The 57671-nt window shown below is 38.5% G+C and carries 47 protein-coding genes and 1 tRNA gene (1 of these 48 running past the window's edge); 28 read left to right on the top strand and 20 right to left on the bottom strand.

Annotation, left to right across the window (positions count from 1 at the left end; genetic code table 11):
- Both H3Z82_RS02515 and H3Z82_RS02510 read left to right on the top strand, forming a co-directional pair.
- A protein-coding gene (locus H3Z82_RS02515) for a response regulator (protein WP_182202320.1) crosses the window boundary here: on the top strand, positions 1–422 show its 3' portion. Its footprint begins 262 nt before the window's first position; 422 of the gene's 684 nt are visible here — the last part of the coding sequence; its start codon lies off the left edge, out of view; the stop codon is at positions 420–422.
- Positions 422–1465 carry a sensor histidine kinase gene (locus H3Z82_RS02510; RefSeq protein WP_182202319.1) on the top strand — a complete coding sequence of 348 codons (1044 nt, stop codon included), beginning with the start codon at positions 422–424 and terminating at the stop codon, positions 1463–1465. Before H3Z82_RS02515 ends, H3Z82_RS02510 begins: the two co-directional genes overlap by 1 nt.
- On the opposite strand, the gene H3Z82_RS02505 is transcribed toward H3Z82_RS02510, so the two are convergent.
- Positions 1439–2494, bottom strand: a complete 1056-nt coding sequence (locus tag H3Z82_RS02505) for a glycosyltransferase (RefSeq protein WP_182202318.1) — start codon at positions 2492–2494, stop codon at positions 1439–1441. The two genes, H3Z82_RS02510 and H3Z82_RS02505, sit on opposite strands and share 27 nt — an antisense overlap.
- A 346-nt stretch (positions 2495–2840) precedes the next feature.
- Between H3Z82_RS02505 and trmB the strand changes: the two genes are divergently transcribed.
- The 7 genes from trmB to H3Z82_RS02470 all read left to right on the top strand — a co-directional run bounded on the left by trmB (position 2841) and on the right by H3Z82_RS02470 (position 7938).
- Positions 2841–3515, top strand: a complete 675-nt coding sequence (trmB, locus tag H3Z82_RS02500; RefSeq protein ID WP_182202317.1) for a tRNA (guanosine(46)-N7)-methyltransferase TrmB — start codon at positions 2841–2843, stop codon at positions 3513–3515.
- A gap of 2 nt (positions 3516–3517) precedes the next feature.
- Positions 3518–4147, top strand: a complete 630-nt coding sequence (locus H3Z82_RS02495) for a LysE family translocator (protein ID WP_182202316.1) — start codon at positions 3518–3520, stop codon at positions 4145–4147.
- Positions 4144–4473 carry an MGMT family protein gene (locus H3Z82_RS02490; RefSeq protein WP_182202315.1) on the top strand — a complete coding sequence of 110 codons (330 nt, stop codon included), beginning with the start codon at positions 4144–4146 and terminating at the stop codon, positions 4471–4473. The genes H3Z82_RS02495 and H3Z82_RS02490 overlap by 4 nt, the downstream gene beginning before the upstream one ends.
- Positions 4474–4751: 278 nt before the next feature.
- A complete protein-coding gene (locus H3Z82_RS02485) occupies positions 4752–5888 on the top strand; it encodes an Mrp/NBP35 family ATP-binding protein (protein WP_182202314.1) in 1137 nt (378 codons plus the stop codon).
- A 44-nt stretch (positions 5889–5932) separates the two neighbouring features.
- Positions 5933–6187, top strand: coding sequence for a NifU family protein (locus H3Z82_RS02480; protein WP_182202313.1), 255 nt, complete (start codon positions 5933–5935; stop codon positions 6185–6187).
- Positions 6188–6394: 207 nt separating this feature from the next.
- Positions 6395–7456, top strand: a complete 1062-nt coding sequence (locus H3Z82_RS02475) for an NAD(P)/FAD-dependent oxidoreductase (RefSeq protein ID WP_182202312.1) — start codon at positions 6395–6397, stop codon at positions 7454–7456.
- A 149-nt stretch (positions 7457–7605) separates the two neighbouring features.
- Positions 7606–7938: a 2Fe-2S iron-sulfur cluster-binding protein gene (locus H3Z82_RS02470; RefSeq protein ID WP_182202311.1), complete on the top strand. Its 333-nt coding sequence runs from the start codon at positions 7606–7608 to the stop codon at positions 7936–7938.
- A gap of 60 nt (positions 7939–7998) precedes the next feature.
- Here H3Z82_RS02470 and H3Z82_RS02465 read toward each other — a convergent pair whose 3' ends face one another.
- The 5 genes from H3Z82_RS02465 to H3Z82_RS02445 form a co-directional block, all read right to left on the bottom strand.
- Complete coding sequence (locus tag H3Z82_RS02465; protein WP_182202310.1) at positions 7999–8895, bottom strand: metallophosphoesterase family protein; 897 nt, start codon at positions 8893–8895, stop codon at positions 7999–8001.
- A 145-nt stretch (positions 8896–9040) separates the two neighbouring features.
- Positions 9041–10219, bottom strand: a complete 1179-nt coding sequence (locus tag H3Z82_RS02460) for an acyl-CoA dehydrogenase family protein (protein ID WP_182202309.1) — start codon at positions 10217–10219, stop codon at positions 9041–9043.
- 64 nt (positions 10220–10283) lie between these two features.
- Positions 10284–11027, bottom strand: a complete 744-nt coding sequence (locus H3Z82_RS02455; RefSeq protein ID WP_182202308.1) for a tRNA1(Val) (adenine(37)-N6)-methyltransferase — start codon at positions 11025–11027, stop codon at positions 10284–10286.
- Between the two features lie 326 nt (positions 11028–11353).
- Positions 11354–11881, bottom strand: coding sequence for a ribosome maturation factor RimM (rimM, locus tag H3Z82_RS02450; RefSeq protein WP_182202307.1), 528 nt, complete (start codon positions 11879–11881; stop codon positions 11354–11356).
- Positions 11882–12075: 194 nt separating this feature from the next.
- Positions 12076–12645, bottom strand: a complete 570-nt coding sequence (locus H3Z82_RS02445; protein ID WP_182202306.1) for a 30S ribosomal protein S16 — start codon at positions 12643–12645, stop codon at positions 12076–12078.
- Between the two features lie 431 nt (positions 12646–13076).
- Between H3Z82_RS02445 and H3Z82_RS02440 the strand changes: the two genes are divergently transcribed.
- The 7 genes from H3Z82_RS02440 (at position 13077) to H3Z82_RS02410 (ending at position 22463) form a co-directional block, all read left to right on the top strand.
- Positions 13077–13541: a DUF6252 family protein gene (locus H3Z82_RS02440; RefSeq protein WP_182202305.1), complete on the top strand. Its 465-nt coding sequence runs from the start codon at positions 13077–13079 to the stop codon at positions 13539–13541.
- Between the two features lie 424 nt (positions 13542–13965).
- The gene (dnaE, locus tag H3Z82_RS02435; RefSeq protein ID WP_182202304.1) at positions 13966–18354 is read left to right on the top strand and encodes a DNA polymerase III subunit alpha; all 4389 of its coding nucleotides are present in this window, start codon (positions 13966–13968) and stop codon (positions 18352–18354) included.
- Positions 18355–18745: 391 nt separating this feature from the next.
- A complete protein-coding gene (trxA, locus tag H3Z82_RS02430; protein WP_182202303.1) occupies positions 18746–19063 on the top strand; it encodes a thioredoxin in 318 nt (105 codons plus the stop codon).
- 167 nt (positions 19064–19230) lie between these two features.
- Positions 19231–19776, top strand: coding sequence for a ClpP family protease (locus tag H3Z82_RS02425; RefSeq protein ID WP_182202302.1), 546 nt, complete (start codon positions 19231–19233; stop codon positions 19774–19776).
- A gap of 112 nt (positions 19777–19888) precedes the next feature.
- Positions 19889–20818, top strand: a complete 930-nt coding sequence (locus tag H3Z82_RS02420) for a DUF58 domain-containing protein (protein ID WP_182202301.1) — start codon at positions 19889–19891, stop codon at positions 20816–20818.
- Between the two features lie 120 nt (positions 20819–20938).
- A tRNA-Asp gene (locus tag H3Z82_RS02415) sits at positions 20939–21012 on the top strand.
- Between the two features lie 230 nt (positions 21013–21242).
- A complete protein-coding gene (locus H3Z82_RS02410) occupies positions 21243–22463 on the top strand; it encodes a site-specific integrase (protein WP_182202300.1) in 1221 nt (406 codons plus the stop codon).
- Between the two features lie 375 nt (positions 22464–22838).
- Here the strand turns inward: H3Z82_RS02410 and H3Z82_RS02405 are convergent, their stop codons facing one another.
- The 9 genes from H3Z82_RS02405 to H3Z82_RS02365 all read right to left on the bottom strand — a co-directional run bounded on the left by H3Z82_RS02405 (position 22839) and on the right by H3Z82_RS02365 (position 30600).
- Entirely contained in the window at positions 22839–23519 is a 681-nt protein-coding gene (locus H3Z82_RS02405; RefSeq protein WP_182202299.1) for a hypothetical protein, read from the bottom strand.
- 95 nt (positions 23520–23614) lie between these two features.
- A complete protein-coding gene (locus H3Z82_RS02400) occupies positions 23615–24013 on the bottom strand; it encodes a hypothetical protein (RefSeq protein ID WP_182202298.1) in 399 nt (132 codons plus the stop codon).
- A 12-nt stretch (positions 24014–24025) separates the two neighbouring features.
- Positions 24026–24427: a hypothetical protein gene (locus tag H3Z82_RS02395; RefSeq protein ID WP_182202297.1), complete on the bottom strand. Its 402-nt coding sequence runs from the start codon at positions 24425–24427 to the stop codon at positions 24026–24028.
- A gap of 181 nt (positions 24428–24608) precedes the next feature.
- A complete protein-coding gene (locus H3Z82_RS02390; protein ID WP_182202296.1) occupies positions 24609–25061 on the bottom strand; it encodes a hypothetical protein in 453 nt (150 codons plus the stop codon).
- 111 nt (positions 25062–25172) lie between these two features.
- A complete protein-coding gene (locus tag H3Z82_RS02385; protein WP_182202295.1) occupies positions 25173–25817 on the bottom strand; it encodes a hypothetical protein in 645 nt (214 codons plus the stop codon).
- A 132-nt stretch (positions 25818–25949) separates the two neighbouring features.
- The gene (locus H3Z82_RS02380) at positions 25950–26513 is read right to left on the bottom strand and encodes a hypothetical protein (protein WP_182202294.1); all 564 of its coding nucleotides are present in this window, start codon (positions 26511–26513) and stop codon (positions 25950–25952) included.
- An 84-nt stretch (positions 26514–26597) separates the two neighbouring features.
- Positions 26598–27455: a hypothetical protein gene (locus tag H3Z82_RS02375; RefSeq protein ID WP_182202293.1), complete on the bottom strand. Its 858-nt coding sequence runs from the start codon at positions 27453–27455 to the stop codon at positions 26598–26600.
- A gap of 468 nt (positions 27456–27923) precedes the next feature.
- On the bottom strand, positions 27924–29267 hold the full coding sequence (locus H3Z82_RS02370; RefSeq protein WP_182202292.1) for a sensor histidine kinase: 1344 nt from the start codon (positions 29265–29267) through the stop codon (positions 27924–27926).
- Entirely contained in the window at positions 29257–30600 is a 1344-nt protein-coding gene (locus H3Z82_RS02365; protein WP_182202291.1) for a sigma-54-dependent transcriptional regulator, read from the bottom strand. Before H3Z82_RS02365 ends, H3Z82_RS02370 begins: the two co-directional genes overlap by 11 nt.
- Positions 30601–30807: 207 nt before the next feature.
- On the opposite strand from H3Z82_RS02365, the gene H3Z82_RS02360 reads away from it, so the two are divergent.
- From H3Z82_RS02360 to H3Z82_RS02305, 12 genes are all read left to right on the top strand, one after another.
- The gene (locus H3Z82_RS02360) at positions 30808–32061 is read left to right on the top strand and encodes an efflux RND transporter periplasmic adaptor subunit (RefSeq protein ID WP_182202290.1); all 1254 of its coding nucleotides are present in this window, start codon (positions 30808–30810) and stop codon (positions 32059–32061) included.
- 49 nt (positions 32062–32110) lie between these two features.
- Positions 32111–32854: an ABC transporter ATP-binding protein gene (locus H3Z82_RS02355; protein WP_182202289.1), complete on the top strand. Its 744-nt coding sequence runs from the start codon at positions 32111–32113 to the stop codon at positions 32852–32854.
- Positions 32855–32928: 74 nt separating this feature from the next.
- Positions 32929–35286, top strand: a complete 2358-nt coding sequence (locus H3Z82_RS02350; RefSeq protein ID WP_182202288.1) for an ABC transporter permease — start codon at positions 32929–32931, stop codon at positions 35284–35286.
- 105 nt (positions 35287–35391) lie between these two features.
- Positions 35392–37824 (top strand): ABC transporter permease, encoded by a 2433-nt coding sequence (locus H3Z82_RS02345; RefSeq protein WP_182202287.1) that lies wholly within the window; start codon positions 35392–35394, stop codon positions 37822–37824.
- A 66-nt stretch (positions 37825–37890) separates the two neighbouring features.
- On the top strand, positions 37891–40305 hold the full coding sequence (locus H3Z82_RS02340; RefSeq protein WP_182202286.1) for an ABC transporter permease: 2415 nt from the start codon (positions 37891–37893) through the stop codon (positions 40303–40305).
- A gap of 56 nt (positions 40306–40361) precedes the next feature.
- Positions 40362–42746 carry an ABC transporter permease gene (locus tag H3Z82_RS02335; RefSeq protein ID WP_182202285.1) on the top strand — a complete coding sequence of 795 codons (2385 nt, stop codon included), beginning with the start codon at positions 40362–40364 and terminating at the stop codon, positions 42744–42746.
- 59 nt (positions 42747–42805) lie between these two features.
- Positions 42806–45205 carry an ABC transporter permease gene (locus H3Z82_RS02330; protein WP_182202284.1) on the top strand — a complete coding sequence of 800 codons (2400 nt, stop codon included), beginning with the start codon at positions 42806–42808 and terminating at the stop codon, positions 45203–45205.
- A gap of 95 nt (positions 45206–45300) precedes the next feature.
- Entirely contained in the window at positions 45301–47721 is a 2421-nt protein-coding gene (locus H3Z82_RS02325; protein ID WP_182202283.1) for an ABC transporter permease, read from the top strand.
- A 10-nt stretch (positions 47722–47731) separates the two neighbouring features.
- Positions 47732–48475 (top strand): head GIN domain-containing protein, encoded by a 744-nt coding sequence (locus H3Z82_RS02320; protein ID WP_182202282.1) that lies wholly within the window; start codon positions 47732–47734, stop codon positions 48473–48475.
- Between the two features lie 226 nt (positions 48476–48701).
- On the top strand, positions 48702–49370 hold the full coding sequence (locus H3Z82_RS02315; protein WP_182202281.1) for an ABC transporter ATP-binding protein: 669 nt from the start codon (positions 48702–48704) through the stop codon (positions 49368–49370).
- A 26-nt stretch (positions 49371–49396) separates the two neighbouring features.
- On the top strand, positions 49397–50812 hold the full coding sequence (locus H3Z82_RS02310) for a TolC family protein (protein ID WP_182202280.1): 1416 nt from the start codon (positions 49397–49399) through the stop codon (positions 50810–50812).
- Positions 50813–51553: 741 nt separating this feature from the next.
- On the top strand, positions 51554–52831 hold the full coding sequence (locus H3Z82_RS02305; RefSeq protein WP_182202279.1) for an IS1380 family transposase: 1278 nt from the start codon (positions 51554–51556) through the stop codon (positions 52829–52831).
- Between the two features lie 485 nt (positions 52832–53316).
- Here H3Z82_RS02305 and H3Z82_RS02300 read toward each other — a convergent pair whose 3' ends face one another.
- From H3Z82_RS02300 to H3Z82_RS02280, 5 genes are all read right to left on the bottom strand, one after another.
- The gene (locus H3Z82_RS02300) at positions 53317–54612 is read right to left on the bottom strand and encodes a TRAP transporter large permease (RefSeq protein ID WP_182202278.1); all 1296 of its coding nucleotides are present in this window, start codon (positions 54610–54612) and stop codon (positions 53317–53319) included.
- Positions 54612–55076 carry a TRAP transporter small permease gene (locus H3Z82_RS02295; RefSeq protein ID WP_182202277.1) on the bottom strand — a complete coding sequence of 155 codons (465 nt, stop codon included), beginning with the start codon at positions 55074–55076 and terminating at the stop codon, positions 54612–54614. Before H3Z82_RS02295 ends, H3Z82_RS02300 begins: the two co-directional genes overlap by 1 nt.
- Before the next feature lie 60 nt (positions 55077–55136).
- Positions 55137–56123 carry a TRAP transporter substrate-binding protein gene (locus tag H3Z82_RS02290; RefSeq protein WP_182202276.1) on the bottom strand — a complete coding sequence of 329 codons (987 nt, stop codon included), beginning with the start codon at positions 56121–56123 and terminating at the stop codon, positions 55137–55139.
- A gap of 15 nt (positions 56124–56138) precedes the next feature.
- Positions 56139–56807 (bottom strand): bifunctional 4-hydroxy-2-oxoglutarate aldolase/2-dehydro-3-deoxy-phosphogluconate aldolase, encoded by a 669-nt coding sequence (locus H3Z82_RS02285; protein ID WP_182202275.1) that lies wholly within the window; start codon positions 56805–56807, stop codon positions 56139–56141.
- Positions 56808–56840: 33 nt separating this feature from the next.
- The coding region (locus tag H3Z82_RS02280) for a sugar kinase (protein WP_182202274.1) at positions 56841–57671 on the bottom strand (831 nt) is incomplete at its 5' end.

Raw genomic sequence — 57671 nt, 5'->3', positions numbered from 1 at the left:
GCGGTGAGGATTATTCACAAATGGCCGGTTTTGATGCGGGTGCTGACGATTATATTACCAAACCTATTAAGCCCAAAGTGTTGACCAGTAAGGTCAAAGCGCTATTGCGGCGCTTAAATGAAGAGCGGCCATCGCAAAATATTCTTAAAATTGGTGAGTTGATCATTAATAGGGAAGAGTACAAGATTCTGCATCATGGCAAGGAAATCATTTTACCGAGAAAGGAATTCGAATTATTATCTTTGTTAGCCACCAAACCCAATAAGGTATTTGAACGCGAAGAAATATTGAATAAAGTGTGGGGCAATGATGTGGTTGTCGGTGGTCGGACCATAGATGTCCACATCAGAAAATTACGTGAAAAAATTGGAGATGATTGTTTTAAAACCGTAAAAGGGGTAGGTTATAAATTTGTTGACTAATGCAAAAAAAAATCAGAAAATCCTATAAGTTTGCTTTTAAGACCACCCTTTATATTACTGCGGTTTTAACCATATTGCTTACTTTGTTTTCTGTCCTCACCAAATCCTTTAATCTTTGGGCGATTTTAGGCTTTTCAGTTCTTACTTATGTCATTTCATTTTTCATCATTCAATATCGGGTCGAGCGGTTTATTTATAGAAGAGTCAAAAAAATATATGACGATTTGACTTTATTGGAGTCTGCTACGATACGCAAGCAGCCCATAACGACCAATATGGCAACGCTGACCCAAGAAATTGGAAAATTTGCTCAAGATAAAAAGCTCGAGATTGAAACCCTAAAAGTTAGGGAAGAATACCGCAAGGAATTTCTGGGGAACATCTCTCACGAATTAAAAACCCCACTATTTACGGTCCAAGGTTATGTGTTGACTTTATTGGATGGCGCCATGGACAACGAAAGTCTTCGTAAAAAATATCTCGAAAGAGCAAATAAAGGCGTGGAACGATTGATTTATATTGTACAGGATTTGGATATGATTACCAGATTGGAAGTGGGCGACTTGAGTCTTAATATAGAGCCATTTGATATTGTGGCTTTGGTGGAGAGCGTATTCGATTTACTCGAAATGAAATCTGCAAAGAAGAAAATTACCTTGACTTTTGATATGCAGTACCCTAATCCAATTATGGTCAAGGCTGATAAAGAACGGATCAGACAGGTGCTGACCAATCTTGTGGTCAATTCAATTAAATACGGACGAACCAAGGGAACTACCGAAATCAGTATTGAGAATTTAATAAAAAACAAGGTGATTGTACGGGTTACTGACAATGGTGAAGGTATTGCTAAAGCTAATATCCCCCGACTTTTTGAGCGTTTTTACAGAATTGATAAAAGTGGCTCCCGAAAGGAAGGTGGTTCCGGACTGGGGTTATCTATTGTAAAACATATTATTGAAGCTCATGATGAGAAAATTTATATTGAAAGTGAATTGAGCGTAGGTAGTGAATTCTCATTTACGCTCGAAAAGGTGAAATAGTTCTTTAAAATTAGAAGAGTTCTCAATAATGCTTAGACCTTTGTAATTATCAATAGCTTCAAGTTTTTTTAAATTGAAATCGTTCTGTTTGCAGAATGGTGCCAAATGATTGTCTTGCATTCTTTTGGCTAAATAATATTGCTCAAATTGTCCCGGTGTCGGAATAAAAAAGGCTTTCTTTTTCAGTTTGGCTAAATCCATGATGGTGGTATAACCGGAACGTGCAACGACTAAACGACTTGAATTTATGGATTTCTCCAATAAATCCGTCGTCATAAAGTTATAAATAGTGAGATTGCCTGATTCTTCAATTCTTTGTTCATCTTCTACAACACCTTTAACAAAAAGTACTTTACCTTGATGCTTTTTAAATTCCTCTAATAATTTATTTTCTAAAATTGTGCGTTGTGGCTCCGGACCGGATAGCAACACCATGATGTCATACATTATTTCGGATGATTTCTTTTCAAACCTACTTAAAATCCCAATATATTTTATATTAAGCTTAGAGTCATCAATATGTCCCATTTTTCCGCTCAAATTATATGGCCCAAAATTATCAGGAACCCAGCATTCGTCAAATCGTTTTATGGTTTTTTGATGTAGCATGGAGCTGAGCCAGGTTGTACTACCGCTTAATACTCTCAATTGATGGGTAATAAAAACCGAAGGCACGTCTTTATGGAAAATGCCAAATCTGTTATCTGAAATGATGCCATCAATAGCGTGGGTTTTAACGATTTTTTGGATTTCATTATGCTCCTTACGTATAGTTCTTAGAATTTTTGGTGAATCTTTGAAAATCTTAAGCTTTAAATAATGGCCTTTTTTGGCATAGGTAATATTATAAGATGGTAACGCCAATGCTTCCAAATCAGGGAATTCTTTTACAAGTAGAGTTAGTGCGGCACCATCGCTCGCAAGAATTGGAGTGAAATTGTGTGCTATTAAGGCCCGGATGATCGGAATGCAACGCGTGGCATGGCCCAACCCCCAATTTAAAGGAGCAACGAGTATTTTTTTATTCATTCTACTTTTAAGGTACGATCACTTCTTTGTGCATTCTCAATACGAGCGGTTTGTGTTTTTCTATACGCATCGGTGGTTCCGCTCTAAACTTTTCCTGCAAAATAGACTATGGCGAGCTGTTTTCAGCTTTAGTAAAACCAAAAAAGTGCCAATTTGATATTTCACACAATTTATTATTCCAAAAAAATCTCTTAATATTCAAAGATAAGGAACTTAAGGCTTAGATATATTTGATTAATTTTGCCAACTATAAAAAAAAGCCTGCTAAGATCTGCAACTTGTAACTTTTACCCGTTTTGCCTGTCTCTAGCTTTGCCAATAGAGGGAAATAAAATACAATATAACTGTGGGAAGTAAAAACAAACTCAAAAGATTTAAGGAAAATGAAACCTTTTCAAACGTTTATCAACCAAGTCGGGAAGAGTTGGTTAATGAGAATTTTGATTTAAAGGGACGTTGGAATGCGGAGGTTTTTAAAAATGATCACCCTATAGTTTTAGAACTGGGCTGTGGAAAAGGAGAGTATACGCTTGGTTTGGCTGAAAGATATCCAAATAAAAACTTCATTGGAATAGATATAAAAGGCGCTCGATTTTGGCGAGGTGCAAAAACTGCCGTGGAAGATAACATTTCTAATGTTGCTTTTCTACGTACGCAAATTGAGCTTATTGATCATGCCTTCGGGGCGCACGAAGTTGATGAGATTTGGATAACTTTCCCAGACCCACAAATAAAATATAAACGCACCAAACACCGTATGACCAACGCCGTTTTTCTGGAGCGCTATAAGTCCATCCTTAAGCCAGAAGGTGTGGTCCATTTAAAAACCGATAGTGAATTTATGCATGGTTATACGTTGGGGCTCTTGCATGGTGCGGGGCATGAGGTGTTATACGCCAATCATAATGTGTACAAGCAAGAAGGAAGTCCAGCGGAAGTTACAGAAATTCAGACCTATTATGAGGGTCAGTATTTAGAAAAAAACAAAGCAATTACCTATATTAGATTTAAAATTAAATAATTTTGAGCATTACGGTCATATTTTTACTCGGAATGATTATCGCCCTTGTGGGGGTCATTCCACCTGGATTATTAAATATGACAGCGGCCAAAATAAGCTTGAAAGAAGGCCATGTAAGGGGCATTATGTTTTCCATTGGGGTTTGTGTTGTCGTATTTTTACAAACCTATATAGCGGCCATGTTTGCGAGGTATTTAACCAACCACCCAGATGTAGTTATGGTATTGCAACGTGTGGCATTTGTAATATTTGTGCTGATTACCGTTTATTATCTCCTCATCGCAAAGGCAACCTCTAAAACTGAAATTGATCCGCAATCCAGAAGCAAACACAGCCGGTTTTTTCATGGCATGTTTTTGTCGGCCATAAATGTATTCCCAATTCCATATCAAGCCTATATGACCGTTACCTTAGCATCATTTGGATGGCTGGAATTTAACCGACCCATGATTATTTCTTATGTGGGCGGTGCCGTAACTGGGACTTTCGTCATGTTATATATGTATATTTTCTTTTTCGACAAAATCAAAAATAAAAATCTTACCTCTCAGAGAAATATGAATTACATAATTGGTTCTATAACAGGCATTATTGCCATCGTCACTTTGGTCAATATTATAGCTGACCTATGAAACCAGAAACGCTCAGTTTTTTTGATAAAGTATATGAGGTTGCTAAGCAAATTCCCTACGGACGGGTGACCAGTTTTGGTGCCATTGCAAATTTTCTGGGTGCAGCCAGAAGTGCCCGAATGGTGGGCTATGCTTTAAACGGTTCGGTTGGTAAGGATGTTCCGGCACATCGCGTTGTCAATAGAAAAGGCTTGCTTACTGGTAAACATCATTTTGAAGGCACTAATTTAATGCAGCAACTTTTGGAGAGTGAAGGCGTTATTATAGAGGATAATCAGGTAGTAAATTTTGATAAGGTCTTTTGGGACCCCAGTAAGGAACTGTAAATTTAGGAGTTCAAAACCGAAAGATTTGGTGCTGATTAGTCACTTTTTGAATGCGTCACGACAGGTCCTTATGTTTTGAGAATTTCAAATTGATCTCATAAAAAATAGGGATAGACTGCATCTATCCTGTCATTTAAATCTTAATGCTTCCAGCTTCCTACTTCCATCTATATTAATTATATTTGCACTTTAGAATCATTCTTAATAAAACCAAGCAAAGATTTTAAGATGGACTTTTTTGACCTTCTTTTATCTTTGTCTTTTAGCATCTTATCACAATGAAATTACATAAACAAGATATTCTTAAAGCGCTTGAGAGCATCTCAGTGCCTGGCGAAGGTAAAAATATGGTAGACAGTGGTGCGGTAAAAAACGTCGTTACTTTTGCTGACGAAGTTATCGTGGACATTACTATTTCCAATCCGACGCTTCAAGCAAAGAAGAAAACTGAAGTTGAAATCATGAAAACCATCCATGATAAGGTTTATGAGAAAGCAAAAGTTACCGTCAATATTAAGGTGGATGCGCCACCAAAATCGGCTGCTAATACCATTAAAGGGAAATCCATCCCGGGCATTCAAAATATTATAGCCGTAGCTTCGGGTAAAGGAGGTGTCGGGAAATCAACGATTACCGCAAATTTAGCTGTTACTTTGGCTAAAATGGGATTTAAGGTTGGTATTTTAGATGCAGATATTTATGGTCCATCTGCACCTATCATGTTTGATGTGGAGTTGGAGAAGCCTATAGCCATAAATGTTGATGGAAAATCCAAAATGAAACCAATAGAAAGCTACGGGGTTAAAATATTGTCCATCGGGTTTTTTACCCAACCAAATCAAGCTGTGGTTTGGCGTGGTCCAATGGCAGCAAAAGCACTCAATCAAATGATTTTTGATGCCCATTGGGGGGAGTTGGATTTTATGCTCATCGATTTACCGCCTGGAACTGGAGATATTCATTTAAGTATCATGCAGTCTTTGCCTATCACAGGAGCTGTTATTGTCAGCACCCCGCAAAATGTGGCCTTAGCTGATGCCAAGAAAGGTGTTGCTATGTTTCAGCAAGAAAGCATAAACGTTCCGGTGTTAGGTATTATTGAAAATATGGCCTATTTTACACCAGCTGAATTACCAGATAACAAGTATTATATTTTTGGAAAAGAAGGCGCAAAACACCTCGCCCAAGATTTAGATGTTCCATTTTTAGGTGAGATTCCATTGGTGCAAAGTATCCGCGAAGCTGGAGATGTAGGGCGGCCTGCAGCACTTCAGACAGCGACTGCGTCAGAAAAAGCTTTTGAAAAATTAACCCAAAACGTAGTGGAAGAAGTGGTCAGACGTAATGACGCCTTGCCACCTACAGAAGCTATTAAGATTACAACGATGGCTGGTTGTTCAGCAGTTAAAAAATAAATAACAATGCCAATTGGTATTGCCAACACCTTTAAATAAGTAATATGACAACTGATGAACTTAGATTAAATGTTGAGAAAGCACTTGATGAAATCCGTCCATTTTTGCAAAGTGACGGTGGAGACATTTCTTTATTGTCCATTGAAAATGACAATTTAGTAAGGGTCCAATTAGAAGGCGCTTGTGTAGGATGTTCAGTCAATCAAATGACCTTAAAATCGGGAGTTGAAATGACCATTAAAAAATATGCGCCACAAATTGAACATGTTATCAATGTTGATGCAACTAAAGCAGAGTGAGGTTATATTTCCGATAGCTATCGTTTAGGTTTTTGTTAAAGGTGTTTCTCGGCTTTAGCTTTGAAAACATCAAAACCTAATTCTTACCGCAAATGACAAATATCATAAGATTTTAATTTTATAATTTGAAAATTTGCGTTATAAAACAAAGTTGAATTAAATGAAATACCACTTAGGTCTGTTGACAGACAGGTTAGTGGCCACTATATGATTAAAACAGATATACTTATCATCGGCGCAGGTCCTGCAGGACTTTTTGCTGTGTTCGAAGCCGGATTGTTAAAAATGAAATGCCACCTTATTGACGCTTTGCCACAGCCTGGCGGTCAATGCACGGAGCTTTACCCTAAAAAACCCATCTATGATATTCCTGGATTTCCTGAAATCTTAGCGGGCGATTTAACCAAAAATCTTTTGGAACAATGTAAACAATTTGAGCCTGGGTTTACCTTGGGCGAGCGTGCGGATACCATCGAAAAACAAGAGGATGGCAGTTTTATTGTCACCACCAATAAAGGAACCAAACATCAAGCACCGGTAATTGCCATTGCTGGTGGTTTAGGGAGTTTTGAGCCGCGTAAACCTCAAATTGCCAATATTGGCTACTTTGAAGATAAAGGTGTCGAATACTTTATAAAAGATCCGGAAATTTATAGAAACAAACGTGTCGTTATTTCCGGCGGAGGTGACTCTGCTTTGGATTGGAGTATTTACCTTTCTGACATTGCTTCTGAAGTGACCTTAATCCACAGGCGCAATGAATTTAGAGGCGCTTTGGATTCTGTGGATAAAGTCCAAGAGTTAAAGGATGCTGGCAAAATAAACCTAGTAACACCGGCAGAGGTCATTAATATTGTTGGTGACCATAAAGTGGAGGCCGTAGTGGTTTCGCAAGCCCAAAATATCGAAAAGGAGTTTGAGATTGAGTGTGACCATTTTATTCCACTGTTTGGACTATCTCCTAAACTTGGGCCTATTGCGAAATGGGGACTCGAAATCGAAAAAAATGCTATTGTTGTTAACAATGCCTTAGATTATCAAACCAATATTCCAGGAATTTTTGCCATAGGTGATGTGAATACCTATCCTGGTAAATTAAAACTTATTTTGTGTGGCTTCCATGAAGCAACCTTGATGTGTCAAGCGGCTTACCAGATACTAAACCCTGGAAAACGCTATGTTCTAAAATATACGACAGTCAGCGGGGTTAATGGATTTGATGGAACGCGAAAAGAAGCGCCTAAGCAAGTTGTGAAAACCATAGATTAATATTGTGAACAGGGGGCAGTAGGCTGATAAAGGAAAAAAGTAGCTGCCGTGGATGAACAAAAAATTCTGCATGAATACTTAAACTACCTGCAAGGTTTTAACACCTTGTAGGTCTAAAATATAAAAGTACCCGAATTAAAGATTACTTCATGGAACAAGATGTAAAGATCACAATAACAGATAGAGAGGGAGTCGCCCATGAGGTTATGGCACCAACAGATATGGCCATGAACTTAATGGAAGTTGTAAGAAGTTATGAACTTGCACCAGAAGGTACCATTGGTACCTGTGGTGGTATGGCCATGTGTGCTTCCTGCCAATGTTATGTTATAAACGGGACACCGCTTCCAGAAATGGAAGATGAAGAAGAAGCGATGTTATCTGAAGCTTTTTTTGTAAAAGAAAACTCCCGATTGAGCTGTCAAATTCCTATTACTCCTGAATTAGAGGGCTTGGAGGTTGAATTAGCCCCTGAATCTTAATCAAAAAACAGCGCACGTTCTGATAGCAATCAGGATAAAATTTGTGTGGTCTTTCTCGTCTTAAACCGTTTTATATTCTGCTAATTTCTTTGGCCCTTCCAATAGGACTCTCACAATTTGTAATACTCCATCATCATTTGTGGCAATCAGCCATTTGATCAAGGAGATTTCTCCGTTTTCAATTTCCAAACCAGTGATACATCTTGGGTGGACGCAGCTGCCGTCGTTAAAAAACGCTATATCCCCCGGCTCTGGAAACCGTGGTCGGTGCGTATGGCCCGCAATAGTAATGAGGTTATGGTTTGCCATGATCCAATTCTTTGTACGACTTTCAACCTTTATCAGTTCTGTATAGTTTTTAGCCGGTGTCGTTGGATCAGCAATCCCCATAACATTTAAGGGTTTCCATAGGACTCTGACCAAAAACCGACTCCATTTCCAGAAGGTATAATTCCACCAATCGGCTTGATGTCCGTGGACCAAGAAAATTTCTTGTTGGGTTTCAGTGTGTTTTAATCGAATGCCTTCGTGGTATTCAATTCCTGGAAAAAGATCAACATCAGCTCCTAAGCGTTTATCAAAATATGTGTAAAGATTTTTTTTGACATAATCGGAGTCTTTATAAGCCATGTCATGATTGCCCCATATCAGGTGAAGTCTGTTCTCATCAAAAAATGACTTCATTAAGAGATAGACGTTTTTATGGGCTTCCAAAATGGGTTCTATAGATAAATTTTCCCATAACTCATCACCATCACCAAGTTCACAATAATGGAAACCTTTGGCATAATAATGTTTTAGAGCATGAAAATAAATGTTGCGGTTGTTTGCGAAATCGTCAGCGAAACTATTATCTCCTCGATGGCAATCACTAAATAATATGAATTTACTATGGTCATCAAAAGGGATGACTTTTGCGTTTTGATAAGCACGATCGAACCTTTTTTTTGAGGACATATGAATATTTTACTTAAAAGTACAAAAAAATGCTTCTCGATAGGGAAGCATTTTTTTGTTTTGAAAAGCCATAAAGCTCAAAATTTAAGCACTATCAAAAGATAAATTAAGTGGTGCCTAAAAGACTCCTACCTGCGCAAGAACATTATTTAAAAGCATTTAAGCCAGTGATGTCCAATCCTGTAATCAGCAAGTGGATGTCATGTGTGCCTTCATAGGTGATGACGCTTTCCAAATTCATGGAATGTCTCATAATACTGTATTCGCCCGTAATCCCCATGCCGCCTAACATTTGACGTGCATCACGTGCAATGGTAATCGCCATATCCACATTATTACGCTTGGCCATTGAAATTTGCGCTGAAGTTGCGGTTCCATTTTCTCTCATAACACCAAGTCGCCACGCCAATAATTGCGCTTTGGTAATTTCAGTAATCATTTCGGCTAATTTCTTTTGCTGCAATTGGAACTGTCCAATTGGTTTTCCAAACTGAATACGCTCCTTGCTATAGCGTAAAGCGGTGTCGTAACAATCCATAGCGGCTCCAATGGCGCCCCATGCAATGCCGTAACGAGCCGAATCTAAGCACCCAAGCGGTGCGCCCAATCCAGATTTGTTAGGCAACAAGTTTTCCTTAGGCACTTTAACATTATCAAAAATAAGTTCCCCAGTGGCCGAAGCTCTCAAGGACCATTTGTTATGAGTTTCAGGGGTTGAAAATCCTTCCATCCCGCGTTCTACGATTAGACCATGGATTCGACCCTCTTCATTTTTTGCCCATACAATGGCTACTTGACAGAAAGGTGCATTTGAAATCCACATTTTGGCACCATTTAATAGATAATGATCGCCTTTATCCTTAAAGTTTGTGGTCATTCCTCCCGGATCACTACCATAATCAGGTTCCGTCAGTCCGAAACTTCCCATCCATTCACCACTGGCAAGTTTTGGAAGGTATTTTTGTCGTTGTGCTTCGTTGCCGTATTTCCAGATAGGATACATTACTAATGATGATTGTACGGACGCCGTACTTCTAACGCCAGAATCGCCACGTTCAATCTCCTGCATGATCAATCCATAGGAAATCTGATCGAGTCCGGCACCACCATATTCAGCAGGAATATAAGGCCCAAAAGCACCAATTTCGGCAAGGCCGTCGATGATCTGTTTCGGGAACTCTGCGCGTTGTGCGTAATCTTCAATAATAGGGGAAACTTCACGTTTTACCCATTCTCTTGCGGCATCACGTACCAAACGATGCTCGTCATTTAGTAACTCATCAATATTATAATAATCAGGGGCTTGAAACAAATCTGGCTTCATTCTTTTGGATTTAAATTATTGAAATACAAAAGTAACGAAAACGTTTTCAGGGAACAATTTAAAACTACATTTTGAGGTAGAAATCTTTGGTCAAAGCAATATAATCTTCAGTGTAGTGGTGTCGTGCAGTCTCGATGATAAGTTCTTTTGGCTGGACTGAGGTTTCCTGAAAGGAGAATTGAATTAAACTTCGTTTGATTTCTGACTGCGGCGTTCCCTTGACCCTCAGAATTTGATTAGGATAAAGATGCTCTTTAGAGGCCAAAACGATAAATTCTTTTTCTTCCGAAAACGGAATGACCACGGAAAAACTTCCTTGTGGCGAAAGTAATTTTGAAACACTTTCAACAAGCTGTCTGAACGGCATGGCATCAACAAATCGTGCCAAATCACGTTGCTCATTGTCACTTTTGTAAGTGTTTAGAAAAAATGGCGGATTGGAGACAATCAAGTCATATTTTTCTGAATCCGATTCGTCATCAGAATGTTCCTTCACAAACTCCTCCAAAGCGGCATGATAGCAAAAAAGCCGATCTCCCCAAGGTGACGCCTCAAAGTTTTCAACACATTGTTCGTAGGCAGCATCATCAATTTCAATGGCATCAATAATTTCGGCAGACATGGCTACTGCACCGCTACGTTGTGCTAGCATTAAGGCCAAAATCCCAGTGCCTGCACCAATATCCAGAATAGAATAAGGATTTGAATCCAACGAGGTCCATGCACCGAGCAATACCGAATCGGTACCAATTTTCATGGCGCATCGGTCTTGTTTTATTGTAAATTGCTTGAAGTTAAAAGGTTTCATTTAAAGCACCAGATTTTTAAAATTCCAAATTCCAAAGTAAAAATAATAATTAGGTTTTGTTTATGATTGCCGATGAAATTTCACATAATTCTTCCGCTTCGTCTGTAAGTTGAGGTCATCCTTAATTCAATTAACTCATTTAAATCCTTTTAAAATTTTGGCAATAATATTGATTCCTTGGTTTCCTTTCTTGCAATTCATAGCGGTATGTCTTCTCCATAGCCTTCAAGAGTTGAGGCTATAATTTTGGCTCTATCAGTACTTTGGAGCTGTTAATTGGAATTTTGTACTTACATTATTATCTGTCTATTTGGTAGACAGCACATTTATTGTAGGTACAATTCAATCAGTCCTTCCGGCGTATCAACCGTAATCATTTTTTTCTTTTTATCCACTTTTTTGATAAAATCATCATTCATCGGAATCAAGATTTCAATCCCATCTCGATCAATCTCAAAAAGAGCCTGGGCCGTCGAGTCATTGACCGATTTTACGGTGCCAACCTTTCCGAAATTGACATCTTCGACTGTAAATCCGATAATTTCATGAAAATAAAATTTATCGTCATCAAGCTTAGGTAAAAACTCCAAAGGCAGGTAGAGCTCAGACTTAAGTAAGGCGTCGGCATCCTGTTCGGTGTCTACATCTTCAAATTTTATGCGCAGCAATTCTGATTTATGCAATTGTGAAGACTCAATAAAAAATGGTACCAAATTATTCCGAAGATCCACAAAAATAGATTCCATATCTTCGAACATCTCGGGTTCATCCGTGTCCAGCTTTATCAACAATTCACCTTTAAAACTGTATTTTTTTACAATTTTTCCAACGTAGAAGCAGTCTTTTTTTAGCATTGGTTTTTTTTTATTTAATCTATAATTTAATTAAAATCTTTTATAATGTATGAAATATTACTCAAGTTATGTGAGACCCAGATAAAGGTTGAGATCTCTACAATAACACTTTCTTTTGCTTTAAAAAGAATACTATTTCACAAAAAAACTCCGATAGGTCATATCGGAGTTTAAAAGTATAAAAAATAAATTCTTTATTCTTCTGTTTTTGTTTCAGCATCTTGTGTAGCGGCTTCATCCGTAGTACCTTCAGTTTCGGTAACTTCTTCAGCAGGCGCATTTGCAGCAGCTTCAGCAGCTTCTGCGTCGGCAATAACCTGAGCAGCTTCAGCTTCACGCTTAGCATTTGTTTCTTTTTCAGCTTCAAGAGCTTTCGCTTTAGCATCAGCATTGGCTTTTGCTAAACCTTCTTTTTTGGCGTCAACTTTACTTGCTTTTTCTTCCAACCAAGCCGCAAATTTTTCTTCTGCCTGCTCTTCTGTTAAAGCACCTTTTCTAACTCCACCTGCAAGATGATTTTTCAGCATGGCACCTTTATATGACAAAATTCCTCTTGCCGTATCCGTAGGTTGTGCGCCATTTTGAAGCCAACTTACAGCCAAATCAACATCTAACTCAATAGTTGCTGGATTGGTTGTTGGATCGTAAGCACCGATTTTCTCTAAGTATTTACCATCTCTTTTTGATCTTGCATCAGCTGCAATAATCCAGTAGTAAGGTTTCCCTTTTTTACCACGTCTTTGTAATCTGATTTTAACTGACATAAATAATTAATTAGTGAGGTTCGCGACCTCTATTATTAATAAGTGCCTTCTTGACATAATCAATTTATGCCATTCAAGCGGGCGCAAAGATACTACAAATATTTTTTTATTTTCAAATTATTTAAAGTAAATAAAGTGATGGCTCAGACATTTGATGTCCTGTGCCCCAATTGTTTACTTATTTTTGAAAAATCCAACAGCGTTTTCATAGGAAGGAATGAATTAAACATAGCGTTTCATTGCGATTTGTGTCGTTTGGAACGAAATCTTTTAGCCGAATAGATAAATTTTATCTTAAAATTTTAAAATCGTTCTTAATTGGTTGGCTCGATAAATAGGGTGGAGTTCTTAAAAAAATCTTTGGTTTCATGTTATTCAATAGCTTGTTTTTTGTTTATTAGTACTCTAATAAGTTATTTAAATTTGTTGCCATGAAAAAAGTTGCTTTGTTTTTAATAATACTATTCACATGCTATGGATGTGGTGATGAGGTGCAGTTTAATACTCCTGCATTGCAAGGAAATAAGAACTATCAACTTTGGCGTGCAACTTACTTTGATGCGGTGCTTGCTGAACATGGCCAACTGACCATCAATGCCGGAACCAAAACAGAAAAATTGGAGATCGTGTTAGTGTCGCTTAAAGAAGGAGCGTATAGCTTATCTAAAATGAGTGATTCTAAGATTGATTTTTTGGATGAAGAAAATATTTCATATTCTACGGCCAATCTTCAAAACCCGGAAGATAATTTTGAACAGGAAATCGGACAGGTGGTCATAACAGAATTTGATGGAAATACCATCACTGGGACCTTTAGATTTATTGCTTTTTCTGCAGATGGACAGGATTCCGTCGGATTTAATGATGGCATTTTCTATAAAGTGCCAGTGCGTTAACCAAGTGTTAAAGGAGCAATCACTGAAACAATGAAATGGATTACTTTTTTCTTGTCAACTGTTTATAACTTTGCTTTAGAAAAACATTAATTATATGTAATTTTAAACACTTTTTGGTGAAACCCAAAACCTGGAAGTGAAACGTCATGGTTATTGAGTTTTAAACCGATAGCTGTTGAGATAATCCTGCTTATTTGCAGGGTCTTAGTTTTAATGGCTCAGTACTTGATTAAGAAAAGGAAATTCACCCAACAATTCGGCAATTTCAAGCTCAAACATTCCTATATAAGGTCAAAACTCATGATCTCATAGAAATGTTTCACACGGTGTTTGATAATCGATTTTATTATTGTGGATTTGAGAAAAAGTCGGTGTAATAGCCATAATATTTTACCATTTAGGGAAGTTAAAAGAGAATTTTTTTATGTATTTAATATTCGATACTGAAACTACAGGATTACCAAAGCGTTGGGATGCACCCATTAGTGATACAGATAACTGGCCGAGATGCATACAGATTGCATGGCAATTGCATGATGGTATGGGGAACTGCATTGAACATCAGGACTATTTGGTGCAACCTGACGGATTTAATATTCCATATGATGCTGAGAAAATCCACGGTATTTCAACTGATTTGGCCCAGCAACAAGGTGTGCCGCTTGCAGAAGTATTGGAAAAGTTCAATGCTGCTTTGGCAAAAACTAAATTTGTAGTCGGTCAGAATGTTGGTTTCGACCTGAATATTATGGGGGCTGAGTTCCATCGTGAAGCCGTGGTCAATAATTTGCAGGAACTTCCGGTTTTGGATACCTGTACCGAGCACACTGCCAACTTGTGTCAACTTCCTGGAGGACGTTATGGAAGGTTCAAATTGCCGACCTTGACGGAGCTGCATGAGTTTCTATTTAATTCACCCTTTGCCGAAGCCCATAACGCTACTGCCGACGTTGAAGCCACTACACGTTGCTTTTTAGAATTAATACGACGTGAGGAGTACACTCAGGAACAGTTGGATGTATCGTCAGACTATTTTGAGAATTTTAAAGAAGCCAATCCGGCAACCATTCAACTTATCGGATTAAAGCACATTAACCTAAAGGCTGAAAGTGCGAAGATCAAAAAGCAGATTGAGGCCCTTCAAGAATCTGACGAACCTACCAAAAAAGAGATTGCCCAGAATATTGAAGAACTTAAAGAAGTGGAGTTTGTGCACTTGCACAACCACTCTCAATTCTCTGTATTGCAATCTACTATAAGTATTCCAGAATTGGTGGCAGCAGCGGCAGAACACAAGATGCCTGCTGTGGCCTTAACGGATCATGCCAATATGATGGGTGCTTTCCATTTTATAAAGGCAGTGGGCAATCATAATAGAACCGTGGAAGCCAAAAATAAAGCTGCGGAAGAACGTGGTGAAATCCCAACTGAAAAAATAATCAAGCCAATCCTTGGCTGCGAATTTTTTGTCTGTGAAGACCATAAAGATAAATCACGTAAGGATAATGGCTATCAGATTGTCATTTTGGCCAAGAATAAAAACGGCTATCACAACCTGTCCAAATTATCATCGCACGCCTTTGTGGATGGCTTTTATTATTTGCCACGGATTGATAAAAAATTGATCCAACAATACAAGGAAGATTTGATTGTATTAACGGGGAATCTTTATGGTGAAGTCCCGAGTAAGATCTTGAATATAGGTGAGAACCAAGCGGAAGAAGCTTTGCTCTGGTGGAAAGAAGAGTTTGGCGATGATCTTTATATCGAGTTGATGCGTCATAATCAGGAAGATGAAAATCGTGTAAATCCGGTGTTGATTGATTTTGCTAAGAAACATGACATCAAGTTGGTGGCCACCAATAATACCTATTATAGTAAGAAAGAAGATGCCAATGCACACGATATTTTGTTGTGTGTAAAAGACGGCGAGAAGCAGTCTACTCCAATTGGCCGTGGAAGGGGTTATCGTTACGGGTTGCCCAACCAAGAATATTATTTCAAGTCTTCAGAAGAGATGAAAAAGCTCTTTAAGGATATTCCTGAGGCTATTTCCAATATACAGGAAGTGGTGGACAAGGTTGAGGCTTTTGAATTGGCAAGGGATGTTTTGTTGCCTGCGTTTGAAATTCCTGAAGAATTTAAGCATGAAGAAGATCTAATTGATAACGGGAAACGCGGAGAGAACGCTTATCTGCGTCATATCACTTATGAAGGCGCCAAGAAACGCTATCCGGAACTCACCGACGAAATCAAGGAACGTCTCGATTTTGAGTTGAGTGTTATTGAGAATACCGGTTACCCTGGATATTTCCTGATTGTGGAAGATTTTATTAGGGAAGCCAGGAATATGGATGTTTCCGTAGGGCCAGGGCGTGGCTCGGCGGCGGGTTCAGTAGTGGCGTATTGCCTGAAGATTACTAATATTGATCCGCTCATGTACAATCTGCTTTTTGAGCGTTTCTTGAATCCGGATCGTATCAGCATGCCGGATATTGATATTGACTTTGATGATGAAGGTCGGAGTAGAGTGATGGATTATGTGATCAAAAAATATGGAAGTAATCAAGTGGCGCAAATCATTACCTATGGTACCATGGCGGCCAAATCTTCTATTAGAGATACAGCCAGAGTTTTGGACTTGCCGCTTTTTGATGCGGATAGGATTTCTAAACTTATCCCGACCATGTCCAAATTGGGCAAAATTTTTGGTTATGACGAAAAGCAGCTCAGTAAGGCTTTCAGGTCTGAGGACTTGGAAAAAGTAAACGAGCTTCTCAATATTGCTGAAGGCTCGGGCTTGGAGTCTGAAACGGTTAATTTGGCGCGAACGCTTGAAGGTTCTGTCCGTAACACAGGAATCCACGCCTGTGGGGTCATCATTACGCCTGATGATATTACTAAATTCGTTCCGGTGGCTACGGCAAAAGATTCTGATTTATATGTGACCCAGTTTGATAACTCCGTGGTAGAGGATGCAGGCTTGTTGAAGATGGATTTCTTGGGCTTAAAAACCTTGACCTTAATTAAGGATACGGTTAAAATCGTGAAGGCTAAACATGATATTTTACTTGACCCCGATAGTTTCCCTTTAGATGACAAGCTCACTTATGAATTGTTCCAAAGAGGCGAAACCGTTGGCGTATTTCAATATGAGTCGCCTGGGATGCAAAAACACCTCAAAGAGTTAAAGCCTACCGTTTTTGAGGATCTGATTGCGATGAACGCCTTGTATCGACCAGGACCAATGGAATACATTCCGAGTTTTACCAGACGTAAGCACGGCGAAGAGGAGATAGATTATGATCTTCCTGCGATGGAAGAATACTTAAAAGAAACCTATGGCATTACGGTTTACCAGGAGCAGGTGATGTTGCTGTCTCAGAAGTTAGCCGATTTCACAAAGGGTGAAGCTGACGTCCTGCGTAAAGCCATGGGTAAGAAACAGATTGCGGTTTTGGATAAGATGAAACCAAAATTCATTGCCCAAGCAGAAGCAAATGGCCATGATGCCAAAAAGCTAGAGAAGATATGGAAAGATTGGGAAGCTTTTGCGAGTTATGCATTTAATAAATCGCACTCCACTTGTTATGCTTGGATTGCCTATCAAACAGCTTATTTAAAAGCGCATTATCCTGCCGAATATATGGCTGCGGTATTGAGTAATAACATGAACGACATTAAGCAGGTGACCTTCTTCATGGAAGAATGTAAGCGTATGAAGTTAAACGTTCTGGGTCCGGATGTCAATGAGTCTTTTTATAAGTTTTCCGTTAATAAAGATTATGCGGTACGATTCGGAATGGGAGCCATCAAAGGTGTTGGACGAGGTGCCGTGATGACCATCGTTGAAAACCGTAAAAAGGATGGTCAGTATAAATCTATTTTCGATTTTGCAAAACGCGTCGATTTGAGAGCTGCCAACAAAAAAGCTTTTGAGAATTTGGCTTTAGCAGGCGGATTTGATTGTTTTACTGATACTCATAGAGCACAGTATTTTCAAGATGAAGGCGACGGCATAACCTTTTTGGAAAAGGCCATAAAGTATGGCAGTAAGCATCAGGAAAATGAAAATTCAGCTCAGGTCAGTTTATTTGGTGATGCTAGTGATGTACAAATTCCCGAGCCGTTGGTTCCACCATGTGAGGAGTGGGGCACTATGGAAAAGTTGGCCCAAGAACGAGAGGTTGTTGGCATCTATATATCAGGACATCCACTTGACGACTTTAAGGTAGAAATGAAGACATTCTGCAATGCTACTTTAGCCCATTTTGCGAATCTGGAACCTTTCGTAAATCGTGAAATGACCTTTGGTGGCGTTGTGACCAATGTGGAGCATCGCGTGAGTAAACAGGGTAAAGGTTGGGCCATGTTTACCATTGAGGATTATACCGATAGTTTTGAGTTCCGGATTTTTGGAGAAGAGTATTTAAGATTCAGGCACTTTTTAGTCCGAAGCTCATTTGTATATGTAAGAGTGTATGTCAAAGAAGGCTGGATCAATAAAGACACGGGCAAGCGAACCGATCCAAGGTTGCAGTTTTCTAGTTTTCAATTGCTACATGATGTTATGGATACCTATGCTAAAAAATTGTCCATCCAATTGGAAATAAAAGACTTGAAGGAGAGTAAAATTAAAACATTAGAGGATATTTTGAGAATGCATGAAGGAAATCATGCGCTGAATTTCTTGGTTTATGATAATGAAGAGAAGTTGAAATTGCACATGCCAAGTCGAAAACAAAAAGTGAGAATTTCACAAGAGTTGCTTGATGAACTAAGCGGTCAGGATGTTTTTTTTAAGTTGAATTAGGTTATGCCTGTCACGAAGAAAATTTTGAGGTTTAACCTAGTTAAATTCAGCAAGTAAAGATGGATGTTGCCGCAAATTGCCAGGCATCTTATAAGGATGATTAAAGTCAAGGTTTTTGGAAGTTAAGATGAATGGTTTTAGTATTTATCACCTTAAGTATAGGGCAACAATAGCTTTTTTATAATTGTGTGCTGGACAGAATCAAAACGCAACAGGAGCAATTATTAACGGTGCAAGTCAATCAAAAATTTGGATCATTTTCTCCAAAAGCGGTCATAACCATCGCAAATCCAGTTATAAGCAAAACAAATGTTAAGCGTGTAAGGATTGGCAAATATTTTGACTAATTTTGTGTCTTTAAGTAAAAAACAACAATTAAAACATAGAAAATATGGCATTAGAAATAACAGATGCAAACTTTGAAGAAACGGTTTTGAAAAGTGATAAGCCGGTAGTCGTGGATTTTTGGGCCGCTTGGTGTGGACCATGTAGAATGGTTGGACCAATCATCGATCAAATCAGCGAAGAGTACGACGGTAAAGCTGTAGTTGGAAAAGTAGACGTTGATGCAAATCAAGAGTTTGCTGCCAAGTATGGTGTGCGTAATATTCCAACGGTTTTGGTTTTTCAAAACGGAGAAGTGGTTGGAAGACAGGTTGGTGTAGCTCCAAAAAACGCCTATACTGATGCAATCGATGAGCTTCTATAGTCGATAATTTCAGAGAAGCAACTGGCATTACAATCAATAAGAACTACATAATTGTGATGGGAGATGCTATCTGACTTCAAAAAAGCATAATATTCAGATAATATGATAAAAGGTTTGTTGTAATGGCAAACCTTTTTTTATTTTAGATAAAAATATAACTATATAAAATGAGCAATAAATTAAAAGTACAAGATCTAATCGATAGTAAATTGATTGAAGAGCGCAAAGTCTTCCTTTGGGGGCAAGTAGATGATAAATCTGCAAAACACGTCGTTGACCGTTTGATGTATTTGGATGCCATAGAAACCAAGGATATCCAGTTATACATTAACAGTCCCGGTGGTTATGTAACTGCAGGATTTGCTATTTATGATTGCATGAAATCCTTAAACAGTGAGGTGTCTACCATTTGTACAGGTTTTGCGGCCTCTATGGGATCTATTCTATTGTCAGCAGGCGCAAAAGGAAAGCGTTTTATTCAGCCGCACGCACGGGTGATGATACACCAGCCAAGTGGCGGTGCACGCGGACCAGCAAGTGACATTGAAATTACGGCACAGGAAATTTTGAAAACCAAAGAATTGAGTGCGCAGTTATTGGCCGAAAATTGTGGGCAAACCATTGAAAAAGTAATGAAGGATTTTAACCGCGACCATTGGATGGGTGCAGAGGAATCTGTGGCTTATGGCATAGTGGATGAAATTATAAAATAAGAACAATGTATTAAGTGCCAAGAATTAAGACGAGTGACTCTTTTGATAATGGAGTTTTAATTAATGAAAACACCAGTCTTAATTCTAAAAAAGCGATCCAATATCTAAATTGATGAACTTACAGTCAGAACTCAATAAGACAGGTGGTTTTAAAAACCTCGAGCTTCTCGCCAAACAAGTAGTTGAGGGGTTTATTGCTGGTATGCATAAAAGTCCATTTCACGGATTTTCGGCTGAGTTTGCTGAACATAAGATTTACAATCAAGGCGAGAGCACAAAACATATCGATTGGAAACTATACGCAAAAACGGATAAGCTGTTTACCAAACGCTATGATGAGGAAACCAATTTACGATGCCACTTGATTATTGACAACAGCAGTTCGATGCATTATCCTGAAATGACCGAGTTCTCGATTAATAGCCTGAATAAAATAGCATTTTCTGCATTGGCTTCAGCCAGTTTAATGCATATTCTTAAAAAACAACGCGATGCCGTTGGTATGAGTATTTATAGTGATGCTTATGATTATTACGCGCCTGAAAAAGGCAGTGAGCGTCATCATCAAATGCTGTTGAGTGAATTGAGCAAGACGGTAGTTTCAAAACCAGTCAATAAGCAAACGGAAACTTATACCTATCTTCATCAAATTGCGGAGAAAATCCATCGGAGATCGTTGATTTTCTTTTTTACGGATATGTTTCAGACCACTACAGATCAAGAAAGATTGTTTGAAGCACTACGGCATTTAAAACATAAAAAACACGAAGTGGTCCTATTTCACGTATTCGATAAGGACAAGGAGCTTACTTTTGATTTTGAAAATACGCCAAAGCGATTTATAGATGTTGAAACTGGAGAGCACATTAATTTATATCCAGATACCATTAAAGAGACTTATGAAGATGCGGTAGGTTCTTATTTTAATGAATTAAGGCTTAAATGTGGTCAATATCAAATTAAATATGTAGAAGCAGACATCACAAAAGATTTCGATAAAATCCTGACTACATACATGGTAGCGCGTGGAAAATTTAAGTAAGCAATATTTTTGTAAAAAATGCTCTAAATTGTTTGTGATATTGAAAATGCAGTGTATATTTGCACCCGCCTGAGCGATGAAAACGATAAGTTTAATCGGGCAGGCTCGCATTAACGCAACGGTCTGGTAGTTCAGCTGGTTAGAATGCCGCCCTGTCACGGCGGAGGTCGCGGGTTCGAGTCCCGTCCAGACCGCAAAAGAGGAAATCAAATTCTTTCAAAACCCTGTAAATCTTATGATTTACAGGGTTTTAGCTTTTTAGGACACTCATAGAATTTGGTTTTATTTGATTCTAAAAGGTCACAGATCGTCAACATCATTTTTTAATCGTCAACATTGTGTTAAAAAAGATGTATCTTGATGTTCTAAGTCTAGTTGATTTGACTTTCGTCTAAGTAATGTATAATTATTAAAGACGACAACTATGCGAACTTCTTCAACATTTTCTATCCTGTTTTGGGTGTACACTAAACGGGCAATTAAAAATCAAACAAATATCTACGTCCGGATTACTGTTGACGGTCAGCGAGTGAACATCAGTTTAAAAAGAAAAATTGATATCACTACTTGGGATGAAAAGTGTCAACGCGCGGTCGGAAGGGGAAAAGATGCCCGAATTTTAAATCAGTATCTGAATGAGGTGCAAACCAAAATTCAAAGAATATATGAGCAATTTCAGTCGGAAGGCATAGGCTTGAATTCCCAGATGATAAAAGCTCGTTTTTTGGGTGAAGATAAAAACAATCTTTCCTTTCAGGGCCTAATTGTATATTATAATGAAAAAATGCAACATAAGTTGCATAAAAATACGATGGCCCAATATAAGACCAGCCAACGTTATATGTTGGAGTTCATTTCCGAGGAATTCCATATGGATGATATTCCCTTGGCAAAACTCAAATATAGTTTCATCGTAGGTTTTGAGAATTTTCTACGTTCTTATATTCCTAAAGCAGGGCAATCCAAAATCGGTAACAATACCGCGATGAAACATATTAAACGCCTGCGTAGGATGGTCACGCTTGCATACCGTATGGAATGGATTGACAGGGATCCTTTTGTCAATTTTAAAATGAAGATTGAGAAGAAAGAACGGGTTTTCCTTACAAAGGCAGAATTACAGGCTGTTGAGGATCTCACTTCCTCAATTGAACGTTTGATCGTTGTAAGAGATTTATTTGTCTTCAGTTGTTACACAGGCATATCCTATAGTGATATCATAGAATTGACAAACGAAAATATTGCAATCGGAATCGATGGTAATCCATGGATAATGGCCACGAGAACAAAAACGGGCACTCCCTTTAAAATTCCTTTACTGGCAAAGGCTGGACATTTAATTGGCAAATACAGTGAGCACGTAAGAACTTATGACACTGATCACCTTTTGCCCAAACTTTCCAATCAAAAACTGAACAGCTATCTGAAGGAAATAGCAGATCTCTGTGGCATCAAAAAGAACCTTACGTTTCACATGGCACGACATACTTTTGCTACGACCGTTACCTTAAGTAATGGTGTTCCGATTGAAACAGTGTCTAAATTATTAGGTCATACGAAATTGGCAACAACCCAAATTTATGCACAAGTAGTAGAGAAAAAGGTGAGTCAGGATATGGAGAAATTGAGGTTGATTATAGAGTGACCGTCTAATAAAGTGAATCTGTAATAGATCTTTTAACGATTGAATTGGGAATGTTTATTTATGAGAACGAATCAATATGTGGCTAATAAGTTTAATCAGATGTAAAATTGAATTAAAATAATTTATTCTAATGAGGTAGTTTCCTTTAATAAGGATTCCGCACTAATGACTGCTTTTAGTGAGTGTTAATATACAGTTATTAGTTTTTTTCTTTCAACATCTTATTATTTTATTCTTTTTCCGCTCATATTTAAATTTTACCCTACGTCAGTGTCTTTAATAGAAAAGTACGAGATTTAGAGATGATTTTTGTCAAGGCTAAGTTTCTATTTTTCAATTTGCTAATGATTAATTATTTGGTCAATTCACTTTAAATTACTCAACTGGATATTTTGAGATTCCAGGCTCACTGTGTTCAAAAAGTCCAGATTCATAGAAGAAATTTGCCATTGCCAATCCATCGCCATTGGATTCTTTTGTAGCTCTTAACTCGAACCATCTTTCCATAAATTGATTTTGTCCGACGAGTTCCGTGTTTGTTTGAGCGATCATTTGGTTTAGATCTGTCAAATCGTTTTCATCCAATACTTTTACATAAAAATTACTTCCATAACTGTCAACACATAAATTACCTATGGGTTCCCAAATCAGATTCGTACAGTTATTTGTTTTGAATGTAAAGTGCGCATATGAGATGATGGGGTTTTGATTTAAGTCTGAAATTAATTTGGTTATTTCTTCACAACTTTTGGGAGCGTTTAGCTTTAAAGGTATTTCTTTAAACTTATAATTTGCAACTTTATGAATCTGGTAGTCGTAGTTTTGATTAAAAGGGTTTAGTGTTGAAATGAAATTTTTAATTTCATGATCCGGATAAATACTATCAACTGCAATTAAAATATAATCGTTTGAAATTTCTCCCAACAAATCCTGGCTTCCGTTATAATATTTAAAATTTATAAAATCACAAGAACCTTGGTTAATTTCAGTGTCATCACCATTAGAACAGCTTATTAAGGATATGACAACCAATAGAAATAAAATATAATTTCTCATATTAATGTAGTCTTAGTAGATGAGTTTTTATTGAAAAAGTTGAATCTTTGCTTCATAAAGTCTCACATTGACTGTCTTTAATGTGCACTGTAATATTATGGCATTCTTTCAATGACGAGATGCTTTTCATCCAATGTTTTTATTTTCCAATGGTTATCCATTACGCCACCCAGTCCATTATCAATGGTAATGGTAATTATGGAATCATTTTTTTTCCATTTTCCTTGAAAATCGGCAAATATTAGCGGCGGAGTGCCACACCATCCCGAGCTTCTTTCCAAGCTTATGTTTTCTGTTAAAAATGCCACGCCATAGCCGTCATCTTTGAATCTGTTGGCTCTTTCAAATGTAGTTCCTGAGTCGCTATAGACAGGGTTGATCCAATACCCAATCAGTATGTCCGACTCATCAATCAGTATGGAGTCATTGTCATTCTCGCATCCGATATTGATAATAATAAATAGAAATAAGAAAGCTTTAAGAAGTGGTTTCATAATCGTTGTGTTTTAGTTTACTGTTAGATTAATAGTGATGAATTCCGTTGGACTTGATTTAAATTTCAACTCGTGATTTCCAGCTTTATTGGTGATAAATTCATAATTAACCGTCCGTATTGGGAGGTTATCTGTACAAATACAACCAACATATTTTGCTTCAACTTCAATAACTCGCGTGTTTCCGTCTTTCTTTTCAATAAAATCCCCAAAACCTCCACAGCCGTTATTGACCTGAAAACTTACTTCGATATTAAGGGTTTTATTCAGTGTTCCTGTCTTGGGAGCGTCAACAGAAGTGACAAACGCAGCTTGGTTCGAAATGCAGTCCTCATTTTTATCATCGTCACTACAGCTTACGAGCAAACCGAATATCATAGTGGAAAGTAGTAGGATGATTTTCTTTGGGCTCATAGTTAGTTTGATTGTGTATGATTTTTTATAAGATGCAAAATCAGACAAAAGGTTGCGTCAAGAGCATTGCAAATAATTAGGTGTGAGACCTCAAGAGAATTAGAAACTCGCTGACCCTATATTTATATTTTGGATTTAACCTTAATGTTTTTTTTGTTTTCAAAAAAATTTGGGAGATGACTTAATAGGCATAGATCAGTTGCCCATCCCATCTTTCCAAATTTAACGTTATTTCTTTATTTTGAGTTCTTAGAGGCGTAAGGTCAAATGACATTGTTTTTCCAACTATGGCGTTACAGAGTTCTGTGTTGTCGATAAATAACTTTAAATCTCTTTGTAAGACTGATGTTTCGGAAACTCTACCGGCATCTACCAAGTCCATTTCTATGGTATCTCCCGTGCAACCGCCTGTTAGGATGCCAATGACCAAGCAGTCCTCTATGATTTCTGCCGAGATGATTTCAAAACCATTTCTTCCGGTGCCATCATCGTCTAGACGATTTTTAAACATATCATTGTTAATGATGACGAATTCATCACATAAAGCCGAAGTTGCAGGGTCATCCTTTTTACTGCAAGACAAGAGATGTAATGTGAGAACAAGGATTATGAGTAGGGAAGGCAGCTTTTTCATAAAAATACATTTATTGATTAAGTGTTATTCTTGAACTATGTAAAGCTACCAACTTTATTTTAGAGAATTCAAGAAAGCACTTTTGAGATGTATTAAGTTGGATATTTCGTGTTAAAATTGTAGTCCCAGACTAAAACCATAGGACCTGAAGATTAATGTTCTTGGGCTTTCGTATAATTCATTGAGTATTTTTTCTCTAACAACATAATAGTTATAATCACCAAAAACATTTAAGTTTAAATTAAAGGCATCCGTTTTTGTGATGGGAAATTGTAGCCCTAATCTAATGTTTCCCATTTGACTTTCTATATTATTACTTAGTGCGATATTATAGGCAGTCATTAAATTGATATTCACACTTTCATAATTTATAAAATGATACCGTAAAATTCCTCCTATTTTTAAGGCGGATATCTTTTGCTGACTTTGGTATTGGACTCCACTCATGGCTCCAATAGTTAGTTTGTTTAACACTGGATAATTTATGCTGTATAGAATTCCGTACGATACTTTTCTTTCAAGATTAATTCCCATGCCCGAAACTAATTTATCATTTCGATCATACAAAGCATAGTCATATTCGACCTGGCTATTTACCCCAAATTCAATCTCAACATTAGAAAACCAGGCTTTGGGAATTTGATCAGGAATAGAATTTTGAAATATGCTTTTTCCTGCATTTAATAAATCAAAAGGATTTTGGGAGACCATTAAAACTGGAATCCATAAAGTAAGTAGTGTTAGGATTTTTTTCATGCTTGATTTTATTTGTGAAAAGGTGCTGCCGTAATTTTTTATAAAAGTATCAGATTAAATGGCCGGTATGAGTCGTTATCTTTATGATTTGCTTTTAAGATACCCATAGGAGGGATGGTGAAGCGCTTTGTTCTAAAAACGATACCCAATTCGCAAATGTAAATTCACTGCGACATCAGCTTCGTTTATTAAAACCACGTTATCTTTTTTAAAGTAGTGTAAGTATCCAACTCCGAAACCAGCCTCATATGTGAAGTGGTTGCCAAGATTCCTTCTGATTCCCCAAGTGGGTACAATAGAGATGTCAGTAATAAAATTGAGGTTGCTTTCATTCGAAATGATAAACCAATCAGGATGATATGTGGTCTTTATTGAGATAAAGTTGCCGCTGTTACCATCTGTTCGTCGAGATTTGCTTTTCCGTTTGTTTAAATTATAGTACCATCTCGGTTCTATTGTTATTGCGGGTGCAAGCAAAAATCCATTAATATTATTGCTATCGCTCCCATAAATTCCTGTATCGAGCCCAATTTCACTTCGTAATGAGATAAGATTCGTTAGTTTTGATTCGTTATGCACCCAAACTCCTAAGAAGCCAGTTTGAACCCCGAAGGTTGATTTTTCAACACTGACACTTTGTGAATTTGCATTTAGAACTATTCCGAGAATAAATAAGGGTATTAAAATATATCTCATAAACTTAATTACGTTTTGACTTCTTCATGTTTAATTAAATAAGGAGTTGCAAAATAATAGCTAATTTGGACAAGCAATTTAAGGCTATATTTCAGAAGAAAACTCAGTATGTTCTTTTAAACCTGTTTCTGTTTTAAATTTCCAGCCTACCAATGCGGACTCGTTTTCGCCAAAGCTTGTTTCCGTTTCGAGATTGAAAATATCTGTTTCATATTCCCTATAGACTTTATCGTAGATAGTCTTTGCAAACTTTGTCCATTTTTCTTGGGTATTGATTTCTGATTTATCAAACTCGCTTCTCATTTTTCTTGAATAGATCTCTAAAAGATCAAATTTGACTTGGTTGTATTCCAGTAAGTATTTACTCATTTTCAATGGTTGGACGTATGAACATTCGAATAGAAATGTTGGATAAATATTGACCTCGCCTTTACCGTTTAAAAAGTTTACGTCGTTAAACTGCACATCTATATAACCACAAAAAAAGGAAGTCCTATCTATTTTTGGTGAATCTTTAAAATATTCCCATTTCAATTTATTAGTGGAACTCCATATCAATTCCTTTTCAAATTCTGCTGTATTCTCTAATTTGTAGACTTCAAACTTTATACGATGACAAACTGATAAGCCGCTTGGTAATTTATGTTCGGTTATTTTCACGGAATTACCCCCGACACTTCTCGCCTTTTGCTTGGCTAAATTCTTAACTCTATCATAGCTACAGTCAAAGCTCATCCCTCCGTCTTTTATTTCGAAATTCCCGATTTTTATGTCGTTTTCATGAGGTGTGATTCTTTCGTTTTCTTCAATGATGACAACACTTTCTGTCTTAGAAAGAGGTTGAAGTGCACCTGATGGTGTCCCTTTAATTTTCATTTGAGTGGCGCAGCTGCATACTATTACCGAAATAATAGCGAATAAGAAAACAGTGTTATTTTTCATTGTCTTTGGATAAAATGTTAAAGCGTGGATAAATAAAGAATTGAATGAAAGTTTCCTAAAACAATACATAAACTTTAAAATTCAATCATGTTTTTTATCGGGCTAAAATAGAAAATTTATTGAGATGGATTATGTATATAATCGATAAAATATGATTGGGAATAATCCTTGATATTAGCATTGACTGAAACCTTTTGGTAGTACTTCTTTTATAGTGAAATAACTTTCTTAAGTTACAGAATTGATCAGGTGAAGGCTGTTAAGCTGTGATTGGGTCAAAACATTCAATTGAACATCGGTGAGCTGATATAGTGTGGGATTTGAAAGCAAGTATTACGTGATTCAAGTCAATTATTGTCTTTATATATTTTTCGGCCTATTTCCTTTCCATTTGACTGAAAAAATAGAAAATAACTAATATTAATTTTTGTTTCTAAGTTATGAATCAGAATTTTTAAAAGTGTAAATTCAAAAAAGTAAACTCACCAACGTGCCCTGGTTTTCTGAACTTTGCAATTGAATCTTACCACCGTGCAATAACATGATCTGTTTGCAAAGACTCAGACCGATCCCACTTCCCGTTTTTTTAGTACTGAAAAAGGGCACAAAAATACTGTCCATGATCTCTGCTGGAATACCGCTGCCATTGTCCGCTACTTTTATTTGACCAGTAGCCTTGTGACTCAAATCTGCTGAAACAATAATTTGCGGTTGGCGAATACCTTCTGTAGCATCAATAGCGTTCAAAATAAGGTTGATGAGTACTTGTTCTATAAGGTAAGCGTCAAGCTCAAAGCTCAGATTGGGATCATCCAATTTAAAAACAAGTGTTACTTCTTTATTTTCCAGTGATGGTTTCATCAGCTCGTTTATGTTGTCGAACAGAACGGAAGCTTTTATTTTAGTTTTGTTGACGTGTGTAACTTTGTTCAGGCTGCGATAGGTTTTTGCGAATTTCATCAAGCCCTCGCTTCGCTTTTTTATACTGTTCAGGCCCGCATTGATATCCTCCAATTCCAATGTTTCGGGATGAGGTTGTTCCATGGATTCCTGAATGTTTTTCTGAAGCGTTTCGGCCAAGGAAGTGATTGGCGCAATGCTGTTCATAATTTCATGTGTCATCACACTCAATAGTTTTTTCCAGGCCTCGCTTTCGTTTCTGTTCAAAGTTTCTTCTATATTCTGAAGAACAATGAGCTTAAACGAATCTTCGGCCATTTCAAAAACGGTATCAGAGATTAAAACTTTTAAGGTTTCTTGTCGCATTTCCAAAGTCACAGAGGTGGTATTGGAATGGTAGGTCTCAAACAATTCGTCATAAATTTTTGGACGTCTTTTTTCAACAAAGCTTATGTTTTTGAAAGAAGGGAAATCTAAGGTCTTTAATAAAGAGTCGTTTGCCCAAAGCACATCACCACTTTCCACGTTATAGGCAATAATTCCTATGTTGACCATCTCCAATATTTTCTGTAGATATACAAACTGTGCCTGACGTTCACTGTCTATGGCTTTGATTGTTTTATTGACGAGATTAAAACCTTTGTGCAATTGGCGTATGTCTTGTGGACCCTTGGTTTCAACAAACCATCTCGAAAAGTCGCGATATTTTACCGATTCAAAAAAGTCGTCCACTTCCAAAAAGCGCTTGATTACAAACCGATATAAATTATATACAGCAATAACAGATAGAAGTGTCCCGCCCAAAAGCGCATAAGTATGAAACCATACAATTCCAAAAGCCAAGAGCGTTAAGGCTATTAACAGTCCTAAAACCCGAACTGTAAGTGCAAATAAATAGCTTTTATAGGTCATATTTATGGAGTCTGCGATAGAGTGCGGCGCGAGTAATGCCTAATTCCTTAGCGGATTTAGAGATGTTTCCGTTGTTTTTTTCTATTACCGCAAGTATGGTATTCTTTTCGAGCGCATCCAGATTTGTTTCATTCTGGCTCACCTTTAACTGAGGTTGTTCGATTGCTGAAAAGATTAAATCTTCAGCTTCGAGAGTCTGATGTTCTGCCATAATAACTGAGCGCTCTAAAGTATATTGCAATTCGCGCACGTTACCATTAAAATGATGGCTTTTAAGCTTTTTAAGAAATTCTACAGAAAGACTAAAAGTGTTTTTCCCGTATTTTTCAGCATAAAAATCAACAAAATGGTTGGCAAGAAGTGTCATGTCTGAGCCTCTTTCACGCAGAGGTGGAATAGTGATATCGACTGTATTGATGCGGTAGATTAAATCTTTTCTGAAACGTTCTTCATCGGCCAAATCTTTAATCGGCACATTGGTGGCGCAGATTAAGCGGATATCAATTGGTATTGGTTGATTGGCCCCCAAAGGTGTGACTTGCCTATTTTGTAGAACCGTTAATAATTTTGCTTGTTGCCGTAGGGTGATATTGCCAATTTCATCCAAAAAAAGAGTGCCACCTTCAGCAGATTCAAATCGGCCTTTTCGATCTTCTCGTGCATCTGTAAAGGCACCTTTTTTGTATCCGAAAAGTTCACTTTCAAAAAGTGAATCCGTTAAAGACCCGACATCTATTTTTATGAAAGGCTTATTTTTTCGAAGGGAATTGTCGTGGATCGCTTTGGCAATAAGATCTTTACCGGTGCCGTTTTCGCCAAGTATTAGGATGTTGGCGTCGGTTGGCGCTACTTTGTTCAGTTTGACAAACACGTCTTGCATGGGTTCGCTTTCACCTATAATTTGAGTCTCAGCATCTAAGTGAAGCTTTTTTGGTTGCTTTTTTTTCTGTTTCTCAACATGTTCGCGAACGGTTTCCAGTATTTTATTGTTCTGCCATGGCTTGACAATAAAATCCGAAGCCCCTTCTTTTAAAGAGCGTATGGCCAAATCAATGTCGCCATAAGCCGTAATCAGGATGACGTCAATCTCAGCTTTCTGTTTTTTTATTTTATTCAGCCAGAAAATCCCTTCATTGCCCGTATTGACCAAACCGTTAAAATTCATGTCCAAGATGACCAGGTCAAATGCATGTTCCTGTATCAAACTGAGGATCATATTTGGATTTTTGCTGGTAACCACTTCTTTGACTTTTGATTTTAGCAAAAGCCGAAGTGCAATAAGGACATCCTCATCGTCATCAACAACTAATATTTTGGCATTATGAAGTAGCATCACTACAATATTAATAAATTCAAGTCTTTTATTAGCGGATTCTCAAACCATAATTGTGAATTAATAAAAGTGTATCAACACCGAACAGAGAGTGTCTCAAAACCGAACACTTTACAATTGCACTAAAATAGTTATCATGTTGAAAATGAGTGAATTGCTGTTTTGGCATCATATTCAGTATCTATTAACTGAAAAACAAGACATTATATGGACATCCAATTAGAAAAGAAACGATTTTCAAACCAAAAACTACTCATTATAGGCGGGGTTATTCTTTTGTTGGCACTCATCGTTTTTGTGATTTTATCCTCTATGGGCGGTTCAAAATTGAACGTCGAGAAGGAACGCATCAGCATTAGTACGGTTGAAAAGGGCGTTTTTCAGGAAAATATTCCCGTCAACGGCATTGTTTTGCCCATTACAACCATCTACTTAGATGCTTTGGAAGGTGGTCGTGTGGAAGAGAAATTTGTTGAAGATGGTGCCATTCTAAAAAAAGGGGAGCCTATTTTGAGACTCTCCAATACGGATTTAGAGTTGAGTCTTATAAATCAAGAAACTCAGGTTTATAACCTTTTGACCCAAATGCAGATCTCACAAAATGCTGCACGACAAAATACCATTAATAAACTCAACCAATATACGGATGTGGAAAGTGGTTTGATTGAAGCAAAGCGGGTTTATGATCTTAATAGCAGGTTATACGAAAAGAAAGCCATTGGAAGACAGGACTTGATCAAAGCCCAAAATGAATACAATTATCAAAAAGAGCGGATGCTTCTTTCCAAACAAATATTGGGTCAAGATTCTATTGCCGTAAAACAGGAGCAAAATCAAGTGCAAAGCAGTTACGCTCGGACCCAAAATGCCTTGGAACTGATGCGCAGAAAAGTAGCAGATCTTGTGGTAAAAGCACCTGTGGATGGGCAGCTAACCTCTTTGGATGCTGAAATTGGTCAATCTAAGAACAAAGGCGAACGTTTGGGGCAGATCGATGTTTTGAGCGGATTTAAAGTTCGTGCCGATATTGACGAACATTATATCACGAGGATTTATAACGGACAAAAAGGAAAGTTTAGTGTAGGTGGAAAAAGTTTTAGTCTGAGTATTAAAAAAGTGTACACTCAGGTCACCAATGGTCGCTTTCAAGTGGACATGCAGTTTGAAGAAGAGGTTCCTGAAGGCATCCGTCGCGGTCAGACCTTGCAGATCCGACTTGCTTTAAGCGATGAGAAACAAGCAGTGATGATTCCAAAGGGTGGATTTTTTCAGCAGACTGGTGGCAATTGGATTTTTAAGATCAACGAAAATGGCGATACGGCCTATAAAGTCGATATTACTTTGGGGAGTCAGAACACAGAATATTATGAAGTCCTGAGTGGATTACAACCCGGCGATAAAGTGATCACCAGTAGCTATGATAATTATGGCGACGTGCAGGAACTGGTGTTGAAAGATTAATAGGATTCAGAATCAAAAAAAACAAATACCAACGATAAGCAATAAGAAAATGATAAAAATAACAGATTTAGAAAAATATTACGCCACAGAGGAAGTCCGAACGATTGCCTTAAACAAACTGTCGTTTAGCGTAAAAACAGGTGAGTTTGTAGCCGTAATGGGACCATCTGGTTGCGGAAAGTCAACCTTGCTCAATATTTTGGGGCTTTTGGATGATCCTGATGGCGGCAGCTTTATGTTCAACGATATTGAGGTGTCCGGTTTCAATGAACGGAAGCGTGCAGAACTGCGCAAGCACAACATTGGTTTCGTCTTTCAAAGTTTTAATCTTATAGATGAACTTACGGTGTTTGAAAACGTAGAGCTTCCGCTGATTTATACCGGTGTCAAATCTGCCGAAAGAAAGGAACGTGTGGACGCAGTTTTAGAAAAGATGCAAATCATGCACCGTCGGAAACATTTTCCACAACAATTATCGGGAGGTCAGCAACAGCGAGTGGCGGTAGCGAGAGCCGTAGTGAACAACCCTAAACTCATCCTTGCTGATGAGCCTACAGGGAATTTGGATAGCAGTAATGGTAATGAAGTTATGGGTCTATTGACTGAACTGAACGAAGCTGGAACTACTATTATAATGGTCACCCACAGTGAACATGATGCAAAATACAGCCACCGCATCATCCGCATGCTAGATGGCCAGAAAGTGACGGAGAATATTTTGGCGGATTTTAAAAGTTCAGAAAGGCCCCTAACCACCGAAGGTGGTACGCTTACTCCTGCGGAAGTAAAATAAGTTGCAATCCAGACGTGAAAGGTTTCAAAACCTGTCAGGTCTATAAAACATCATCAATCAAAAAACGAACACTCATGTTTATCAACTATCTTAAAATCGCATTGCGGAACCTATGGAAAAATAAAGGATATAGCTTTCTAAATATTTTCGGTTTGGCCATCGGGATTTGCTGCGCCGCCTTAATTTTTTTATGGGTTGAGGACGAGGTTAATTACAACTCCAATTTTGCTGACTCCAATTTGATTTACACCATTCCTAGCAACCAAAAATATGATGGGCAATGGCGGACCTTTACTCAGGCAACACCTGGACCGCTAGCTGCCGAACTTAAAGAATCCGTTCCAGGAATCGAGCACTCGGCAAAAACATGGCAAAGTGACTTTTTGCTTAACGCCAATGACAAATCTGTCAATAAATCCGGTTGGTATGTAGATCCAGAATATCTGGATATTTTTAAACTTGAATTTGTGGAAGGAAATGCCAACAATGCATTAACTGATGTAAAATCCATTGTAATCACTCAAACCCTGGCAAATCAGATTTTTGGTAAAAATGTTCCTGCTTTGGGTCAAAGTATCCGTCTTAATGATGCTGAAGAGTTTAAGGTCACTGGTGTTGTGGAAGATTTGCCTAACAACGTCACCTTTGGATTTGAGTGTCTAGTGCCGTTTAGGAATTTTGAATTGGAGAATCCTTGGACTAAGGAATACGGAGCTAATTTTGCCACGACATTTGTAAAACTATCGCCTACTGCAAACTTTGAAACCGTTAATCAGGGTGTTCGGGATTTTGTGATGGACAAATTTGAGGAGGATGATACCGTTTTCTTCCTACATGCTATGAAGGACTGGCGTTTGAGGGATAATTTTGAAAACGGCGAACAGGCTGGGGGACGTATACAGTATGTGAAGCTTTTTATTATAATAGCCCTTTTTATTTTATTGATTGCCAGTATCAATTTTATGAACCTGGCAACCGCAAGAAGCGAAAAAAGAGCCAATGAAGTCGGTGTACGCAAGGCACTAGGTTCTGATAAACGTAGTCTCATCTATCAGTTTATTACTGAATCTGTAATGACCACCTTAATTGCTGGATTGTTGGGCGTGGCATTGATTGCCATTCTATTGCCGCAATTTAATATGCTCATTGAAAAACAACTCATCATGGGTTGGGATGACCCGCTACATCTACTTGGTTTGTTTACCATTACACTTAGTTTGGGCATTTTGGCTGGGCTTTACCCTGCATTTTATCTGTCCTCATTTAATCCTGTGGAAGTCATGAAAGGCATGAAAACCACCTCTCGAAGCGCTAATTTGATAAGAAAAGGATTGGTCATTGGGCAATTTGTAATCTCTATTGTATTTATTATCAGTGCATTTACGGTCTACGAACAGATTCAATATGTGAAAAGCAGAGAATTGGGTTACAACAAAGAAAATTTATTAAGAATTCCCGTGAAGGGTGATATTGTTAAGAATTTCAGCCCTATAAAGCAGGATTTGCTGGCTACCCATACTGTGAATCATATGGCATTAAGTAATTCTAAGATTCTCAACGCTGGTAATAATGGTTCTGGATTGACTTGGAAAGGTGGCATCGATACTGAAGATATACTAATTTCCTACCGCTACGTTAGTAATGGTTTTTTTGAAACCGTTGGAATTACATTAAAGGAAGGTCGCAATTTTAGCAGTACTATCGCAAAAGATAGTAGCAGCGCTATCATTAGTGAATCTTTTGCTAAACTTATGGGCGACGACAGTGCCATTGGTAAAACTATAAACCGTTGGGGTGATAGTTACACCGTTACGGGCGTGGCCGAAGATTATCTGTACGGCGATATGTACGGTACTAGTGATCCTGTAATGTTTATAAACAATCATAGCGAGGCACGCTATCTATACATGAGAGTTGATTCAACCGCAGATCTAAACGCGGCTATAAATCAGATAGAAGAAACTTTAGCTAAGTATAATCCTGCATTTCCGCCTGAGTATGAATTTGTAGATTCAAGTTTTAACGCAAAGTTTCAAAGCGAAAACCTGGTAGGCAAACTCTCCCAAGTCTTTGCATTACTTGCAGTAATTATTTCTTGTTTGGGATTATTTGGTCTGTCTGCATATACGGCAGAGCAACGAAAAAAAGAAATAGGCGTACGCAAGGTGCTTGGCTCTAGTGTTGTCAACATCGTAAAATTATTATCCGCAGATTTTTTAAAACTAGTGATGATTGCTATGATAATCGCTATTCCAGCAGGCTATTTTTTAATGAATAATTGGTTGCAGGATTTTGCTTACCGTATTGACATCAACTATTGGACTTTTTTTATTGCCGCTGCCATGGCGCAGGTTATTGCGTTGGCAACCGTCAGTTTTCAAGCCATTAAAGCGGCTATTGCGAATCCGGTAACAAGTTTGAGGACAGAGTAAGGTCATCACACAAACCTAACAGGTTTACATGCTTCGCAGCGTAAGATCGCTTCGCTAAGTTCAAAAATTTGTTAGGTCTTTAGAACAATCAAAAAACGAACAATCATGATCAGAAATTATATCAAAATAGCATTTAGAAGTTTGAAAAAACAGCCATTTTTTACGATGATCAATATGTTTGGTTTGGCGATTGGCATGGCTGGCAGCTTATTGATAGCATTGTATATCTATGATGAGCTGAGCTATGATAAAATGTTTGCAGATGCTGATCGTATTTATCGAATTGATACAGACATCAAATTTGGGGGTTCAGAAAGAAGATCTTCCGAAGCTGCTCCACCTATGGCTGCTGCGTTGGAACAGGATTTCGCAAAAGTTGAAAGTACGGTCAGATTTAGGGATCAGGGGAGTATCTTGATGAGGAATAGTGAAGAATCTACTAATTCAAAAGAACGAGGAGCCACTTTTGTTGATTCCACTTTTTTTAAAGTATTCGGGATTGAACTCCTTTCTGGAGACAAAGAAACCGCATTAAAAGAAGCAAACACATTGGTTCTGACAAAAATGGTAGCAGAAAAACATTTTGGAAAAGACAATGCCATTGGTAAGAGCGTTGTGTTGAACAATGAAGATACCTACATCGTCACTGGGGTCATAGATGATTTACCTAAAAACTCATTTTTAAGAGATCATAGTGTTTTTATGGCAATGGCTGGTAACGTAGCTTCTCGAGAAGATATTTGGGGCAGTCTCAACTTTTTTACGTTTGTCAAATTAAGACCTGATACCGATCTCGATAATTTTCAAGTACAGCTTGATGGTATGTTTGAAAAGTATATGGTGCCATGGGCTCAAAAGGTGTTTCCAGGAATTACCAAAGCATCTTTTGAAGCCTCTGGTAATTACGTACGGTATTATACCATGCCACTTACTGATATACATTTATATTCAGACCGTAATACTGAAATGAGTTCAAATAGTAGTATTCAAAATGTTTACATTTTATCATTCATCGGGCTGTTTCTCATTTTTCTGGCCTGTGTGAATTTCATGAATCTTTCTACAGCGCATTCTCTGAAAAGAGCTAAAGAAGTAGGCATACGTAAAACCTTAGGTTCCAATAAGAAAGAATTGATAGCACAGTTCTTAACAGAATCAGGACTTATCTCATTCTTTTCAATGCTTATCGCTTTGATTATCACATTAATTGCGCTTCCGTTTTTTAATGATCTCTCTGGTAAATCAATAGCGTTGCCAGTTGCTAATCCTATATTTTGGTTAGTCATCATTTCTGTAACAGCATTATTAGGACTTCTTTCAGGGAGTTATCCAGCATTTTTTATGTCGAGGTTCAAACCCGTTGATACCCTTAAGGGCGGCAGTCAAAATAACGTTGGCGGTGGAGCCGTTAGAAGCACTTTGGTGGTGTTTCAATTTGCCGTATCTATGATTTTGATTGTAGGGACTTTGGTGGTATTTGAGCAATTGAAATTTATTCAGAATAAAGATCTTGGTTTCGAAAAAGAACAGGTTTTGCTTATCAATGATACTTACGCAGCTGGAGATCAGTTAAGGGCCTTTAAGGATGAAGTCCTCAAGTTAAGCGCTGTGCAAAATGCCACGTTGAGCAATTTTTTGCCAACCCCATCCGGTCGATCTGACAGCTCATTTTTTCAGGAAGGAGATTCAGAACAACAAAACGCCATCCAAATGCAAGAATGGGGTGTTGATACTGACTATCTCCGCACTTTAGGTATAACGCTTATTGCAGGTCGTGATTTTAACAAACAATCGGTTGCAGATTCTTCTGCAGTCATCATTAATGAGTCCGTATTGGCTTATCTTAATTTAGATGCCCAAGAGGTGTTGGGAACTAGAATCACAGAGGCTAACGGGCCTAATGATATTGTACCGTATACTATAATAGGCGTCGTTAAAAACTTTCATTATGAATCGATGCATCAAAATATAGGAGCGGTGGGTCTCTTTTTAAATAAATCATCGGGATCAATGGCCATTAAATTAAAATCCGATGATTATTCAGGTGTTGTTTCAAGTATAGAAAGCCTATGGAAAGGACAAGCCCCTGGCCAGCCCTTTAATTATCGATTTATGGACGATGCCTTTAATTCCACCTATGATGCAGAACAACGTTTGGGACGTATCTTCATCATATTTACCATTTTATCCATTTTTATTGCATGTTTAGGACTATTTGGTCTAGCATCATTTAATGCCCAAAAAAGAACTAAGGAAATAGGAGTAAGAAAAGTATTGGGCGCTAGTGTGAGCCAGATCACCTTCGGGCTCACCACAGATTTTCTAAAATTGGTTGGCATTGCTACTGCCATTGCATTGCCCTTAGGTTGGTATGTTATGAATAAGTGGTTACAGGATTTCTCTTATCGGATAGAGATTAGTTGGCAAATATTAATCTTTTCAGCGGTCTTGGTTATCATCATTGCAATCCTGACGGTAAGTTACCAAAGTATTAAAGCTGCGATTGCAAACCCAGTCAAAAGTTTGAGGACAGAATAGCATGGCAACAAACCTGCCAGGTTTAGAAGACGGTTATTATTGATTATGACATTAAAAAATAAAAACATGATTCAATTTAAATTTATTTTCAGAAAGTTGTGGCGGGATCGTTTTTTTACCTTCCTTAAGATCATTGGTTTGGCCATTGGCGTTGCGGTGTGTTTGGTTATTTTCAAGATTGTCAATTATGAATTTAGCTTTGATAAAAACCATCCCGACAAGGAAAATATTTATCAGCTGGTCAATTGGAGCTACACTGGCACTGAGAAGCATGGGTTTGGTGGCGTCCAATCGGCGGTGGGAGAATTTGTGGACCAGACCTTTCCCGAAATTGAAGAAGTGGTTCCCTTAAACCGAAAGTATTTTGAATACCTCTCGATCGAAAAACCCAATGGGGAAACCTATCGAAATGAGGACCCGAAAAATATCCAAAGTACTGTTTCAGATTATTTTGAGATGGTGACGTACACTTGGTTGGCCGGAGATAAAAAAACTGCGCTTTTATATCCCAACCAAGTGGTGCTTACCCAATCCAGGGCAGAAGCATATTTCGGAAAAGTATCGGTCGATAAAATGATTGGAAAAACCATTCATTATGATAATACTCCATTTACAGTAACCGGAGTTGTGGCCGACCTGGAGTTCCCCAGCAGCTTTGAAGGAAAGGAGTTTGTGCCGATCACCAATGAGGAAAAAACCGAAGCCAACTGGTTTAGCTTTAATAGCGATTACAATTTGTTTGTAAAACTGAAACCCAACCAAAAGGATCGATTGCTTAAAGTGCTGGATCAAAAATATGAAGATATGATTCCAGAATCCTGGAAAAGTGCAGACCGAAAAACAGCATACAGTTTGCTTCCGCTTTCAGAAAAGCATTTCTCGCAGGACTTTAATTCTGGTGTTTACAGTGCCAACAAAAAAATGATGTTTGGATTGATCGGGATTGGCGTGTTCATTCTTTTAATGGCAAGCATCAACTATATCAACTTGAGCACCGCCCAAATTCCTTATAGAAACAAGGAAATCGGGATCAGAAGGACCTTAGGCGCAAAAAGTGGGCAGTTAAAGAAAGGGTTTTTATATGAAACTCTGATCATCACTGTTTTGGCTTTGGTATTGGCTGTTCCGATGATGATAGGTTTTGAGAGTTTTTATGCGGACTTTATGCCTCCGAGAATTTCTGAGTATTCGGCTGTTTTGCCCATCTCACTTTTTGTTGTGGGACTGTTGCTGGTTTTGACAGTGTTGACCGGACTTTATCCTGCCTATCTGATCAATAAGGTAAAGGTTTCAGAGGTGCTCAAAAGTCAAGGTGCGGGCCGGTTGTCTATCGGAAACCTTAACATCCGTAAGACCATGATTGTTTTTCAATTTGTCATTGCACAGGTTTTTGTGATCGGCGCTTTTGTCATTGCTGCACAGATTGATTACATGATTACGACCGATCTGGGCTTTGATAAAGACGCCGTGGTGACCATAAAACTTCCTTATAAATCCTACCAGAATGCCGATGTAGATCCGTTTTTGTTTAAGGAAGCCTTAAAGAAGCACCCCGAAATTAGGCAAGTGTCCTTAGGACATACCCCGATGAACGACATGTATTGGGGAAATAATTTGGTGCGCATAACAGATTCGGGTGAAACCACCTTAAACATGAATTTTAAATATGTGGATCCGGACTACTTGGATTTTTTTGGCATTGAGGTTTTGGCAGGCAGAGCGCCGCAACTTCGAGATACGTTAGAAAGTGTTTTTATCAATGAAGCCGCCCGAAAAGGATTAGGGTTTCTGAGCAATGAAGAGGCCATCGGAAAAGCAATGAAGGGGCCATCCGAAAAAACCGTTGCGATCCAAGGGGTGATCAACGATTTTTATCAAACGGATCTTCATATTCCCAAGGAGCCTTTATCGCTGATGATTACAACAGAAAGGAATATGTTGAATGGATTCAGTATCAAATTGCCTTTGGCTTCTTCAGCGTGGAAAAAGACACTGGGTATATTGGAAAAGGAATGGAAAACATATTATCCCAATGCCCCTTTTGCCTATGAATTTTATGATTCGGAGATTAAAAATCTATATGAGTCTGATATGCGCCAATCGCAGATGATCAATCTGGCAACCATTATTACCATTATCCTTGGATGTTTGGGGTTGATAGGTCTCGTCACTTTAACCGCGTTTCAGCGCACCAAGGAAATCGGCATCCGAAAAGTGTTGGGAAGCAGTATTTCTGGAATCATTCTGTTGTTGTCCAAGGATTATTTGAAATTGATCGGTTTGGCGATCTTGATTTCCATTCCCATTGCTTGGTGGGCCATGAACAAATGGTTGGAAAATTTTGCCTATCGCATCACTATCGAATGGTGGATGTTTTTGCTCACTGGAATTGCTACGATTCTTATTGCGCTTTTGGCGGTGAGCTACCGGGCGATAAAAGCGGCGATTGTAAACCCGGTGAAAAGTTTGAGAACGGAATAAATTTAATTAGACCTAACAGGTTTCAATAACCTGTGAGGTCTTTAGAACACAATATTATGATCAGAAATTATTTTAAAATCGCATATAGAAATCTGCTTAGAAATAAGCTCACCACCGGTCTGAGTTTGTTTGGGCTTATTCTCGGTGTTGCTTGTTTTTTGTTGTTGGCGACCTATATTTTGAATGAACTTCGGTATGATACCTTTCATGATAAAGCAGACCGAATCGTATTTGCGAATTTCAACTACCAGTCTCCATCGGACATTACTGCAGAACGGAGCCAAGTAACCCCTACTGCTGTTGTGCCTGTTGCAAAGCGCGAATTTTCCGAGGTGGAAGAAGGCGCCAGATTTTACCGATTCAATAATCGGGAAGTTTTGGTCGGCAATCAAAATTTTAATGAGAAAAACATGGCCATCGCCGATGCCTCATTTTTTAACATTTTCAGCTTCAATTTTCTTGAAGGTAATCCCGAAGACGCTCTAAAACAGCCGAACCATTTGGTCTTGACGAAGACCACTGCACAAAAATATTTTGGCAATCGAAAAGCCTTGGGACAACTGGTGGAAATCGATAACAAAAGCTGGAAAATAAGTGGTGTGATTGACGATATACCTACCTATTCAACGCTTCAGTTTGATCTCATCGGAGCATACGGTTCCAGCGAAAGGTCAAAAACTGAAACTTGGAATTCTGCCAATGATTGGTCGTTTCTATTGCTTCACAAGGCTTCACAAATGGAAGCGGTGCAGAAGAAACTAAATCAATATACAAATTACTTGTTTTCAGACGATTATGCTTCTGGGTATAAAATGTGGATAGGTCTTGAACCAATTACGCGTGTTCATTTGCATTCTGAGATCAGTTCGGGCAACGCTTTGACCTATATCTACATTTTTAGCGGGATCGCTATCTTGTTGCTGCTTATTGCCTGTATCAATTTTGCAAACCTGATGACCGCAAAGGCGTCAGAACGTCTCAAAGAAATTGGCATTCGTAAAACCCTTGGTGCAGCACGAGTAAATCTTATTTTTCAATTTTTGGCAGAATCGGCAATCATAACAGGGCTTTCTATCATTCTCGGCGTCCTATTGGCCTTCTTGTTATTGCCAGCCTTCGGAAATGTCGCCAATGCAGAAATTGGAACTCAGTCTTGGAACTTGACCTATTTTGTGGGACTTATAATTACACTTTTTGTGCTTGTCACAAGCGTTGCAGGGGCTTGGCCAGCCTTGGTGCTTTCAAAATTCAAACCTGTACTTGCCCTTAAAGGAAAGAACTTATCTTTTGGAAGTACAGCATTGTTGAGAAAGTCGTTAGTGGTTTTTCAGTTCACCATTTCCATCGCCTTTATAATGGCCACATTGGTGACAAAAAAACAACTGTATTTTATCCAACATACAGATACTGGATTGAACAGAAACAATGTGATCATGCTTGATGCGTCAAACGTAACATCAGGGGAATTGGCAACTGTACAATCGGAACTTCGAAAAAACGAGACCATTAGTTCAGTAACTGCAGCTTACGATGCACCGGTTAATGTTCAAGGAGGCTACACCATCAGCGTTGGTACGGGTCTTGAGGACGATATGTCCATTACCGCAGTTCCTGTGGACAAGGATTTTGTTTCTACGTTAGGAATTAAAATTCTGGCTGGCACGGATTTCACGCTTTCTGATGAAAAACTGGTCAAAATTGAACCAAATGAAAATCGGCAATATGCTTTCATGCTGAATGAAAAGGCTGTGGAGAACTTAGGACTTACGGCGGAAACAGCAATTGGTCAACCTGCAAATATTAACGGTAGACAAGGTTTTATAAAGGCGGTGTTGCAGGATTTCAACTTTACCTCCTTACACGAAAAAATAAGTCCTATTGCGATTTTTGTTGAATACGACTACTTTGGAGAAATTCTGGTCAAAACCGCAGGAGGAAATCCAACCCTAACCATTTCGGAAATTGAAAAAACATGGCAATCGCTATATCCAGACAAGACCTTGAACTATACGTTTCTTGACGATGCTTATGCTGCTTTATATAAATCTGAAAAACGCACCGCCACGATATTAAATATTTTTTCGGCCATTACAATTATGGTTTCTTGTTTGGGTCTGTTTGGTCTTTCGGTATTTACAGCAATGCAACGACAAAAGGAAATTGGCATACGGAAAGTACTTGGCGCATCTATAACCCAAGTAACCGCAATGCTTACATCTGATTTTTTAAGATTGGTGGTTATTGCCATAATCATTGCGGCACCATTGGCTTGGTATTTTATGACTGGCTGGTTACAAGGTTTCGCCTTCAAAATTAGGATGCCCTATGACCTATTTTTATTGGCAGGTGCAATAGGATTGCTGATTGCTTTTTTAACGGTAAGTTTTCAGGCAATAAAAGCGGCAATAGCAAATCCCGTAAAGAGTTTACGGACTGAATAAGATACCAATGAGACCTAACAGGTTTCAAAAACCTGTTAGGTCTGAGAAAATATAAAATTATGATCAGAAATTATTTCAAAATAGCCTGGCGTAACATTCGCGCCAATAAACTTTTCACCGTGCTGAACATTGCTGGTTTGGCCATCGGTCTATGTGTGTGTATTATTCTGTTTTCTTTCGTGAATACCGAACTCGGCTTTGACAAGATGTATTCAAATGCTGAACAGATCTATCGGGTGAATATGGAGACTACGGAAGAATACGATTTTGAAACTTGGGCGACTATGCCCAACGCCGTAGGTCCGGCAATTGCACAGAATATTTCTCAGGTTAAAAGGGTGACGCGACTCATTAAGGATGATTTTGGCACGACGGCCTCCCTTAAGATCGGGGATAAAAATTATTCTGAAAACAACCTGTATTTGGCAGACTCTACCATCTTTAAAATGTTTGATTTTAAATTTTTGGAAGGAGACGTCGCCACTGCGTTTTCAAAACCTAAATCTATCGTGCTTTCGCTCGCAACCAAAAAACGTTTCTTTGGCAATCAAGAAGCGTTGGGGCAGCTTATCACTGTGAATAATAATGATACATTACAGGTGTCGGGTATTTATGCCGATTTGCCCAAAAACAGTGTGATGGACTTTGATATGGTCTATAATATCATGGATTCGTGGATGGGTACCAATGTGTATTGGAGCAATGCCAGTTATGAAACCTACGTGCAACTTGAACCTAATGCAGATGTTTCCGAAATTGAAAAACAGGCAACAGCTTTAATCGATAAACATGTTGATAAGGAAGGCCAGTATTTCACGAAATTCTTTCTGCAGCCGCTAACAGAAATTCATCTCTATTCGGCCAATGTAAGAGAAGGGTATTCTACAAAACTCGGTAATATTACCACCATTAAAAGCCTTCTCTTTCTTTCCTTGCTGGTGCTTTTTATAGCGTGTATAAATTATATGAACCTTGCCACCGCTAATTCCCAAAAACGGGCGAAAGGCATCGGAATGAATAAAGTTTTGGGTGCCAACCGACGCCAGATGCTTTCGTTGTTTTATGTGGAAACGGGCATTATGGTGTTTTTATCCATTGTCATTGGTTATGGGGTCTCTTTTTTGGTGCTGCCTTTATTTAAGAGTATTACGGGCAACGCACTTGACTTTCAGGATTTGTTGGCCGCTCCAATTTTAATCGGATTATTGATTATCTGGATTCTGGTCACGCTCATTGCTGGCAGTTATCCGGCCATTTCCATGTCGGGAATTTCACCACTTATTTTGGTAAACAAATCCAAGAAAAAAGGATCAGCTTCTGAATTTGTACGTAAGGGACTCGTAGTCTTTCAATTCGCAGCTTCCATCGTCCTGATCATTGCGGTGACAATTATCCTTCAGCAGATGTCATTTATCAAGAATAAAAATTTGGGTTACGATCCCAATGGCATCATTGCTGTTTCGGTGAAATCTGCTGAAACTGGGCAACAGATTGAAAGCTTGATGAAAGGGTTGGAAAGCCAGGTAAATATTGAAAGCATTTCAGCCGTGCAATCCATGCCGGGAGCCAACGAGAGTGGGCGAGCAGTACGCAAATTGGCCACTGACAATACGGGAATGCCTATAGCCAGTTGCCGTACAGATGGCAATATTGTCCAAACCTTAAAACTCAATATACTGGCTGGAAATGAATTACCGGAAACTATTGCCAAGGGCGATTCCGTCATCTATACCTTGATCAATGAAAAGATTCTTGATTATTTAGGTTATAAAACGCCTGATGAGGCGGTTGGAAAAATAATTCACACCGAACTCGGTCCACGTGCAATAATCACTGGCGTGGTGGAGAACTTTAATTTCAATTCGCTCAAGGACGATGTTGGGGGCTACATGTATTACAAATCGCGTAAGGCTCCTGAAGGGATCCGTATGCTTTTAGTGCGCTACAACTCGCAAGATTTATCTCAATTTATCGGACAATTGCAAGCAACTTTCAACGAATCCTTGCCAAATACAGCATTTGATTATCAGTTTGTTGATAGACATGTAGCGCAGTTATATGCTTCCGAAGAAAAAACCGCAAGTATGGCGACAATTTTTTCAGCCTTGGCCATTTTTATTGCTTGTCTAGGCCTATTTGGTTTGGCAGCATTTACCGCAGAACAACGTAGAAAGGAAATTGGTGTCAGGAAGGTTTTGGGTGCGACGGTTTCAGGAATCACACAATTACTGTCCAAAGACTTTTTGAAATTGGTTCTGGTGGCATTCGTGATCGCTGCGCCCGTTGCTTATTGGTTCATGCATAAATGGTTATTGGATTTTGCTTATCGCACTGAGATTAGTTGGTGGGTCTTTGCTTTTGCAGGATTGGCGGCCATGTGTATTGCATTGCTTACGGTAAGTTTTCAAGCGATCAAAGCTGCAGTTGCCAACCCAGCAAAAAGCCTCAGGATAGAATAACCATCTGATAATTAAGCAGAAACAAAACCAAAAGAGCAACAATAAATAGCAATAAATAATAACATTAGTAATAGAGAATAAATAATAATAAAGAAATGATACGTAATTATATCAAAATCGCATTTCGGAATCTTTGGAAGGATAGAACTTTTACGGCCCTGAATATTATCGGATTAACCACTGCCTTTGGAATTGCATTTTTATTGAGCATGTATGCCTTGTTTGAATTGTCTTATGATCGATTCCATGAGAATATCGGCTCTATTTATAAAGTTTATACTGACGAGCAAACCGCCAAGGGCACAGAATCAAGTGAGACTAATCCTATTCCTTTTGCCGACGCTTTAAGAGAGGAAGTACCGGGCGTGGATAAGATATCGAGGTATGTAACTGGAGGAACACTTCTAACCTATGATGGGGAAACCTTTCAAGTTACTTCCGCTGGGGTGGACCCAGAGTATTTTGATATTTTCTCATTTCCAATAGTGGAGGGCAATAAAACCAATCCTATTTCAGAAAAACTTTCTATCGTGATTTCTCGAAAAGTAGCCACTGCAATTTTTGGAAAGGAAATGCCAATAGGGAAAACAGTTATGGTTCAAAGTGAAGGAGAAAACGTTCCAGTTGGCATATCGGCTGTTTTTGAAAATATTCCCGCCGCCAGTAGTATGGATGTGGATGTGATTGTAAACATCAAAAATTTGCCAGATAGCTTTTATAAGAACAACTTAAATAATTGGAGCGCTCATAACCATGCAGTTTATATGAAGTTAGCCAATGGTATTAGTCCCGCTCAATTTGAAAAGTCGACAAAAGATTTTTCTGCCTTACATTATGCGGAAAATATTGCCAATGCCAAACGTGACGGGGCTCAAGCAGATGCAAAAGGGAATTTCAGACAAATAAAATTACTTCCCGTAGAAGATCAGAGTTTTGTAGTTATCAAGGATGGCCTTCTTTCTGTGAACAAGACGCTACAGTATATTGTACTCGGTATCGCTTTCCTAATCCTGTTTATTGCGAGTGTCAATTTCATCAATATGAGCCTCGCCAAAAGTGCCCAACGTTTACGTGAAATAGGAATGCGGAAAACTTTAGGGGCTGGAAAGTCCCAGTTGTTTATTCAGTTTTGGGGAGAAAGTGTTATAGTTTTTATCGTCGCGGTGGTTTTGGGAGGATTTCTTGCCTTCACCTTATTAAAACCTTTCCAGACCCTTTTTAATACCAGTGCGTCTTTTAGTTCTATTTCCAATCCGTTGATAGTTTTCGGAGCTATTCTCTGTGTTTTGCTAATTACCTTGATTGCAGGCGGCTATCCTGCGTTTATGATGAGTAGAATGGACACTTTGCAAGCCCTGAAAGCTAAGCTGAAAGTAAATGGCAATAACAGACTCCGAAATGTTTTAATGGTCGTCCAATTCAGTATTGCTATTATTTTGATTAGCGGGACAATCGTGTTGTGGCAACAGTTGGATTATTTAAGAAATAAGGATCTTGGGTTTAATAAAGAACAAGTGATTTCCTTCCCCATAAATACAAAACAGGATCCAAATAATGTACTGCAACTTTTAAGAAATGAGTTTTCCACTGATCCGAATATTCTAAGTGTAAGTGCTGCTGATAATAACTTTGGACTGGGACGAGACGGCAGTCGAATGAGAAGTGTCTTAGGTTTTGACTATAAAAACAGGCAAGTATCTACTCATTTAATTTCTGTAGATTATGATTACGCCGAAACTTTAGACATCGAACTTCTGGAAGGTCGAAGTTTCAATAGAAAATATGCATCCGACAGTCTTTCGGTGATGATCAATGAAGCTATGGTGAAAGAGTTGGGGGAGGAGAACCCGCTAAATGCTAATTTATTCTTAGGAGATTCCATCAAATACTCTGTGATAGGAATAGTAAAGAACTTTAATTTCGAGTCATTAAGCCGAGGTGTGCAACCTCTTACTTTATTTATGGATGGTGAATCGCCTATGGGTTATGTCTATGTGAAGGTCGTTCCTAATAATCTTGCCGATACTTATGCTGGCGTTAGAAAGGTTTGGAACAAGATAGAGCCAGACACGGAGTTTTTGGGTTCATTTTTAGATGAAAACATAGATAGGACTTTAAAGAGGGAACGCCATATGACAACGATGATTTCTAGTGGTTCCATCTTAGCAATCATTTTAAGTTGCATCGGACTTTTTGCAATTTCATTATTGGTTGTTTCACAAAGGCGAAAGGAGATTGGCATCCGAAAAGTGGTTGGTGCTAGTGTATCCACTATTACCGTTTTGTTGACCAAAGATTTCTTGAAATTAGTAGGTATAGCTTTTCTCATTGCCACGCCCATCGCTTGGTATGCGACTTCAAAATGGCTCGAAAACTATGTGTATCGCATCGACTTAAATTTATGGATATTCTTAGCGGCAGGTGTAATGGCACTCATCATTGCAGTGTTGACAATTAGTTTCCGCACCATACAGGCTGCCTTGAAAAATCCAGTAGAAAGTTTAAAAACAGAATAAATATAAAACTATGGTAAGATTGATTTTCATTTTAGTAGCACTCACTTTATCATGTATTGAAACAGCGGTTTCTCAAAATGTAAAGACCGTAGGGCATTTTGATAAAGTAATTATAAGTCCGCACATACAAGTTACTTTGGTGGAAAGTGATAACGAAACGGTAACTATTGAAAGCAACCATGTGGACGAAAAAAAACTCAATATTGAAGTCAATGGCAAAACGCTTCGCATCTATCTTGAGGGTGCTAAAGAAACCACGAAACAGGAAACCTTTGAAGAGAATGGGATGAAAATGAAGCGTCCAATTTATAAGGGTACCATCGTCAGTGCGACAATTACTTATAAGATTTTAGATGAACTTTCAGTTCGGGGAGAAGAAACCCTTGTTTGTAAAAGCGTTTTAGAGGGAAATAAATTCGGCCTAAAAATTTATGGAGAATCCCACATAATTCTAAACGCTGTTAATTTAAATAACCTTCACACTACTATTTATGGTGAGAGTGAATTGGAAATCAAATCTGGAACTATCCAGCATCAAAAATATACTGCTTATGGCGAAAGCAAAGTGAATGCTCTTGCCATAACAAACGAAGAAACGAAAATCACGGCCTATGGCGAAGCGGAGTTCAAAATTAATGCTTCAAAAAGAATCAAAATCACATCTTACGGCGAAGCCTCTCTTGAATATAAAGGAGGTGCTGAAATTAATAAAGGTTTAAATATAGGTGGTTTGAGAATTAGGAAAATCCCCTAACCCCAAAGGGGGATGCTTACTCAGGGGGAAGGGTATCAGTCCGCAGTAAGTAGTCAACGGTAGGCAGTGAGCAGTGATTTTTAAAACACTTTGATTACTACCCTTAAGCTTCGTGTTTACAAATCTTAGGAATAGGTCTAAAGGGATCCCTATAGACCATAGGCACTCAAAATGCCAATAGAAAATAAATATTATCGATAAATAATAACCAATTAAAAACACAGTCATGTTATTAGAACTTAAAAACATATTCAAATGGGTCACACAAGGTGGCAAACGTATTTATCTTCTGAGTGATCTGAACTTCAAAGTGGAAGAGGGTGAATTCATCTCTATAATGGGTCCATCTGGGTCGGGGAAATCGACCTTACTCAACGTTATAGGCATGTTGGACGGATTTCAAGAAGGTGAATACAACTTTTTGGAGCAGCCTGTACACACCATGAAAGATAAAGAACGCTCTAAGCTGTACAAGGAATATATCGGTTTTGTATTTCAGGCTTACCATCTCATTGATGAACTGACGGTATATGAAAATATTGAAACGCCTTTGCTTTATAAAAATATAAAATCATCTGAACGTAAAGCTTTGGTTGCCGATATGTTGGACCGATTCAATATTGTTGGGAAAAAGGATCTGTTTCCCAACCAGCTGAGTGGTGGGCAGCAGCAATTGGTGGGAATCGCACGGGCCTTGATTACTAAGCCTAAACTAATTTTAGCTGATGAACCCACGGGAAACCTAAACTCAAAACAGAGTGAGGAGATTATGCAGCTTTTTAAAGAACTCAATCAAGAAGGTGTTACCATTATTCAGGCCACACATTCTGAAAGCAATGCCGCTTATGGATCTCGGATTTTACATCTCTTGGATGGAAGACGGGATAACACTTAGGACACAAATTATTAATCATAAAAATCATGACAATTAAATTATTCATAGGACTCTATTTTTCATCTACTCTCTTTCTTTTTGCACAAACTCAAGAAAGAACGGCTCGTACGCTTGAGGAGTGTATTGGCTTGGCAATTGAAAACAATCTGGATCTCAAAACCACAAAACTAAGTAGGGAAACTTGGGATGTGAATTTCAAGCAACAAAAAAATGCCGTTTTGCCGAGTGTCAATGGATTGTATAATTTAGGCGTTTCAAACGGTAGAAGTATTGATCCTTTTACCAACGGGATCGTTAATCAGGAGCTTACTTTTTCTAACGCCAATTTAGGGCTCGATGTTGTAGTTTTCAATGGCTTTAGGTTGATTAACCGATGGAAAAAGGCAAAATTGAACTTGAAATCTGCCGAGATGGAGGTTGAAGCCGGAAGGCAATCACTGATCTTGAATGTCACTTTGGCCTATTTGCAGGTATTAAACGCACAAGATTTGGTGACCTTGGCAGAATCCCGATTAACCACTACCTATGGCCAATTGGATCGATTGAGAAGCCTATACGAGGAGGAATCGGGGAATCCAGCAGAATATCATGACCTCCAAGGGCAACTGGCCTTGGATGCAGCCAATATTGCTGAAAGTAAGAACAATCTTGAAGTTGAACTAGCAAATCTAAATGCTCTTGTCAATACGGTGGAAACAATTACCGCAGCGCCTTTAAATGTGCAAGTCGACCTTAATGTTTACGGTTACACAGCGGAAGATGTTTATGACATGGCATTACAGGTTTTTCCAACCATAAAAGCTCGGAATCTAAGTTTGGAAGCGGCTGAAAAATCTATTGCTGTGGCAAAATCCCAATTTGTTCCGGAAATAAGTCTTTTTGCAAATCTGAACACCAACTATTCGAGTGCTGCACGGCTTTTTAATGAATCAGGAACGAGTATCGTTGAAACTGGTGATTTTGTGAGTATAAATAATCAGGATTATTCTGTTTTTACCCAAGAAACTAATTTTGCAAGTGATCCCATTCCATATTCAGATCAGTTTGACAACAATCTAAATTCCTCGGTAGGTGTTTTAGTCAGTATCCCTATTTTAAATGGTTTCAAGACGAAAAATAATGTGGCTTTAGAGAAAATAAAAAAGGAAGAAGCTCAAATGGCTTTGGCCCAGATAAAATTGGACCTTAAAACATCAATCAAACAATCGTACAGTGCAATGCAATCTGCTTTTGAGAAATACAATTTGTTGCAAGATCAAGTGGACGCTTACGCCGAATCCTTCCGGATCAATGAGATTCGCTTTAACAACGGTGTTTCTAATAGTGTGGCGTATATCATCAGTAAGAATAATTTGGATAACGCTCAAACGAACTTGGCCCATGTAAAGTATGAATATGCACTTCGGATTAAAATCTTGGAATATTATCGCGGAAAGATTTGAAAATAGATACGTTTCATTGGGGCGATCTATAACAAACGAGATTAAGGGTTGTGATTTGCAATTAGAGTAGTCCGAAAAGGAAATATGAACAATTCCAATTTTCTTAAAATCAGTTTTACTTGAAAATTATAGGTATTGTTGGTGATGTTTTTCGACTTTCTTTGGATTGTGCGATACTGTCTCACTTCGGGAAAGAACGTGTATGGTTCGGCTAAATTCAGTTTCTTTATGCTATAATTTTAGGCAATTATAATATTGCAAAGCTAAAGACTTAACCAAATAGAAGTCCAAAAATTTTGAAATTGCTGGCGTGCTGGAATTGGTAGACACATTAGAATTAGGGTCTGGCGCCACTGGGAGTGGGAGTTATAGTCACTCCGCCCGTACTTTTTCAACTACAAGATAAGCGTTAAAAGCCTTCTATGATTGCGATGCTTTTTTTGTTCAAGTACAACGTGGTGCGACATTGTGCTACTTTAAAGCCAATGTTTTTATTGAAAGTAAATCACTTCAATTCTCATTTTTAATTACGAGTTACCAATTAGGATAGTAAATTCTGCCAAATTACAACCTTTTTCTCATCAGAAGGGAAATTTATTGGCATACAATTTACGTGGAAGTTAAACTCATAACATCCGCAAGTAATGTTAATAAGAAAGAGGAAAAGTCAATAAAACCAGAGTCTTAAAGCCTTTCCCCTTTCAAATATTTTCACCAATTTAGGTGAAAACATCCTTGCAGATGAAAATTACACTTTCTTCCGATAATATCAAGTCTTTTGGTGGTCTTAATTTTATTTCAGCCGAGTTCGACAACTCAGGACTTCCGGCATTAATCACAAAACACCTTGGGCAACGCGCGGCACAGGCCCAGTTCAGTTTTAGTGATGCCATAAAAAATATGTGGTCAATTATCTTTGCAGGTGGAGATTGCGCCGAGGATATCTGTACAAACCTAAGAGAAGAATTTTTGCAGGTTGAAAACCTCAAGGTCTGCTCTGCCGATACACTTCTTCGCCTGCAGAAATCCTTATCCCTGGGCAAGGAAGTCCACATCGGCAAGTCCGGTTCTGTAAATGATATCAGCAGGCATGCCACGCTGAACGCACTGAACCTGGACATGCTGTTGCAACTAAAGACCCTGACGCCCAATAGATCATATGATCTTGACTTTGACCACCAGTTCGTCCCTTGCGAAAAATATGATTCCAGAAAGGGCTATAAAATGGAAAAGGGCGATTTCCCCGGGGTGGCAAGCATTGGCAGGGATATCGTGTACATTGAAAACAGAAACGGTAACAGCAATGTAAAGTTCAAACAGGCCGATACACTTAAGGATGTATATTCAATGTTAAGGGACAAGCGCATTAAAATTGACAGGAGCCGAATGGACTGTGGTTCATTTACAAAAGAGGTCATGGAAACAGTAGAAGACAACAGCCAGAGGTTTTATATCAGGGCCCAACGTTGCAGCGAACTCTCCAACATGGTAAAAGACATGAAAGAATGGGAAACTGTGCGAATCGAATTATTTGATGTGGAGGTATGCAGTATTGACTACACTCCATTTGGAGGGGAAAGGACATATAGATATGTAGTTGGCAGGCAAAGGAACGGCACGGGACAAACAGATGCTTTTTTTGGGGACGACTTCACCTATAGGGCAATAGCAACGAATGACCGGACTTCCACCGACAGGGAGATCATTGAATATTACAACCGGAGAGGTGCAACTGAAAAAATATTTGATGAAATGAACAATGATTTCGGATGGAAAAATCTGCCTTTTTCATTTTTGGAGCAAAACACGGTCTATATGATCCTGACCGCCATGTGCAGGAACTTCTACTTGGTGATCTTAAAGAAAATAGCTGAAAAAGTATCGTTTGTAAAACCCAATTTCAGAATTAAGAAGTTCATATTTAGATTTGTGACAGTTCCTTTTAAATGGATAAAAAGAGGACGACAAAAAATATTCAAACTGTTCACCGATAAGCCGTACCATTTGTTGCTGACATAGCGCCTGGAAAGTCCAAAAGCCCTATATCAGGGGGAAGGCATGCCCTGATGTGGCCCTAAGACACTCCAAATGCGTTGAATTGGGAATATTGAAATTAAAAAGATCGGTGGCTTCGCAAAAATAAATCAGGCCAGAAAAAAAAGGATGGGTGCTCAAAAAACAACTGAAAATCCGTTCGAAATGACGATTTTTGATGGAAAGAATAAGTTTTAAAAAAGCAAATTAGGAACTTGCGGATTTATGGAGTGATATAAAAGTAGATTTTATGAAATGTACCATAAAAAATTGTAACTAAATTCAATCAGTAGGGTTTTGTAGGTTAGGTACATCCACTTTGGGACGCGACTGAGGCTCGAACCTAAGTTATGGAGCCCAATAAGAACAAGCTTTCTACTTATTCTGTTTATATTGACGAATTGTGAACTCAAACTTCAAGTAGACCATTGACTTTCGTATTGCAAATATAGGAAATCTGTTTTCATAATTTAGAGATCAAATAAACCAGGCAACCATAAGCTCAATGCAGGAATATAAGTCACCAACAATAAGGCAATAATCATCGCTACAAAAAGTGGTATTAGTGGTCTTACAACTTTTTCAATGGTGGTATTAGCAATTCCTACTCCCACAAAGAGAACCGATCCCACAGGCGGTGTACATAGACCGATACATAAATTTAATATCATTACAATTCCAAAATGTACAGGATCCATGCCCAATGTCATGATGATAGGCAAAAATATAGGGGTAAATATCAACACTGCGGGTGTCATATCCATAAATATCCCCACCATAAGCAGCATGATATTAATGATGAGTAATATCACGATTGGGTTATCACTCAGACCTAACAACAGATTGCTTAAATCTTGAGGTATATTCTCATAAGACATGACCCATGACATACTCATTGAGGCTCCAATGAGCAACATCACGATAGCTGTGGTGCCAGCGGATTCCAAAAGTATTTGAGGTAAGTTTTTTGTTTTGATTTCTTTATAGTAATACCCTAAAATGAGCGTATAGAGTACTGCAATCGCAGAAGCTTCAGTTGCTGTAAATATCCCTGCCACAATACCTCCAATAACCACAACCAAGAGCATCAAACTTGGAAAAGCACTTACAAATTTTTTGGCGACCTCTTTCAAAGAACTTCTTTCACCTAATTTATATTTTTTCTTTTTGGCATATAGCGAAGCCACAATCATTATAAAAAGACCTGTTAAGATTCCAGGAATGTATCCTGCCAAAAACAGTGCAGCGATAGACACGCCACCACTGGCCAAAGAATATACGATGAGCACATTACTTGGCGGAATAATCAATCCGAGGGTTGAGGAAGTAACATTCACCGCTGCGCCAAATTCTTTTGAATAGCCATCTTTTTCCATTTCCGGCCCCAAAATACTCCCCATTGCTGATGCCGATGCCATTGCCGATCCCGCAATGGCGCCCATTAGCATAGCAGCCACTACGTTAATAAGTGCCAGTCCGCCTGGCAAAGCACCCACCAAGGTTTTTGCAAAATCAATCAAACGATGTGCAATACCACCTTTATTCATTAATTGCCCCGATAGCACAAAGAACGGGATGGCCAACAATGCAAAGCTATCTAATCCCGTGGCAATACGCTGGGAGACTGTAGTCAAGGCAGGTAGCATGGAAATGCTGGTCATCATGGTCAATAATGAAGAGATGGCAATACTCCATGCCACCGGAACGCCAATGAGCAACAATCCGACAAAACTGACTATTAATACATAAATAGGTAAATACTCCATTAGAACTGTTTAAGGTAAATGTCTGAAATTTTATAATAGATAATTAAAACGCCACTGACTGGTATAATTGCATAAACCATCGCCAATGGAATCTGCAGTGCAGGTGAATGTTGATCAAGGACATAGGTAATATAGACCAATCTTAAACCGCCAACCACCAAGGCGGTAAAGCAAAAAATAATGATAATAAAGTTTACAAACCTCTTGAGCTTCAATTGTTTCTCCTTACTTAAACGGTTGGGCAATACTTCTATGGCAACGTGCATTTTCTTGCCAGAAATGTAGGCGGCTCCTAGGACCCCAACCCAAATCATAAGGTAGCGTGCAAGTTCATCAGTCAATGAACTTGGATCGCCCATAACAAATCTTGTAAACACCTGCCAAAGAACGTTTATAACCATAACGCCCATAATGGTAGCTAGGATATAACCTAAATACAGGTCTATTTTTCTTCGGAATTTCATATTATTTGATTATCGTTTATAAGAATGGTGCAGTTTTATATTATCAGTGTGAAAATTGTCCTAATCGGTTTCTTGAATCCTTTGGATCAAACTATATACTTCAGGGTTATCTTTATAAGACTCATAGACCGAGGTCACTTTTTCCATAAAAGGTGCTTTATCAGGTCTTGAGACCGTAACACCAGCTTTTTCAACTGCTGCAATCGCTTCGTCTTCAGCCTTAGCCCATAGTGTTCTTTGGTACTGGACTGATGCGTCTGCAGCCTCTTGCACCCACCCTTGCTCTTCTTCATTTAATGAGTCCCATAAATGTGTACTCATAATGAGCACATCCGGGATGGTAGTATGTTCATCCAAAGAGAAGTACTTACAAACTTCATACTCCCTTGTCAAGTAGAATGTTGGAGGGTTGTTTTCAGCCCCATCCACGACGCCTTGTTGTAGAGCAGTATATAATTCACCAGAAGAAATTGGCGTAGGTGCCCCTCCCATGCTCTTGATCATATTCATAGCTGTAACACTTTCCATGACCCGAATCTTTAGTCCCTTCAGATCATCTGGTTCTTCTATTGGTTCTTTAACGGTATAGAAACTTCTGCTCCCAGCGTCATAATAACCCAAGCCTTTTAACCAATACTTTGTGCCACCATCCAAAAGCTCCTTACCTATGGGGCCATCCAAAACCCTAAAAGCCTGTTCACGGTTTTCAAATAAATAAGGCAGCCCAAACACTTTCATATTAGGTGAAAAGTTCTCCATAACGGCGGCGGACACTTTGGTCATTCCCAAACTTCCAATTTGTAAAAGTTCCAGACATTGCCGCTCTGAACCCAACTGCTGGTTAGGATAAACGTGGATATTTAAAGTGCCATCAGATTTCTTTTCCAATTCCTGTCCCATGAATACCATCGCTTTATGTACAGGGTGTGTTTCATCCAGGCCGTGGGCCAACTTGATTGCTTTGGTCTTTTTGATCGATTCGCAGGAAACGAGGCCAAGAAACAGCACAATCGCAAATAACATATATTTATATTTATATTTCTTCATATTCAAAACTGTAATTTATTCCCTCAAGGTTTTGATCGTCTCAATGGTCCATCGGACCTGCTCTTCCAGCTTCTTAAAATCCTTTTGATTTACTATGTCTTTCGTTATTAATTGGGATCCCATGCCTACGCATGTCGCTCCCGCATCAAACCATTCCTTTAAATTCTCCTGGTCAGGGGACACACCTCCTGTAGGCATAATATTGGTCCATGGCTGTGGGCCTTTGATGTTCTTTATGAATTTTGCGCCAAAACTATCGCCAGGGAAAAGTTTAACAATTTCACAGCCCATTTCTTCCGCTTCTGCAATTTCTGTTAACGACCCACATCCTGGAGACCACAATACTTTACGTCTATTACAAACGATGGCAATATCCTTACGAAATACAGGTGTAACAATAAAATTAGCCCCTAATGCCATGTACATGGAAGCTGACGCCGCATCGGTTACCGATCCAACACCCATTACCATTCCAGGTAGTTCTTTGATGGCATACTTGTTCAGTTCCCCAAAAACTTCATGAGCAAAATCACCACGGGCCGTAAACTCCAACAACCGCGCACCACCATCATAGCATGCTTTAAGAATACTCTTGCTCAATTCTAAATCTTGACTGAAAAACAAGGGCACCAATCCTGTTTTTTTCATGATACCTGCGACTTCTATTCTTGAAAATTGTGCCATAAGCTATTATTATTCTTTTCGTATTTTTATAAATTATCGTGAAACGATCCCTGAGGGACCTCCTTTAACCAGAGCTTCTACCTCCTCTTTTGTGGCCAAGTTATAATCACCCGAAATGGTATGTTTCAAACAACAAGCTGCGACTGCGAAATTAATCGTATACTGAGGATCAAACGTATCCAGCACCAGACCATAAATAATCCCTCCCATAAAGGCATCACCACTCCCAACACGATCAACTACAGGTGTGATTTCTCTAACGGTTGCGGTATACAATTTTTCTTTATCATAAAAAATACCACCTATTTGTTGATGGGATGCACTTCGGGAGTATCGCAAGGTCGTCGCCATATATTTCAAATCAGGATACTGATCAAAAAAAAGATCATAAAACTGTGGTAAACTGTCAGCATCCTTATAGTTTGGGTTAACCTTATCTTTTCCGATCATCATGAAAGCGGTATCAAGGTCTCCCAATATGACATTGCTGTATTTTAAAAGTTCTGGCATAATGTCTTTAGGTGCTTTACCGTATTTCCAAAGTTTTGCCCTGTAGTTTAGGTCAGTGGTAATTAGGACTCCCATACCTTTGGCAACTTTCACCGCTTCCAAACACACATCAGCTGCATTTTGGGATATAGCTGGTGTAAGTCCGCTCCAATGGAATACACTTGCATCTTGAAAGACCTTTTTCCAATCAATCACACCAATTTCAACGTCAGAAATGCCCGAATGATTACGATCATAGACCACTTTACTGCCACGTAATCCCGCACCGGTTTCTAGAAAATAAATTCCCAAACGTTCACCGCCATAAATAATGTTTTCTGCAGACACATTTTGTCGACGTATTTCCATCAATGC

The organism is Gelidibacter maritimus (assembly GCF_014062315.1).
GTDB lineage: Bacteria > Bacteroidota > Bacteroidia > Flavobacteriales > Flavobacteriaceae > Gelidibacter > Gelidibacter maritimus.
This window is presented reverse-complemented; position numbering and strand designations above follow the sequence as displayed.

Excerpts from the sequence above, each read along its gene's own strand:
- H3Z82_RS02510 (WP_182202319.1), top strand. The coding sequence starts at position 422 with ATGCAAAAAAAAATCAGAAAATCCTATAAGTTTGCTTTTAAGACCACC.
- H3Z82_RS02505 (WP_182202318.1), bottom strand. The coding sequence starts at position 2,494 with ATGAATAAAAAAATACTCGTTGCTCCTTTAAATTGGGGGTTGGGCCAT.
- H3Z82_RS02490 (WP_182202315.1), top strand. The coding sequence starts at position 4,144 with ATGAAACCAGAAACGCTCAGTTTTTTTGATAAAGTATATGAGGTTGCT.
- H3Z82_RS02485 (WP_182202314.1), top strand. The coding sequence starts at position 4,752 with ATGAAATTACATAAACAAGATATTCTTAAAGCGCTTGAGAGCATCTCA.
- H3Z82_RS02480 (WP_182202313.1), top strand. The coding sequence starts at position 5,933 with ATGACAACTGATGAACTTAGATTAAATGTTGAGAAAGCACTTGATGAA.
- H3Z82_RS02475 (WP_182202312.1), top strand. The coding sequence starts at position 6,395 with ATGATTAAAACAGATATACTTATCATCGGCGCAGGTCCTGCAGGACTT.
- H3Z82_RS02470 (WP_182202311.1), top strand. The coding sequence starts at position 7,606 with ATGGAACAAGATGTAAAGATCACAATAACAGATAGAGAGGGAGTCGCC.
- H3Z82_RS02465 (WP_182202310.1), bottom strand. The coding sequence starts at position 8,895 with ATGTCCTCAAAAAAAAGGTTCGATCGTGCTTATCAAAACGCAAAAGTC.
- H3Z82_RS02460 (WP_182202309.1), bottom strand. The coding sequence starts at position 10,219 with ATGAAGCCAGATTTGTTTCAAGCCCCTGATTATTATAATATTGATGAG.
- H3Z82_RS02455 (WP_182202308.1), bottom strand. The coding sequence starts at position 11,027 with ATGAAACCTTTTAACTTCAAGCAATTTACAATAAAACAAGACCGATGC.
- rimM (WP_182202307.1), bottom strand. The coding sequence starts at position 11,881 with ATGCTAAAAAAAGACTGCTTCTACGTTGGAAAAATTGTAAAAAAATAC.
- H3Z82_RS02445 (WP_182202306.1), bottom strand. The coding sequence starts at position 12,645 with ATGTCAGTTAAAATCAGATTACAAAGACGTGGTAAAAAAGGGAAACCT.
- H3Z82_RS02440 (WP_182202305.1), top strand. The coding sequence starts at position 13,077 with ATGAAAAAAGTTGCTTTGTTTTTAATAATACTATTCACATGCTATGGA.
- dnaE (WP_182202304.1), top strand. The coding sequence starts at position 13,966 with ATGTATTTAATATTCGATACTGAAACTACAGGATTACCAAAGCGTTGG.
- trxA (WP_182202303.1), top strand. The coding sequence starts at position 18,746 with ATGGCATTAGAAATAACAGATGCAAACTTTGAAGAAACGGTTTTGAAA.
- H3Z82_RS02425 (WP_182202302.1), top strand. The coding sequence starts at position 19,231 with ATGAGCAATAAATTAAAAGTACAAGATCTAATCGATAGTAAATTGATT.
- H3Z82_RS02420 (WP_182202301.1), top strand. The coding sequence starts at position 19,889 with ATGAACTTACAGTCAGAACTCAATAAGACAGGTGGTTTTAAAAACCTC.
- H3Z82_RS02410 (WP_182202300.1), top strand. The coding sequence starts at position 21,243 with ATGCGAACTTCTTCAACATTTTCTATCCTGTTTTGGGTGTACACTAAA.
- H3Z82_RS02405 (WP_182202299.1), bottom strand. The coding sequence starts at position 23,519 with ATGAGAAATTATATTTTATTTCTATTGGTTGTCATATCCTTAATAAGC.
- H3Z82_RS02400 (WP_182202298.1), bottom strand. The coding sequence starts at position 24,013 with ATGAAACCACTTCTTAAAGCTTTCTTATTTCTATTTATTATTATCAAT.
- H3Z82_RS02395 (WP_182202297.1), bottom strand. The coding sequence starts at position 24,427 with ATGAGCCCAAAGAAAATCATCCTACTACTTTCCACTATGATATTCGGT.
- H3Z82_RS02390 (WP_182202296.1), bottom strand. The coding sequence starts at position 25,061 with ATGAAAAAGCTGCCTTCCCTACTCATAATCCTTGTTCTCACATTACAT.
- H3Z82_RS02385 (WP_182202295.1), bottom strand. The coding sequence starts at position 25,817 with ATGAAAAAAATCCTAACACTACTTACTTTATGGATTCCAGTTTTAATG.
- H3Z82_RS02380 (WP_182202294.1), bottom strand. The coding sequence starts at position 26,513 with ATGAGATATATTTTAATACCCTTATTTATTCTCGGAATAGTTCTAAAT.
- H3Z82_RS02375 (WP_182202293.1), bottom strand. The coding sequence starts at position 27,455 with ATGAAAAATAACACTGTTTTCTTATTCGCTATTATTTCGGTAATAGTA.
- H3Z82_RS02370 (WP_182202292.1), bottom strand. The coding sequence starts at position 29,267 with ATGACCTATAAAAGCTATTTATTTGCACTTACAGTTCGGGTTTTAGGA.
- H3Z82_RS02365 (WP_182202291.1), bottom strand. The coding sequence starts at position 30,600 with ATGCTACTTCATAATGCCAAAATATTAGTTGTTGATGACGATGAGGAT.
- H3Z82_RS02360 (WP_182202290.1), top strand. The coding sequence starts at position 30,808 with ATGGACATCCAATTAGAAAAGAAACGATTTTCAAACCAAAAACTACTC.
- H3Z82_RS02355 (WP_182202289.1), top strand. The coding sequence starts at position 32,111 with ATGATAAAAATAACAGATTTAGAAAAATATTACGCCACAGAGGAAGTC.
- H3Z82_RS02350 (WP_182202288.1), top strand. The coding sequence starts at position 32,929 with ATGTTTATCAACTATCTTAAAATCGCATTGCGGAACCTATGGAAAAAT.
- H3Z82_RS02345 (WP_182202287.1), top strand. The coding sequence starts at position 35,392 with ATGATCAGAAATTATATCAAAATAGCATTTAGAAGTTTGAAAAAACAG.
- H3Z82_RS02340 (WP_182202286.1), top strand. The coding sequence starts at position 37,891 with ATGATTCAATTTAAATTTATTTTCAGAAAGTTGTGGCGGGATCGTTTT.
- H3Z82_RS02335 (WP_182202285.1), top strand. The coding sequence starts at position 40,362 with ATGATCAGAAATTATTTTAAAATCGCATATAGAAATCTGCTTAGAAAT.
- H3Z82_RS02330 (WP_182202284.1), top strand. The coding sequence starts at position 42,806 with ATGATCAGAAATTATTTCAAAATAGCCTGGCGTAACATTCGCGCCAAT.
- H3Z82_RS02325 (WP_182202283.1), top strand. The coding sequence starts at position 45,301 with ATGATACGTAATTATATCAAAATCGCATTTCGGAATCTTTGGAAGGAT.
- H3Z82_RS02320 (WP_182202282.1), top strand. The coding sequence starts at position 47,732 with ATGGTAAGATTGATTTTCATTTTAGTAGCACTCACTTTATCATGTATT.
- H3Z82_RS02315 (WP_182202281.1), top strand. The coding sequence starts at position 48,702 with ATGTTATTAGAACTTAAAAACATATTCAAATGGGTCACACAAGGTGGC.
- H3Z82_RS02310 (WP_182202280.1), top strand. The coding sequence starts at position 49,397 with ATGACAATTAAATTATTCATAGGACTCTATTTTTCATCTACTCTCTTT.
- H3Z82_RS02305 (WP_182202279.1), top strand. The coding sequence starts at position 51,554 with ATGAAAATTACACTTTCTTCCGATAATATCAAGTCTTTTGGTGGTCTT.
- H3Z82_RS02300 (WP_182202278.1), bottom strand. The coding sequence starts at position 54,612 with ATGGAGTATTTACCTATTTATGTATTAATAGTCAGTTTTGTCGGATTG.
- H3Z82_RS02295 (WP_182202277.1), bottom strand. The coding sequence starts at position 55,076 with ATGAAATTCCGAAGAAAAATAGACCTGTATTTAGGTTATATCCTAGCT.
- H3Z82_RS02290 (WP_182202276.1), bottom strand. The coding sequence starts at position 56,123 with ATGAAGAAATATAAATATAAATATATGTTATTTGCGATTGTGCTGTTT.
- H3Z82_RS02285 (WP_182202275.1), bottom strand. The coding sequence starts at position 56,807 with ATGGCACAATTTTCAAGAATAGAAGTCGCAGGTATCATGAAAAAAACA.